48 protein-coding genes and 1 pseudogene (1 of these 49 cut by a window edge) are annotated in these 57,671 nt (G+C 47.3%); 17 read left to right on the forward strand and 32 right to left on the reverse strand.

Translation table 11 applies throughout. The features are described 5' to 3' along the window. Positions 1-520: pseudogene (locus H4O21_RS01715) on the forward strand (hypothetical protein); the annotation flags it as partial. 14 nt (positions 521-534) lie between these two features. Then, the gene (locus tag H4O21_RS01720) at positions 535-2,211 is read left to right on the forward strand and encodes a BatD family protein (protein ID WP_182807126.1); all 1,677 of its coding nucleotides are present in this window, start codon (positions 535-537) and stop codon (positions 2,209-2,211) included. A 67-nt stretch (positions 2,212-2,278) separates the two neighbouring features. On the opposite strand, the gene trmA is transcribed toward H4O21_RS01720, so the two are convergent. After that, entirely contained in the window at positions 2,279-3,379 is a 1,101-nt protein-coding gene (trmA, locus tag H4O21_RS01725) for a tRNA (uridine(54)-C5)-methyltransferase TrmA (RefSeq protein ID WP_182807127.1), read from the reverse strand. Positions 3,380-3,609: 230 nt separating this feature from the next. On the opposite strand from trmA, the gene H4O21_RS01730 reads away from it, so the two are divergent. From H4O21_RS01730 to H4O21_RS01740, 3 genes are all read left to right on the forward strand, one after another. Continuing rightward, positions 3,610-4,956 (forward strand): hypothetical protein, encoded by a 1,347-nt coding sequence (locus tag H4O21_RS01730; RefSeq protein WP_182807128.1) that lies wholly within the window; start codon positions 3,610-3,612, stop codon positions 4,954-4,956. A 204-nt stretch (positions 4,957-5,160) separates the two neighbouring features. Beyond that, positions 5,161-5,745, forward strand: a complete 585-nt coding sequence (locus H4O21_RS01735) for an Hpt domain-containing protein (RefSeq protein WP_182807129.1) — start codon at positions 5,161-5,163, stop codon at positions 5,743-5,745. 16 nt (positions 5,746-5,761) lie between these two features. After that, positions 5,762-6,868, forward strand: coding sequence for a response regulator (locus H4O21_RS01740; protein ID WP_182807130.1), 1,107 nt, complete (start codon positions 5,762-5,764; stop codon positions 6,866-6,868). 112 nt (positions 6,869-6,980) lie between these two features. Here H4O21_RS01740 and H4O21_RS01745 read toward each other — a convergent pair whose 3' ends face one another. Next, the gene (locus H4O21_RS01745) at positions 6,981-7,232 is read right to left on the reverse strand and encodes an HP1242/YdcH family protein (RefSeq protein ID WP_182807131.1); all 252 of its coding nucleotides are present in this window, start codon (positions 7,230-7,232) and stop codon (positions 6,981-6,983) included. A 142-nt stretch (positions 7,233-7,374) separates the two neighbouring features. Further along, positions 7,375-7,938, reverse strand: coding sequence for a PACE efflux transporter (locus H4O21_RS01750; protein WP_182807132.1), 564 nt, complete (start codon positions 7,936-7,938; stop codon positions 7,375-7,377). Positions 7,939-8,106: 168 nt separating this feature from the next. Here H4O21_RS01750 and H4O21_RS01755 point away from each other — a divergent pair, with 168 nt between their 5' ends. Next, positions 8,107-8,997 carry a LysR family transcriptional regulator gene (locus tag H4O21_RS01755; RefSeq protein ID WP_182807133.1) on the forward strand — a complete coding sequence of 297 codons (891 nt, stop codon included), beginning with the start codon at positions 8,107-8,109 and terminating at the stop codon, positions 8,995-8,997. Here H4O21_RS01755 and murI read toward each other — a convergent pair. Together murI and H4O21_RS01765 are read right to left on the reverse strand one after the other, a co-directional pair. Further along, positions 8,984-9,811, reverse strand: coding sequence for a glutamate racemase (gene murI, locus H4O21_RS01760; protein ID WP_220495464.1), 828 nt, complete (start codon positions 9,809-9,811; stop codon positions 8,984-8,986). The genes H4O21_RS01755 and murI overlap by 14 nt on opposite strands. Before the next feature lie 134 nt (positions 9,812-9,945). Next, positions 9,946-10,848: a LysR family transcriptional regulator gene (locus H4O21_RS01765; RefSeq protein ID WP_182807134.1), complete on the reverse strand. Its 903-nt coding sequence runs from the start codon at positions 10,846-10,848 to the stop codon at positions 9,946-9,948. 238 nt (positions 10,849-11,086) lie between these two features. Here H4O21_RS01765 and H4O21_RS01770 point away from each other — a divergent pair, with 238 nt between their 5' ends. From H4O21_RS01770 to H4O21_RS01790, 5 genes are all read left to right on the forward strand, one after another. Further along, complete coding sequence (locus H4O21_RS01770) at positions 11,087-11,653, forward strand: YceI family protein (RefSeq protein ID WP_182807135.1); 567 nt, start codon at positions 11,087-11,089, stop codon at positions 11,651-11,653. 152 nt (positions 11,654-11,805) lie between these two features. Then, positions 11,806-12,636, forward strand: coding sequence for a hypothetical protein (locus H4O21_RS01775; RefSeq protein WP_182807136.1), 831 nt, complete (start codon positions 11,806-11,808; stop codon positions 12,634-12,636). A 6-nt stretch (positions 12,637-12,642) separates the two neighbouring features. Beyond that, complete coding sequence (locus tag H4O21_RS01780; RefSeq protein WP_182807137.1) at positions 12,643-12,795, forward strand: hypothetical protein; 153 nt, start codon at positions 12,643-12,645, stop codon at positions 12,793-12,795. A gap of 276 nt (positions 12,796-13,071) precedes the next feature. Continuing rightward, a complete protein-coding gene (locus tag H4O21_RS01785; RefSeq protein WP_182807138.1) occupies positions 13,072-13,416 on the forward strand; it encodes a 4a-hydroxytetrahydrobiopterin dehydratase in 345 nt (114 codons plus the stop codon). A 365-nt stretch (positions 13,417-13,781) separates the two neighbouring features. After that, complete coding sequence (locus H4O21_RS01790) at positions 13,782-14,273, forward strand: chemotaxis protein CheX (protein WP_182807139.1); 492 nt, start codon at positions 13,782-13,784, stop codon at positions 14,271-14,273. Between the two features lie 38 nt (positions 14,274-14,311). Here H4O21_RS01790 and H4O21_RS01795 read toward each other — a convergent pair whose 3' ends face one another. After that, a complete protein-coding gene (locus H4O21_RS01795; RefSeq protein WP_182807140.1) occupies positions 14,312-14,956 on the reverse strand; it encodes an MBL fold metallo-hydrolase in 645 nt (214 codons plus the stop codon). 255 nt (positions 14,957-15,211) lie between these two features. On the opposite strand from H4O21_RS01795, the gene H4O21_RS01800 reads away from it, so the two are divergent. Beyond that, on the forward strand, positions 15,212-15,367 hold the full coding sequence (locus H4O21_RS01800) for a hypothetical protein (protein ID WP_182807141.1): 156 nt from the start codon (positions 15,212-15,214) through the stop codon (positions 15,365-15,367). Positions 15,368-15,590: 223 nt separating this feature from the next. Here the strand turns inward: H4O21_RS01800 and phnX are convergent, their stop codons facing one another. From phnX to H4O21_RS01840, 8 genes are all read right to left on the reverse strand, one after another. After that, entirely contained in the window at positions 15,591-16,418 is an 828-nt protein-coding gene (gene phnX / locus H4O21_RS01805) for a phosphonoacetaldehyde hydrolase (protein WP_255487089.1), read from the reverse strand. A gap of 228 nt (positions 16,419-16,646) precedes the next feature. Then, positions 16,647-17,819: a 2-aminoethylphosphonate--pyruvate transaminase gene (locus tag H4O21_RS01810; RefSeq protein ID WP_182807143.1), complete on the reverse strand. Its 1,173-nt coding sequence runs from the start codon at positions 17,817-17,819 to the stop codon at positions 16,647-16,649. 244 nt (positions 17,820-18,063) lie between these two features. Further along, the gene (locus tag H4O21_RS01815; protein WP_220495465.1) at positions 18,064-19,764 is read right to left on the reverse strand and encodes a putative 2-aminoethylphosphonate ABC transporter permease subunit; all 1,701 of its coding nucleotides are present in this window, start codon (positions 19,762-19,764) and stop codon (positions 18,064-18,066) included. Beyond that, positions 19,761-20,969, reverse strand: a complete 1,209-nt coding sequence (locus H4O21_RS01820; RefSeq protein WP_182807144.1) for a putative 2-aminoethylphosphonate ABC transporter ATP-binding protein — start codon at positions 20,967-20,969, stop codon at positions 19,761-19,763. Before H4O21_RS01820 ends, H4O21_RS01815 begins: the two co-directional genes overlap by 4 nt. 135 nt (positions 20,970-21,104) lie before the next feature. After that, the gene (locus tag H4O21_RS01825; RefSeq protein WP_182807145.1) at positions 21,105-22,136 is read right to left on the reverse strand and encodes a putative 2-aminoethylphosphonate ABC transporter substrate-binding protein; all 1,032 of its coding nucleotides are present in this window, start codon (positions 22,134-22,136) and stop codon (positions 21,105-21,107) included. A 279-nt stretch (positions 22,137-22,415) separates the two neighbouring features. After that, complete coding sequence (locus tag H4O21_RS01830; protein WP_182807146.1) at positions 22,416-23,696, reverse strand: NAD(P)/FAD-dependent oxidoreductase; 1,281 nt, start codon at positions 23,694-23,696, stop codon at positions 22,416-22,418. Between the two features lie 150 nt (positions 23,697-23,846). Next, positions 23,847-24,575 (reverse strand): UTRA domain-containing protein, encoded by a 729-nt coding sequence (locus H4O21_RS01835; protein ID WP_255487090.1) that lies wholly within the window; start codon positions 24,573-24,575, stop codon positions 23,847-23,849. Between the two features lie 241 nt (positions 24,576-24,816). Further along, the gene (locus tag H4O21_RS01840; RefSeq protein ID WP_220495466.1) at positions 24,817-26,373 is read right to left on the reverse strand and encodes a methyl-accepting chemotaxis protein; all 1,557 of its coding nucleotides are present in this window, start codon (positions 26,371-26,373) and stop codon (positions 24,817-24,819) included. A gap of 344 nt (positions 26,374-26,717) precedes the next feature. On the opposite strand from H4O21_RS01840, the gene H4O21_RS01845 reads away from it, so the two are divergent. Then, the gene (locus tag H4O21_RS01845) at positions 26,718-27,203 is read left to right on the forward strand and encodes an FKBP-type peptidyl-prolyl cis-trans isomerase (RefSeq protein WP_182807147.1); all 486 of its coding nucleotides are present in this window, start codon (positions 26,718-26,720) and stop codon (positions 27,201-27,203) included. A 163-nt stretch (positions 27,204-27,366) separates the two neighbouring features. Here H4O21_RS01845 and pepN read toward each other — a convergent pair whose 3' ends face one another. Beyond that, positions 27,367-30,018 (reverse strand): aminopeptidase N, encoded by a 2,652-nt coding sequence (pepN, locus tag H4O21_RS01850; protein ID WP_182807148.1) that lies wholly within the window; start codon positions 30,016-30,018, stop codon positions 27,367-27,369. 201 nt (positions 30,019-30,219) lie between these two features. Here pepN and H4O21_RS01855 point away from each other — a divergent pair, with 201 nt between their 5' ends. Next, a complete protein-coding gene (locus H4O21_RS01855) occupies positions 30,220-32,526 on the forward strand; it encodes an EAL domain-containing protein (RefSeq protein WP_182807149.1) in 2,307 nt (768 codons plus the stop codon). A gap of 107 nt (positions 32,527-32,633) precedes the next feature. Here the strand turns inward: H4O21_RS01855 and H4O21_RS01860 are convergent, their stop codons facing one another. From H4O21_RS01860 to H4O21_RS01880, 5 genes are all read right to left on the reverse strand, one after another. Beyond that, positions 32,634-33,476 (reverse strand): DUF2797 domain-containing protein, encoded by an 843-nt coding sequence (locus H4O21_RS01860; RefSeq protein WP_182807150.1) that lies wholly within the window; start codon positions 33,474-33,476, stop codon positions 32,634-32,636. 242 nt (positions 33,477-33,718) lie between these two features. Then, positions 33,719-33,964, reverse strand: a complete 246-nt coding sequence (locus H4O21_RS01865) for a YeaC family protein (RefSeq protein WP_182807151.1) — start codon at positions 33,962-33,964, stop codon at positions 33,719-33,721. A 286-nt stretch (positions 33,965-34,250) separates the two neighbouring features. Beyond that, complete coding sequence (locus H4O21_RS01870) at positions 34,251-35,123, reverse strand: rhomboid family intramembrane serine protease (RefSeq protein WP_182807152.1); 873 nt, start codon at positions 35,121-35,123, stop codon at positions 34,251-34,253. Positions 35,124-35,637: 514 nt separating this feature from the next. Then, on the reverse strand, positions 35,638-36,630 hold the full coding sequence (locus H4O21_RS01875) for a metallophosphoesterase (protein WP_220495467.1): 993 nt from the start codon (positions 36,628-36,630) through the stop codon (positions 35,638-35,640). Then, positions 36,620-37,504: an NAD(+) kinase gene (locus H4O21_RS01880; protein ID WP_182807153.1), complete on the reverse strand. Its 885-nt coding sequence runs from the start codon at positions 37,502-37,504 to the stop codon at positions 36,620-36,622. The genes H4O21_RS01875 and H4O21_RS01880 overlap by 11 nt, the downstream gene beginning before the upstream one ends. 281 nt (positions 37,505-37,785) lie before the next feature. Here H4O21_RS01880 and H4O21_RS01885 point away from each other — a divergent pair, with 281 nt between their 5' ends. Both H4O21_RS01885 and zntR read left to right on the forward strand, forming a co-directional pair. Then, a complete protein-coding gene (locus H4O21_RS01885) occupies positions 37,786-38,790 on the forward strand; it encodes a DUF1853 family protein (RefSeq protein WP_182807154.1) in 1,005 nt (334 codons plus the stop codon). Positions 38,791-38,915: 125 nt separating this feature from the next. Further along, positions 38,916-39,347, forward strand: a complete 432-nt coding sequence (gene zntR, locus H4O21_RS01890; RefSeq protein ID WP_255487091.1) for a Zn(2+)-responsive transcriptional regulator — start codon at positions 38,916-38,918, stop codon at positions 39,345-39,347. A gap of 87 nt (positions 39,348-39,434) precedes the next feature. Here the strand turns inward: zntR and H4O21_RS01895 are convergent, their stop codons facing one another. The 12 genes from H4O21_RS01895 to H4O21_RS01950 form a co-directional block, all read right to left on the reverse strand. Further along, complete coding sequence (locus H4O21_RS01895) at positions 39,435-40,361, reverse strand: EamA family transporter (RefSeq protein WP_440590217.1); 927 nt, start codon at positions 40,359-40,361, stop codon at positions 39,435-39,437. Continuing rightward, positions 40,361-41,146 carry a class II aldolase/adducin family protein gene (locus tag H4O21_RS01900; protein ID WP_182807156.1) on the reverse strand — a complete coding sequence of 262 codons (786 nt, stop codon included), beginning with the start codon at positions 41,144-41,146 and terminating at the stop codon, positions 40,361-40,363. Before H4O21_RS01900 ends, H4O21_RS01895 begins: the two co-directional genes overlap by 1 nt. Positions 41,147-41,311: 165 nt before the next feature. Continuing rightward, positions 41,312-44,116: a response regulator gene (locus H4O21_RS01905; RefSeq protein WP_182807157.1), complete on the reverse strand. Its 2,805-nt coding sequence runs from the start codon at positions 44,114-44,116 to the stop codon at positions 41,312-41,314. A gap of 17 nt (positions 44,117-44,133) precedes the next feature. Then, entirely contained in the window at positions 44,134-45,873 is a 1,740-nt protein-coding gene (locus H4O21_RS01910) for an EAL domain-containing protein (protein ID WP_182807158.1), read from the reverse strand. A 20-nt stretch (positions 45,874-45,893) separates the two neighbouring features. Beyond that, on the reverse strand, positions 45,894-49,823 hold the full coding sequence (locus H4O21_RS01915) for a hybrid sensor histidine kinase/response regulator (RefSeq protein ID WP_182807159.1): 3,930 nt from the start codon (positions 49,821-49,823) through the stop codon (positions 45,894-45,896). A 20-nt stretch (positions 49,824-49,843) separates the two neighbouring features. Beyond that, a complete protein-coding gene (locus H4O21_RS01920) occupies positions 49,844-50,737 on the reverse strand; it encodes a response regulator (RefSeq protein ID WP_182807160.1) in 894 nt (297 codons plus the stop codon). 189 nt (positions 50,738-50,926) lie between these two features. Then, complete coding sequence (locus tag H4O21_RS01925; RefSeq protein WP_182807161.1) at positions 50,927-51,601, reverse strand: histidine phosphatase family protein; 675 nt, start codon at positions 51,599-51,601, stop codon at positions 50,927-50,929. A 13-nt stretch (positions 51,602-51,614) separates the two neighbouring features. Continuing rightward, a complete protein-coding gene (locus tag H4O21_RS01930; protein WP_182807162.1) occupies positions 51,615-52,580 on the reverse strand; it encodes an adenosylcobinamide-GDP ribazoletransferase in 966 nt (321 codons plus the stop codon). A gap of 46 nt (positions 52,581-52,626) precedes the next feature. Next, a complete protein-coding gene (cobT, locus tag H4O21_RS01935) occupies positions 52,627-53,676 on the reverse strand; it encodes a nicotinate-nucleotide--dimethylbenzimidazole phosphoribosyltransferase (protein ID WP_182807163.1) in 1,050 nt (349 codons plus the stop codon). 29 nt (positions 53,677-53,705) lie between these two features. Next, the gene (locus H4O21_RS01940) at positions 53,706-55,382 is read right to left on the reverse strand and encodes a Dyp-type peroxidase (protein WP_182807164.1); all 1,677 of its coding nucleotides are present in this window, start codon (positions 55,380-55,382) and stop codon (positions 53,706-53,708) included. Between the two features lie 106 nt (positions 55,383-55,488). Beyond that, positions 55,489-56,511: a 1-aminocyclopropane-1-carboxylate deaminase/D-cysteine desulfhydrase gene (locus H4O21_RS01945; RefSeq protein WP_182807165.1), complete on the reverse strand. Its 1,023-nt coding sequence runs from the start codon at positions 56,509-56,511 to the stop codon at positions 55,489-55,491. Between the two features lie 72 nt (positions 56,512-56,583). Next, positions 56,584-57,033 carry a YaiI/YqxD family protein gene (locus H4O21_RS01950; protein WP_182807166.1) on the reverse strand — a complete coding sequence of 150 codons (450 nt, stop codon included), beginning with the start codon at positions 57,031-57,033 and terminating at the stop codon, positions 56,584-56,586. 271 nt (positions 57,034-57,304) lie between these two features. On the opposite strand from H4O21_RS01950, the gene H4O21_RS01955 reads away from it, so the two are divergent. Next, positions 57,305-57,671 carry the 5' portion of an Lcl C-terminal domain-containing protein gene (locus H4O21_RS01955; RefSeq protein ID WP_182807167.1) on the forward strand. The gene runs 1,307 nt beyond the window's last position, so only the first 367 of its 1,674 coding nucleotides appear in the window; it begins with the start codon at positions 57,305-57,307; its stop codon lies beyond the right edge, outside the window.

Genomic DNA, 57,671 nt, shown 5'->3' on the forward strand with positions numbered 1-57,671 from the left:
ACAGCAACAGCAACAGCAACAGCAACAGCAACAGCAACAGCAACAGCAACAGCAACAGCAACAGCAACAGCAACAGCAACAGCAACAGCAACAGCAACAGCAAAACGAATCATCTCAGAACGATAATTCTCAGCAATCTGCTACCAATCAACAGAGCAGCGCTCAGAACAATCGCTCCACAGCTCAGACTCAGCAAAACAATCAGAATCCGGCTGCAGATAACCAGCAGGATCAACAAAAGCAATCGGCTGGTAACAGCTCTGATGATAGTCAGCAGGACAAACAGCCCGAAAGCACAGAAGCTCAGTCAGCTAATTCAGATCAGGAATCAGAACAAAGGTCAGCTGAAGCGGATGGCTCCGAAAGCCATGACGCTTCTCTTAGTGAAGCAGACCAGTCTCTGGAGCAATGGCTCAGGAGAATTCCAGATGATCCATCCGGCCTGTTACGACGCAAATTTGAATATGAATCCAGCCTGAAAAGAGATGAAAGAGTATCGGAAGGACGAGCACCATGGTAAAAGGACATTTTTATATGCCTTATATGTTATTACTCTGCCAGAAAGCCTGCCAACAGGTACGACTCATACCTTTACTGACTCTGCTCATAATGCTTTCAGTCAGCTCTGGCGTTCTGGCTATTGAGTTTGAAGCGATACCTGATCGCACAAAGCTGGCAGAAAATGAAACTCTGGTACTGTATCTCCGTACAGATGATATCCGCCAGCGAGATGAACCGGACCTGTCCGTTCTGGAAGCTGATTTTGACATTCTATCCACCCAGGTCAGAAGTAATATTCAGATCATTAATGGCCAGAATCAGAGTGAAAAGCTCTGGCAGGTTACACTGTTGCCCAAACGCTCTGGAGTCATAGAGGTTCCGGCAATCTCTCTGGGTAATCTTAACAGCCAGCCTTTTACACTAACCATCAGTGATGCCCCCTCCGATGAGCAACAAAGCGCTGATGTTTTTCTGGATAGCAGCATTGATCAGAAAGACAGCATCTATGTTCAACAACAACTGATTTATACGCTACGCCTCTATTATGCGACAACGATTTCGGACCATGGCCTGACTGAACCAGAGCTACCAGATACCCTGATGGTTCAATTAGGCAATAGACAGGATTTCGAATCCCGAATTAATGGGCGCCTGTATAATGTAGCGCAATGGCAGTTCGCAATTTTTCCGCAGAAAAGTGGGGAACTGGTTATTCCTGCCCAGACATTCAGTGGCCGAATAAGAATCCGTAATAACTACTCTCTGGGTGCTCTGAAACAGATACGAACCAAAAGCCCTGAACACAGAATCACAGTAAAACCTATCCCGGATAATTTTCCTGCAGGATTTACCTGGTTACCGGCAGAATCAATGGAGATAACAGAGCAATGGAGCGGTGATTTCAGCCAGTGGCAATCCGGATCACCTTTGACCCGAACCATTGCATTAAGCGCCAGAGGTCTGACCGCTGCTCAGCTTCCTCCCGTCAACCTGTCACTACCAGAGTATATTCGACAGTATCCGGAGCAACCCCAGTTGAAAGATACGCCTACAGCAGAAGGCATGCTGGGAGAGAAGCAAATCAATGTTGCACTGATCCCCACCAGAAGTGGTCTGATGGCATTGCCTGACATCCGGATTCCCTGGTGGAACACAGTCACAGATCAACTGGAGTATGTAAGCCTGGCATCTCTTCAACTGGATATTACGGCAGATCCGCAGCATGCTCAGACTCCCGCCGTTATTGCCCCTGTAGAGTCTGATGAAAAGCAGATTGTTTATATTGAGAAGGACAACATCATCTGGCAGATCAGTACCGGGGCATCCTCTTTCTTAAGCCTGATTCTGCTGTGGCTATGGTGGAATACCCGCCAGAAACTGACAGGAGCACAGCAACAAAAGCCAGCTCTGACAATGACAGGATCAATTGATAAAGAGATCAGCCATGTTAAAAAACAACTGATACAGGCCTGTCGTGATAATGATGCTCACACCGCATGGAAATACTGGCAACAGTGGCAGAAACTCTCAGAAGTAGCACCTGACAATTCGACACGTCAGGCACTACAACAATTACAGAGCTGCCTGTATGGCCCTGCCGCCGCTCCGGAACAATGGCAGGGAAAAACGCTGGCAGAAGCCATTGGGCAATTACAGAATAGCTCACCGGCACAGCCTGAACAGCCACTGGCCTCTTTATACCCGGAATAAAACATGGCAGATCCTGATACCCGGATGATTATCTCTTAACCAGGATCAGGATCTGCTTGTACATCAATTACTTTCGAACCAGAAAAACACCACTTTCAGTGTGATGGGTATAAGGAAACTGATCGAACATCGCAAAGCGCTCAATACGGTGTGTTTTTGTCAGCTGCTGAAGGTTTTCATGTAAGGTATCCGGGTTGCATGAGATGTACACAATATGATCATACTGAGCAACCTGCTCAACGGTTGCCTCATCCAGTCCGGCACGAGGCGGATCAACCAGAACCGTAGTAAAGTTCTTCTGTTCCAGCGCCATATCACTTAAACGGCGCAGTTGAGTTTTCCCGGCCAGAGCCTCACTGAACTCTTCGCTGGATACTCTGGCAACCTGCACATTGCTGATACCATTGCGTTCAATATTAAACTGTGCAGAACGAACAGAGGTTTTAGATATCTCAGTCGCGACAACCTGATTAAAGTTCTCTGCCAGAGCCAGTGTGAAGTTGCCATTTCCGCAGTACAGCTCAACCAGATCACCGCCTGTATCACGGGTTACATCCACAGCCCAGCTCAGCATTTTTTCACACACAACGGCATTAGGTTGTGTAAAGCTGTTCTCAACCTGCTGATACTCCAGCGTACGTTCACCGACTTTAAGAGACTCAATCACATAATCCTTATCCAGCACAATGCGCTGCTTACGACTACGTCCGATGATGCTGGCATCCAGCTTATCCTGTAAAGCTCTGGCCAGTTGTTCCCACTCTTCACCCAGGGCTCTGTGGTAAATCATGGTGATCAGTGCTTCTCCTGACAAAGAGGTCAGAAACTCCACCTGAAACAGTTTACGACGTAACTCAGGATTGGCTTTCACTTCAGCCATCAGTTCAGCCATTAACCGGTTAATTAACGTACTGGCTACCGGGAACTGATCCATGCGTACGACCTTGCGGTCCTTTTTCGGATCTTCTCCTATATCAAACATCACATAATAGGTGTCTTCTCCCTGATGCCAGACACGAAACTCCGCACGCATCCGATAATGACTGTCCGGAGAATCAAAAACTTCCAGTTCAGGAGGGTTAAACTCCGCAAACTGGGTACGAATACGATCCGACTTTTCAGTCAGTAGCTTAGCGTATTTTTCAGGTTCAACAACAGGTAACGGCACAGGATAACCTCGGAGCAATCATAGTCAGGGTCGCAGAGGATAACAGGAAATTCCATCAGCTCAAGTCATGTAAAGAGAGGATTATTATTAATCTGTCACTACAGGCATAACGTCTTAATCATAGACATTAATTTTTTACAGTGTTTATCAGTCGATATTCATAAATCAGCAGGGTATCATGCGGCGCAGTATGGCTTTTTCAGTGCTGCAACCCCCAGATTGGATCTGTTATGACCTCGTTATTCCGGACAATTGCCAGAGCGGCATATTACTGTGTTGGCCCGATATTATTGCTGGCACTGGCTCTGATCGCATTCTCTCCCTGGACTGGACTGCCTGTTATCTGGCCAGCCTTACTTCTCTGGCTGACATTTCTGATCAACTGGACACGTTTGCCCAAAGGCCCCAGAAAACAAGCTTCCATTCTCTTATTAACAGGTCTGGCCGGTATGGGCTGGGGGTTATCTCAGACACCTCCGGGGCAGATACCAGATATCCCCTGGCATCAGGCATTAACGGCAAACACAGGCTTACTGGGTATGCTAATGGCTGTCAGCTTTCTCTCTCTGATTGCTTCTGCTCCGGGCTCAGCCACAGATAAACTGCCTACCGGGCGCTCAGCACTCAAACAAACATTATTTGGCATTCATATTTTTGGTGCGGTTATCAATCTGTCGATTGTCTTCATTATGGGAGACCGTTTTGCCAGCCAATCCGACAGTAAAAATACCGGTAAGCTGATCCAGGATGCGCAGATGAAAGTACTCTCCCGAGGCTTCTGCTCTGCCGCTCTCTGGTCTCCTTTCTTTGCTGCTGTGGCTGTTGCACTGACTTATGCACCGGGAGCCAGCCTGCTGCAGTTAATGCAGGCAGGAATCCCTCTGGCTCTGATCGCGTTGGTAGTCACTTATATAGAGCTTCGCCCTCATGCCGATCAGTTCACCGGTTACCCGATGCAACTGAAAAATCTGGCCTTACCCGGTTTTCTGGCAGCGGCAGTACTCGGATGCCATTGGTATCTTCCTGAGTACTCTGTCATGCAGGTTATCAGTGTACTGTCACCGCTCACCGCAATCATCGTGATGTTACTAAAAAAGGAAGCTGTGCATAAAAAGCTGCTGGAGCATAGCCATGACCGTCTGGCCCGGATGGGCAGTGAGATGGCGCTATTTCTATGCGCGGGTACCATGGCAGCCGGTTTAAGTACTCTGTTTCATCTGTACGGAGACAGATTACCAATACCAGAACTGACGCCAGTTGTTGTCAGCTTGCTGCTGCTGGCTATGCTGGTGCTGTCACTGGTAGGTGTTCACCCTGTCATCAGTATTGCAACAGTCAGTGGTATTCTGGTCCCCACAAATCCTCCAATGGATTTACTGGCCATGGTTTTTCTGGCCAGTTGGGCCATAGGCACAACCTGCAGCCCGTTATCAGGCATGAACCTGTCACTCAGGGGGCGCTATCTGATTAGCTCAAATCATGTTCTTTGGGGCAACCTTCATTATGGCGTTCTGATGTGGATTGCAGCGAGTATCTCTCTCTGGATTTACAATCCGATTAAAACTCTTTCTCATTGATACAATCAGGCTGTCTACTGGAAGAATATTTACATACTGCAAACAAAAATATAAATTAAATATATAATAACTTCCCAGGCATACATCCTTGTAGCTCATCTAAAAGCGGCAGGAACAAAGCTGATCTGGCAGAATACATTCACAACAAATCGACTCCGTTGTTATCGTAAGTGATTCAGCGAAGACCTGAAGGAGACACTGCATATGCATACCATACTGGATCTTGATGATGTCCTGTCCAGACTGGGGGGAAACTGCTCTCTGTGCCATACTATTATGCAGGAGTTTCTCAATAAACACCGCCAGGACGATGCTGAAATTGTCCACCTGGTTTCAGAACAGGCATGGAGTGACGCAAGAGCCAAAGCGCATACACTCAAAGGAATAAGCCTTAATATAGGGGCTGAAGAGCTCTCACAGGCTGCAGCTGAACTAGAAAAAAACCTGAAGCGGGACACCCCTGATCATGAGCAACTGGGTGTACAGGCTCAGAAGCTGACGGATTGTTTTCAGCGCGCGGTTACAGCAATAGAACAGGCCGCAGAAGAACTCAGTGAACCCCGTATATCCAGTAACCTACTGACCAGTGAGGAAGTATCACAGGGCATTATAAAAGCCAGAGATTGCTTTGATATGGACTATGCGGGCGCTATGAAGACTATCGAGCAACTGACTGAGCAAGCTTCCGAAGCAAGCTATCCTGAACTACACCAGTTGCTGAATCTGATGCGCACATTCGATATTCTCAAAGCCAGAGAAGAGTTGCACCGTCTGGCCGGACAAGACTGAAAATAAGAGGCTTGCTATGACTAATCAATCCTTACCAGTCGTCCTGATTATCGATGATTCACCTATAGATATCGCTTTTCTGGTAGAAACGTTGTCAGAGCACTATGCCATTATTATTGCCAATGATGGCAATATGGGCCTTGAATCAGCCCGCCAGCGCCACCCTGATGCCATTCTGATGGATGTTTCAATGCCTGCACTGGATGGATATGAGACCTGCCGCCGCCTGAAACAACAGGAAGATACACAGAATATTGATGTTATCTTTGTCTCTGCCCATGAAAGTCTGGACGAAAAAATAGCCGGTTATGATGCCGGTGGTTCCGATTATATAGTGAAGCCAGTCACACCGGCAGAGCTGCTGCAAAAAGTCCGTGTTGCTGTCGAAAACAAAAAACAGCGTGAATCCTTGCAGGCACATACTGACAGAGCTTTCAGTTCGACTATGACAGCGCTGAGTGCAGCCGACGAACTATCTGTCATCATCGACTTTGTCAGAACAAGCTCTGTTACCCGATCTGTCTCTGAACTGTCAGGTTATTTGCATCATGCTATTAAGCAATATCAACTGAATAGCACTGTCAAAATTAAGTTCAGTAAAGGAGATATTCTGCATTCAGGGACTCAGCCTGTATCAGCACTGGAAAAAGATCTGATGGATGGGCTACAGAATCCGGATCAACTGACCGAGCAGGATCAGAGAGTCTTTTTCGGTGAAGGTCTGGTATCAGTACTGATTCAGAATATGCCTGAAGACCAGGAAACCAAGGCCCGTTTTAGCAACTACATTCAGACCCTTATCAGAGAAACAGAACTTTCTCTGCAGCAAATTGAAGCAGAAATCAGGCTGAATACACTGATATCCGAAGCCCAGACGGCCATTCTGGAAGCAAACCAGGAACAGGAACAGCTGAAACAAACCAGTCAGGATCTGTTTGATAACCTGTTAAACGACATTCATAAAGCCTTTGATGAATGGGGCATGACGGAGTCTCAGGAAAAGTTGCTGACCGATATTGTCAATCGGGCCATGGAAGAATTTCTGCGGTGTTATGAAACAGGCATTCACTCAGATGATAAGCTCAAAACTGTGGTTGATAAGCTTAGCACGCTGGCTAATTAACCTCCCTGAAAGCCTCCTGCAATCTCTTTAAGACACAAAACAGCCCACACATCAGTGCAGGCTGTTTCTGGCATGGTATCTTTCTTTGCAGGAAATGTCCTGAAGACCGGTATCAGGCAGGCTCTGCTGCCGCTTTCAACATGGTATACATCTCATCTTTCAGCTGTAAACGACGCAGCTTAGCCTGTTCTTCTGTTGCAGTTGATGCAGGAAGCACCTCATTTTCCATATTTTCAACAGCGCGGGTCAGGTCATGGTACTCATCAAACATTTTCCGGAAGCGATCATCTTCCATTTTTAACTGATGAATCTGCTCTTTAAACTCAGGCAATTCATGGATAAGATCGTGGTGTTCTACAGGCATAATAGCCTCCTGATATGCAGTGTTTTCTCTTAATCCTTGATATACACACTACTCCTGATCACCATAAAAACCTTGATTTACCTCATATTTACACTGAATCCCTGGTACTTTTTATCCTGCCATTAATCCGGTCAGAATCGGTTCATGCATTCTCCGTATTCTGCGCTTGTCCAGGCTGAATAACAGGGAACAGTCGATCATAGATCAGTGTGAAAACATAAGTATAGAACACAATGAACGCCATGATGACCGCATCCATAATCAGGGCTTCAAGCACATCAACACTCAGCCACCAGCACACAAGAGGTAAAGACGTCAGTGTCAGGGACAGTTCAAACCCGACGGCATGAACCAGACGTTGACGGCCGGTCCGTTGAGACGGCACGACACCACGACGTATATCAAACCTGTCGTAAAAATAGTTATATATCATATTCATCAGCATCGCTTTGATACTCAGAACAACCGCCAGAGCTCCCACGTCCGTTGCTTCCCGCTCCAGAAAAAAAGCCGCCACAGGCGCAATAATCATCAACAGGCAGGCTTCAAAAGATAAAACATACCGAACCCTGTCCCAGCCAGAGCGAACAGCAATCTCTTGTTGCTCATGGCTCTCCGATATCGAATTAACTGACCCGGAAATACATCCCCCTGGTACAGCTTTACCCTGCCAGCTCATTGAATCACTGATACATTGTTTTTCCACGGCTTCACCTGACACATTAACGGCCTGGACACAAAAGTCACAAAAGGGCCAACGCTATCCACTGACTCCCTTGCGCATCGGGAGGCTCTACATCACTCTGATGACGAGCATTCTATTATTTTAATAGATATATTAAAGTTAGTTTCTATCTGAAAAAGAGATACTTTAATGCCAAACACAGACCAGCTTAATGCCTTTATTGCTGCCGCCGAGTCAGGATCGTTCTCCGCTGCCGGAAGGCGATTAAAAAAAGCACAATCCGCAGTCAGTAATGCAGTGATGAATCTTGAAATTGAAACCGGGGTAGATCTGTTTGACCGATCAACCCGAAAGCCCATACTGACAGCAGCCGGCGAAGCCTTATTGAAATCAGCCTACGCCATCATGGAAAGTCATAATGACTTTACCAACAGAGCCAGATCACTGAACCTGGGAGAAGAAAGCAATCTGTGCCTGGCTATAGAACAGAACCTTTTTATTCCCCCTGTGGTACATCTGCTGGTTCAGTTTGAAAGAACCTTTCCTCACGTTGAACTGGAGTTACTGGATCCGGGAGAGAATGATGTACCTGAGTTATTACGCAGCGGCCGGGCAGATATGGGACTCATGCTGGAACAGGAGAATTATCCACAAGGTTTTCACTTCAGAGGGATAGGGCACTCACGCAGAGTGCCGGTATGCAGTAAGGATCATCCTCTGGCCAGTCTGTCACAAGTGAATCACAGTGACCTCAGACGTTATCGTCAGCTGATTCCTAAAAGCCTTAACCTGGAAGAAACCCGACATCATGAACATATTCTCAGCCCTCGGGTCTGGTACGCAGAAAGCCCTTTTGTGATCGCCGAATTACTCTGTGCAGGCCTGGGGTGGGCCAGTTTGCATGAATCCGTTGTACAGGAAGAGTTAACCAATGGGGAGCTGATTGTGCTGAAACGCACTTATCAGCAGGATGCATCATTACAGGGAATTGATGTGGGCTGGACAGAGCAGCAGGCTCAGGGGCCTGCGGCAAAATGGTTATTACAACACTTATCAGGTCTCAAATTTAACTCTGGTTAAACCTGCTGATATGGGTAAACCCGACCTGCATGAGATAAGCGGCTAACTCTTCAGGCAACGCACCGGTAAACAGAGCATGGTTTACTTTGATTCTATTTGAAACAGGGAATCGGATCACACTTCCAGGCAGGTTCAACAAAGATTTTACCTGCCGGGCGACCGCTTTTCCGGAATCGATCCACTGAATCGCTCTGGGAGCAATCTGTTCCAGTTCCGGTTTAAGGAAAGGAAAGTGAGTACACCCCAGAACAATGGTGTCCAGGTTGCTATGACAGAACAGAGGCTCCATCACCTGACTTAAACGATCCGGGCATACAGGCCGCCCCGCCAGTTTATCCTCTGCCAATACGACCAGATCCGTCGTTCCGACGCGTGTTACCTGACAGCCCGAGGCAAAACAATCAACCAGATAGTCAGTATATTGCCGATGTACCGTACCCGGAGTAGCCAACAATCCGATATGACGGCTTTCACTACGCTGAGCAGCAGGTTTAATGGCAGGGACAACGCCAACAACCGGAATGTTAAGTTTATCTCTTATTGGCCCCAACACCACTGTACTGGCTGTATTACACGCTACGACCAGCATATCAATGAGATAACAGGTCATCAGCTGCTCTGTCAGGGCAAGTAATCGATTGATTAACCAGGCTTCTGACTTATCACCATAAGGCAAAGCCTCGCTATCCCCCAGGTATAACAAGGGGTGATCCGGACATAACAGCTGAATCTCATGTAACACCGACAGCCCGCCAATCCCGGAATCCAACACCAGGATAAATGATTGCGATATTTCTTTGGACATCTCACCCATTCATCCCCCCCTTATCTTTACTCTGGCTCACAGGCAAAATCGCATCGACGTACCACTGTCATTATCCGGATGACAGATCAGATCCGTTCTCTGTATTCCGGATGACAGGTATCATGACAATTAAAGCAGTCTGTTTACCATCGTTGGTTATTCCTGAAATATTCAATCAGAAAATCAATGAAAGCCATAATTCGTCTGGGCAAAAACTGCCTGTGCTGATAAACCGCATAGACATTAAACTCAATAGGAGGATAATCCTCCAGTACAGGCTGTAAACGTCCCTGTTGCAGATAATCAGTGGTCATAAAATCAGGCTGCTGAATAATCCCCATCCCCTGAGCCGCAGCCTCACATAATGCCCGACCATTATTAACGGCTAATGTCCATGGAATGCGAACTCTCTGCTTCTGCCCTTTTTTATCATGTAACACCAGATAATTTCTGTCCTGAACCAGATTACTGTAAAACAGGAAACGATGCTGTTGCAGATCTTCCGGTGTCTCCGGCTTACCGTTTTCCGATAGATATTCCGGCGAAGCATACAAGCCGCTGCGGCACTGTGTAATTTTTCGGGCAACCAGTGTTGAATCACTCAGATGAGCAATACGAATCGCAATATCAAACTTGTCAGCAATCAGGTTTCTGTGTCTATCATCCAGATCAACTTCAATACGAACCAGAGGATACTGTTGCTGAAACAGACTGATAGGCTCCATAAGATGCAATACACTGAAGTCCATCGGAGCGGTTAAACGCAATACACCTCTGGGCTCCTGCCCTTGCTGAGTGACAGAGGATTCCAGTTCATCCATTTCCATCAATAAGGTACTACAGCGATTGTAATAATACTGTCCTTCATCCGTCGGACTGACTCTGCGGGTTGTCCTGTTCAATAAACGGGTACCCAGTTCTTTTTCCAGCGCAGCGACATACTTACTGACCATCGCTGTAGAGATTCCCAGCTCACGCCCTGTTGCAGCAAAACTTTCTTTTTCCACTACCCGGCAGAACACTTTCATAGCTGTATGTTTATCCATACACCACCATATTATTGCTTCATTTATCTGAGTATCGCCAGAGTGGCACCACGACCTGATTTAAATCATCGGTGTAATCTGAACGCTTCAGCTATCACGACTCACACAATAGCACTTAGTTCCCGCACCACTGTTAACTATAAAGAAATAGTGAATCACTTTTAGAGCTAATTATCAGGAGAATTATTTTTTCCTAGAATGTTTATCATCTTCAGTCATTAGTAAAAAGGTTCATCCAATGATCAAAGCACTGTTTACTCCGGCACTATTATCTGCAGCACTGATTTCTGGCTCTGCGCTGGCTGCAGACTACGATATCGACCCGGCACACACCACTGTGCTGTTTAAAATTAATCACCTGGGATTCAGTGAAACAGTCGGCCGCTTCAATACTTTTAACGGTAGCTATTCATACGATGAAGCTAAGCCTTCAGCTTCTGCTATTGAAGTCACTATTGATGCAGAAAGCCTGGATACTAACCATGATGCGCGGGATAAGCATATTAAAAGCCCGGATTTTCTGGATACAAAGCAGTATCCAGAGATAACTTTTAAATCAAAAGGTTATAAAGGATCTGCCACTCAGGGTACTCTGACCGGTGAACTAACGCTGCATGGTGTGACAAAAGACGTTAATCTGGCGATAACCAAAGTTGGTGAGGGTAAAGATCCCTGGGGTAACTACCGCAGTGGTTTCAATGGCAGTGTTACCATTAAACGGGAAGAGTTTGGTGTTGATCAGATGCTGGGAGGCATTGGCAATGACGTTACGATTGAGTTATTTGTAGAAGGCATCCGCAAGTAACGCTTCACTTATCTTCAGGGGGAGTCTGTTTTGGGCTTCCTCTCTGATCCTGTCAGCCCTTACCCAAATTTCACTCGCGTTATTGTTATTCATTCATAATATGCGCTTCACATCCTGTTGTATCCATTTCTATTGCTCAGAGGCATGAGTTTATGTACGGAGAATCTGTGTCCCCACTGGCCCTGCTGCTTCCGGCTGCTGTATATCCTATGCTGGCAGCCATAGCCTCAGGATTGATTATTTATAAACTGGAACAACATAAACGGGATCGCCTGTTGTTCTGGCTGATTCCACTATTATTTTTCCTGAGCTGGCTGGCTGGCGCAACAGGTATCCATAGCCGCTGGCAATTCCCTCCAGCAAGGGCAATGGACTGGTTATTAGTAGCGTCCTTGTTACCTGTACTGGCGACTCGCTTACCTGAACAGATCAGAATGTCCGGCTTTGGTGTCAGCTGTTTACTGGCATTCGGTTTAATTGCTCAGCCTCTTGTTAGTCGCATGGGAGGAGTTGATCTGTTTGCCCAGATTATTGGCTGGATGCTGATCTGTGGTATCGCCATCAGTTCTGCAGACCGCCAGAAAAATGCGGCCCTTTTCCCTGTCAGTCTGATCGTCATGATTGTTATGTCTGCTGTTGTTACAGGCATTTCCAGCTCCCTGAGCATAGCCCAGTTAATCGGCGCTCTGGCTGCTGTTCTGGGAGGAATGTGGCTTTTAAACAGATTGGTGGCGATCTCAGCCTCAGGCATGATGGCTGCATCTCAGGCTGTTATGGCACTCTGGATTATGGTTCAGGCCTATGCTCATTATTACGGTGATGTCAGTATTTACGCACTGGTCATCTTGTCTGCACCTCTGCTATGGACCTGGGATAAACAGGCACATCTGTCAATAAAACAGCTGATCAGAACAGTGGCAATCTCTCTGGTTCCGGGGTTATTGGCGTTATGGATGGTCTGGCCTGAACAGTCACTGTATTAAAAGTTCATGACACGACACAAATCCCGGAACTTTTTGCCTGAAAAGCAGCCTCAGTTATGTGTGCAGGAACAAAAGCGTTCCGATATTCTCCGGTCCACACAACCGGAGCATATGGCAAACCCCAGCCAGGAAGCTTTTGTTCAGATGCTGATTCAGTAAAGTACAGGGCTTTCAGTACGTCTGAAACCTGAACGCCCTGTGGCAACTGACCGCATTTTATTCTGATTCAGAATACTTATACTGTACCTATCAGGTTCCATCACAGGGTGACGTGCACTCCTCACAGCCCGGAATACCGGGCTGGCACCCCCCTGCAACGCCTGCCTATTTTACGATTATTACCTTCCTGACAGAGCCTCATACCCAATCTTCGACTACGCTATGTTCATGATAAGGACAATTGCCAGTAAAAATTAAACGTACCAGGAGTGAACTATGAGTGAGCTCAGTGAATTTTCCTGTGAAGCCTGTCGATCCGATGCCCCCAGAGTGACAGGCGACGAGCTGGAACAATTACTCTCTGAATTGCCTGACTGGGAACTTGAAGTGATCGATAATGTTCGCCAGATAACCCGAACTTATACTTTCAGCAATTTCAGAACGGCGATGCAGTTCAGCAATGCAATTGCCGACCTGGCTGAATCGGAAGGACATCATCCGGCTATTCTGACCGAATGGGGTAAAGTAACCCTGAGCTGGTGGACTCATAAAATTATGGGCCTGCATAAAAATGATTTTATTCTGGCCGCCAGAAGCGATGACATATATGAAAAAGGTTAAATCCTGATATCAGAAACGTGACACTGGCCACTGGCATTGTTCCTGTTTTTATCACTGGCTGATACGGTACCCTACCTCTGGTAAACAGAGTCTGATAATTATTGATTTACCGCAGAATTGATAACTGATTTTTCAGCCTTTAGTCCTGAAAAATTACGTCCGGCAACACATCTGAAAGTCCCGTCACAAAGACTATAGTTACGACACAGAAAGCCGCCTGTGTAACTGAAAAAAGCGAATTTTTCGCTTTTGTAATCTTGCATATACATGTTAGGAAACGGGCTCTAGAATGGAATCAACTGAACAAGGTCTGCTCAAAAGGCAACCTGTTCATCCGGAAATTCAGATGGAAACAGGTGGTTATCATGCGTGCAGATTACATCAACCCGGTACTGCATTCTGTGATGGAGACTCTGGCAGGTATCACTCACCACGCCCCTTGCCCGGGTAAGATTAAACTTAAAAAGCATGAACTGGCCCCTGGTGTGGTAACAGGCCTGGTTAACTTACAGATTAATGATCAGAAAGGTTCCCTGGCACTTAGCTTTAGTCGTGATCTGATTCTGAATATAGCCTCAGAGATCACTCATCATGTTCAGCGTCGAATTGATGGCACTGTACTGAACCTGGCCGGACGACTGACCTATATGGCCTGCAACGGTGCCAGACAGCATTTTAACGACCCAGGCGCTGTTTTTATGCTGACTACACCTCAGGTATTTCAGGGTTTCAGACACAGAGTACATCACCCCCTGAATGACCCTAAGTTTATGATGCAGTTTGAAACCCCTTGCGGTATCTGCTTCTCCGAGTTCAGCTTTTCTCAGCTGCAAAATGAATATCAGCTCCGATACTGAATACCATATTCAGTATCGGTATACACATGACCAGAGATTTAACCTGCTGCCGCATCACCACAGAAAGGATTAGAACGACGCTCCTGTCCGAAAGTTGATCGGGGACCATGTCCCGGTACAAAGGTCACTTCATCTCCCAGAGGGAACAGCTTTTCCCTGATAGAGCGAATCAGGTCCGCATGATTCCCCTGAGGGAAGTCGGTCCGGCCAATCGATCCCTGAAAAATAACATCCCCAACCAGAGCCAGCTGCTCGCCTTTATGGAAAAATACTACGTGTCCAGGGGTATGGCCCGGGCAGTGCAGTACATCGAACACTTCTTCGCCGATACTGACCTGGTCGCCATCTTTCAGCCACAGATCCGGTTCAAACACATCGCAGGGTGGGAAATTAAACATCTGACTCTGTTGAGGCAAACCATCAATCCAGAATTTATCACCGGTATGCGGTCCCTCAACGGGCAGGCTGAGCTGGTTAATCAGCGCCGAAGTGCCTCCAGCATGGTCAATATGGCCATGTGTCAGCCAGATTTTTTTCAGATTAACCCCCAGCGCATCAACTCGGGCCAGAACCCGGTCAATGTCCCCGCCCGGATCAACGACTGCAGCATCTTTTGTCTGCTCACACCATAACAGGGTGCAATTCTGCTGGAATCCGGTTACAGGAATAATTTCGTATTGCATTTATAGTCACTCCCATCAGCTTGCCGGACAGCGTAAAGACACTCTGACAACCATGCAAGCCTGATATATTCGTCTTAAGTCAAATATACGCTCTGATTACACGTTTTATATTTGCAACTTTTTCTATTTCGGTTAGTCTGAGAGTGTAAGCAACAGGAAACTGATCTTATGTATCAGTATCATGGTCAGCAGCGCTGATCGATCAGGGCTGAAGACCGTCAGCCGCTTATTGTGATTTTTCAGGAGTACCCCCTCATGACAGTTGAACTGATGATTTCTCTACTTTTTACTCTGGCCATCGCTGTCGGAATGTGGGTGACTTTCCAGCGGATGCAGAACCTGAAGCCAGTACGGATTAAAGCTCAGTACCGGAAAAAAGATCGCTGGGATAACCCGAATCCAAGGGACTGAATCTGAACCATTAAATCTGGCTGATTGTGGCGCAGGATATGAGACACAAACAACCAGAGGTGTAACACCTGACATTGCTGTATCTGTTTTATTGTTAATGTGTGTATCTACCCTTATCCTGAGCCGGATCTTATCTCCGGCTTTTTTATTTCACTGCGAAAATACCTGATTCCAGCCTGCCTGCACAGGCTGAAATCACAACCAGAACAATCGCTTCCGGGAGTCAAGGGGCCTCACCAGCCTGCAAGCGCAGATGAATCTCCTCCAGGCAAGGAATAACATCAGCAATGGAGTCCACAACATAGTGGGCACCCGCCTGATAGAAGCGCTGATAAGCTGCCTTGCGCATTACATTCTGCTCATCTTCTGATAGCGCCTGCCACTCTTCCAGCGGCAGGCCAACCTCATTACCACTGACTGCAACACCAATTGTCCACATACCGGCACTCAGACCTTCATCAATACCCGTCAGAGTATCATCAATTTTTACACAGGCCGCCACATCACTGACTTCCAGCTCAATGGCATTTTTCAGACACATATGAGGGTAAGGACGGCCTTTAGGCACATCTGTTGCGCACACATTGCTCTGAGGCTTATATCCCTGCTCAGCAGCATTTTCCAGAAGACCACCAATCATACGCTCGGCATAGCCGGTGTTTGCACCAATAGCAATATCATTCTCTTTACACCAGGCCAGAGTATCTTTCAGTCCGGGGATCAGCTGACCACACTGAGCAATCGCTTCAATCTGCAGAGGCACAAATTCTTCATACATACGATCAATATCCGCAACTGTCGGATACCCACCATGAGATTCTTTCCAGGCTTCACGTACACGAGGCATAGCACACAGCTGGCGAATATGCTCACGTTTCTCTGCTCCCATCGGTTCACGGGCTTCAGCAATAGTGATCGGTGCATTATTAGCCGCAAACAGGTTCTGAAAAGCGCGAATAGGCGCCATAGAGCCAAAATCAACCGTAGTACCGGCCCAGTCCATAATGATGGCCTGCACAGGCCCAATATAGCGACGTGTAAAATGATACATTATAAATTTCCTGTCTTCTTCAACTGGTTGCATAGAGCATGTCCATATGTCACGCTCATTTGTCTTAAAGATTGCCTGTATTTCCGGCTTTCAGATTCAGGGAGACGATGTCTGAAACTGAAGGGTAATACAGGCAACCTGATTCAAATCATATTCGGAGCAACTTCTGATATAGTCCAAAAAACTTCATGGCAGAGCACCATCAATCTCTCTCATTTCACTATAACGTTATGCGGTGACCGCATTTTGTTCAGGTAGCTCAGCATGTCCGCTGTCAATACCCATCTCATCCAGTACCGCAGCAATAGCCTGCAGAACCTGATCAATCTGCTCATCATAAAGCTGACCAATACATCCCAGACGGAAGCTATCCACCACGGTCAGCTTGCCCGGATAGATCACAAAGCCATGGGCTTTAATGCGGTTATAAAACTCTTCAAAGTCAAAACGAGGATTCTGCGGTGACAGGAAGGTGACAATAATCGGAGATAACCACTTTTCGTTCAGCAGCGTACGAAAGCCCAGTTCTTTCATACCAGCAACCAGACGCTGCTGGTTGCGCTGATAGCGAGCCAGACGTCCGGCAACACCGCCTTCAGCCTCATGCTCAGCCATAGCTTGCAGGAAAGCCGCCACAATATGAGTCGGTGGTGTAAAACGCCACTGACCGGTTTTCTCCATATAAAGCCATTGTTCATACAGATCCAGGCTCAGCGAATGGGCATATCCCTGACAATTTTCCAGTGCAGAGCGGCGGATAATGCTGAAACCAAAACCTGGTACGCCTTCAAAACATTTATTAGCAGAAGAGATCAGAGCATCAAACGGCAAAGTCTGGGCATCTACCGGGATGGCACCAAATGCACTCATAGAATCAATAATCAGGCGACGCCCCAGACAAGCGACAACTTCAGCAATTTCAGGCACCGGATTCAGAATGCCTGAACTGGTTTCGCAGTGGATAACGGTCACATGGGTTATGCCAGTATCCTGCGTCAACAGCTCTTCCACTTCTTCTGGCATCGGTGGCAGATAGTCTCCTTTATCCAGAGCGACATAATCACGTCCCAGATAATCCAGAGTTTTAGCCAGACGCTGACCATAAGCTCCATTCATCAGTACCAGCACTTTGCCATCTTTCGGGACCAGAGAGGCCAGAGTGGCTTCTACGGCAAAAGTGCCACTGCCCTGAACCGGCACACACACGTGGCTATCCACTGCGTTAGCAACAATCAGCAGCTGATCACACAGCTGTTTTGTCATAGCGCGGAAATCACCATCCCATGACCCCCAGTCACGCAGCATGGCTTCTTTTACCGTAGCGGTTGTCGTGATCGGTCCCGGCGTCAGCAGATAAGGAGGCTGACCTTCATGAGCGGGGGTATTTTTGATATCAGACATATCTCTGGTCTCTATAAAAGCAAAGGTAACGGGTTATAGTTTAATCTGGTATATACCAGATTTTAAATTAAAAAAATGTTACAGCCGTTTTTTTATTCTTTCTACCGGAGAAAATCACCGGCACCCGGCCAGGTTTTCTTTTTGTTACAGCCCGGAGATTCAGCATCTCCGGAGACTATCGGGTACAGGCTGGCTTACTGAACTGCAGCAGTCAGAGAGTACCAGCCAGTACCTTTCAGGCTATTTATCGGTTCCGCCAGCCCTGAGTCACGGTCAGCAATTTCTGAGATAACAACCAGTGCGTGCCCTTAACGGCCAGGCAGGTTACCAGAATCAGAACAGCCATCGCTGCCGCAGAAGCGGTATTGCCCGCTTCATCCATATTCATCACAGAAATAGATGCCAGCATGGTATCGCTGGAATACAGGAAGACGACTGCCGACACTGTCGTCATCGCATTGACAAACAAGTACACCGAAATTTCCAGCACTGCCGGCAAAGAAACAGGCAGCGTTACTTTCCAGAAGGTGGCATAGAAAGGTACTTTCAATGAAGAGGATACCGCCTCAAACTCACTGTCGATCTGCTTCAGTGCTGTCACTGAAGTCAGGTGACATACGGTATAAAAGTGCACCACGCTGTTTAACACCAGAATGGCCATAGTGGCATAAATAAAATTCAGTGGATTACCAGGCTGGTTAAAGAAGAAGATATAGGACAGGCCTAATACCATGCCAGGTACTGCCATAGGAATCATAGCCATCAGGTGCAGTAAGTTACGCACCGGCTCAAAGGCCCGGCCTTTTTCCACCAGATAGGCATTAAAGAACACTACAGCCGTTCCGATTACAGCAACCCAGGCAGCCATTTCCAGAGAGTTAAAGTAGAAATCCCAGCTGGCTCCGACTTCTTCAAAATTGTAGTTATTCAGTGTTAATGCAGTGTTATAAGGCCAGAAGGTGATAAAGGAGGCGTAAACAGCCATACCAATCACCAGCAGAATAGCGGACACCACCAGACAGCAGATCCCGAAGAACAGACGATCTTTCATCTTATGTGGTGAAGGTACAAATGGCACGGCACGGGCTGACAGCATAGCCACCTGCTTTTTCTGTACCAGGCGATCCGCAATAAAAGAAAAGACAGCCGGTAATAACAGCACCACAGAAACGACAGCACCCATCTGGAAATTCTGCTGTCCCACCACCTGCTTGTAGATATCCGTTGCCAGAACGTTGAACTCACCACCAATTACCTTAGGCACACCAAAGTCCGTAATAACCAGGGTAAAGGCAACAAAACTGGCACTGATCAGACCATATTTGGCTGAAGGCAGAGTCACGGTAAAAAAGGTACGCACTGGCGAGGCTTTCATCACCCGTGCGGCCTCATACAGACGGGCATCTGAGTTAGACAGTGCTGTTACCATAATCATCAGTACATGAGGAAATACCCAAAAACACATACCGATCACAATACCAATCGGACCGTAAATGGTTTCACCAAATAGCACACCTTTAAAGATACCCTGATTACCCAGCAGATAGATCAGACTGATCCCCGGTAATAAAGAAGGGGCAAACAAAGGCAGCAACGTCAGTGCTCTGAGAGTCTTTTTACCCGGCATGCAGGTTCGGGTGAGGCCGTAGGCAAATAGAAATGCCAGGGTGATGACAATAAAGGTAGAGGTCAGAGCAATTTGCAAAGAATTAGCAACAGACTCAAACAGTACCGGATTACTGAAATAGGTCGCAAAGTTTACCAGACCAACAAAGTCACCATCCGCATTCTGCAGGCTCTTCACCAGCATAGAGCTCAGCGGCATCAACAGAGTGAAGAATAAAAAGGCGACAGCAATCAGAATAACGCCTCGCTGAATATAGTCGTCTTTACTCAGACGGACCGTATCCGCCGGATTCACATTACGATTCCAGACACTGATCATGATACCGCTCCTGCAGAAGCGATCAGAGCAGGATTAGTCGCAGAAGAACCGGCATAGCGTTCATAAACCTGCAGGTCTGAAGAAGGTACGCACACTTCAACATTCTGCCCCGGTGTACAGCACTGCAGGTTAGCGTGCTGAGTGCCCACATCAACTTTGATGGACAGATCACTGTTCTGCATCGCCACTTCAACACGCAGGAAATTGCCCAGAAATTCACTGTGAATCACAGTACCGGCAAAACTCTCCAGCTGACGAGTATCTCCCTGCAAAGTTGATTTATCATCACCAGCGCTGATCAGCTGAGCAACTTCCGGTCGGAATGCCAGCCAGGTAGAGTCCATCTCTTTTGCCTTATAAGTCAGGCAGCAGATCACACGATCACCCAGACGTACCTGATGGTTGCTGGCCGCTTTTGTTGGTAACAGGTTCATAGTACCCACAAAATTCGCCACAAAGGCATTGATCGGACGACGATAAACTTCTTCTGGTGTCCCCACCTGCTCAATCACACCGTGGTTCATCACCACAATACGATCAGCCATTGACAGAGCCTCTTCCTGATCATGGGTTACCATAATAGTCGTAATACCCAGCTGACGTTGAAGGTTACGGATCTCCTGACGCAGATGCAGGCGCACCCGTGCATCAAGGGCAGACAAAGGCTCATCCAGTAACAACAGGCCAGGTTCAGTAGCCAGCGCGCGTGCCAGCGCAATACGCTGTTGCTGACCGCCGGATAGCTGAGAGGGATATTTTTTCGCCACATCCGGCAGGCCTATAGTATCCAGCAGGTCCCGGACTTTCATATCAATTCTCTGACGACTCATATTCTGGCTATGCAGACCATAAGCGATATTGTCTGCCACCGTCAGATTCGGAAACAGCGCATAGGACTGGAATACAATACCAAAGTCACGCTGTTCAGGAGGTAAACGAGAAATATTATTCCCCCCCTGAAAAATCTCGCCACGGCTTTGCGGGTCCAGACCGGCAATGGCTCTCAACAAGGTCGTCTTACCGCACCCTGATGGTCCCAGAAAACAGACAAATTCTCCCTCGTTAATCTCCAGAGAGATCTCTTTCAGCGCAGCAAAATTACCATAGTGCTTCCATAGCTTATTGACCTGCAGATAAGGCGCAGCAGGTTTGCGCTGCTCCGACCATTGCTTCCCCGTTACTACTTGCTGAATCTGAGCCGTCATAACAATCTCCGAACCTGTATTTCTCTGACAGAGGGGGATCTGCCATCATTTTTATATCTGTTATCTGATAAAAACAGCAGGAAATAACATCAGTCGATGTCATTTCCTGCTGTCGCACAGGGAAAGCGTCATGCCTTATTTAGGATCGCTCTTACCATCGTAACGAGCCTGCCAGGTCGACAGAATTTCTTTACGCTTACTGGCAGCCCATTCAAAGTTATTGTCAATCATCAGCGCCTCAGCATCTGCAGGATAATGAGGAATCGGCTTAGCGACACCAGGATAACCCACCACCGCGAAGCTCTTGTTGTACATTTCATTCGCTTGCTTAGTGATCGCAAAGTCCATCAGCTTTTTAGCCGCATCCATCTTGTCAGTGCCTTTAACAATGGCTGCCGCTTCCATATCCCAGCCCAGACCTTCCTGAGGGAATACCAGATCCAGAGGAGCACCTTTCTTCTTCAGGTTGGCACCTTTGTAAGCAAAGGAGATACCGATTGCGGTTTCACCGGCTGCTGCCAGCTTACATGGCTTTGAACCTGAGTGAGTGTAACGTGCGATGTTATTGTGCAGGCGGTCCATATAACCCCAGCCTTTATCTTCACCAAACATCTGTAGCCAGGAAGATACGTCCAGGAAACCCGTACCGGAAGAAGCCGGATTAGGCATAATGACGTGGCCTTTATAAACAGGCTTAGTCAGATCTTCCCAACTGGTCGGCTTAGGCAGGCCGTGCTTTTTCGCTTCAATGGTGTTGAAACACAGAGCACCCATCCAGGCATCCATACCAACCCAGGAAGGGTTAGCATCGGCATCACGGAACTTAGGAGACAGCATCTCAATGCCTTTTGGTGCATATGGCTGCAGCATATTCTGTTCTTTCAGAACCAGCAGACTGGTCGCTGCCAGGCCCCACACCACATCAGCCTGAGGGTTATTTTTCTCAGCCAGCAGCTTAGCGGTTACAATACCGGTAGAATCACGTACCCACTTGATTTTGATATCCGGATACTGTTCATTGAATGCCTTGGCATAAGGTTTCAGCTGTTCTGTTTCCAGAGCGGTATAGACCTTCAGTTCAGTCTGCGCCTGAGCAACAGAAGCTGCCAGAACCATAGAGCCTGTCAGGCCCAGCGCCACGAGCTTAATCTGATTTACCAGTTTCATTTGTAACACACCTCAATCGTCTGTGGTTTTTGGTATATACCAAAAATTAACAACTCAATATTTCAGTTCAGTGAACGAAAAATGAAATCTTTGTGGATAATTGATCAGCTGATGTTTTAAATTCTTAACCACCTGATTTACGACAGAAAAAGTCGCATGGAAAAATATTATTTTCTGATGACAGTCATAATATCAGCATAGACCTGTAGCCTCTGGGGCCTCATAAGCCAGCTGAAACCGATCTGCGGCCCAACTTTTACACGCTTATGAAACACAGAATTAACCGCTGCGCTTACCGCATCTTGCTAATGCACATTGCTTCTGAAAGTCATCATTCAGAGGATCTATTACACCGAACCGATTCAGCGCCAGAGTTGAAGCATCGGTATATAACACTTGTCCGGTTGCCAGTTCTGCAATCAGGCGGCCTAATCCTCCGGACATTCCTATGCCACCTCCGGAACATCCGGTCATTGCCAGAAAACCTGAAGCCAGATTGCTGCCATCAGCCCGGATCATAGTGCCAATCAGAGGGCTGCCATCCGGTGTATAGCTGGAAATACCTGAGATATAGTGCTCAACCTCTGTCTGCGCCAGCTCTGGAAAGAAAGGCAAAAGATCTTCAAAGCCCGCTTCCAGTGCCTCCCAGCCCTGTTCATCACAGCCAAAACTGAACCCGGCCAGGTTATCAGGCAATCGTTCAGGCGATGTATATACCGGTTCATAATCTCTCAGGCCAAAAAGCAGATGCCCCACTTCAGGTCGGGCATAAGCTCTGGCGTCCGGCAGAATAACCATAGGAGAATCCACCGGTACTGAAGCTAACTTTCCTGTCATCCAGTAATGACTGCGAACAGGTGCCATAGCCAGATTGACTCCTACCTGGCGAGCCAGCATAGTGGACCAGGGGCCTGCCGCATCAATCACAATATCAGCCATGATTTTTTCGCCATCGGCCAGCTCAACACCGGTAACCTGCACAGCCCCCTGACTGGATACTGTCTGCAATAAGGAAGCTACTCTGCTGTTCTGTCGAATCATCAGGGAAGACGAAGATGAACGGGATGAGAGCAGGCGGGCAGCTTGTGCATAAGCCATCGCCAGCTGATAAGGATCGATAAAACCATCTTCCGGCATCAAAGCGGCCAGTGTCTGCTCTGGCACCTGTAACCAGGGGCAAGCTTCAGCAACCTGACGTGATGATAACCAGTGCACTGGCAGATTCTGTTGTTCTGCCAGTTCAGCCATCTCCTGAATCTGACGCTCAGACTCAGCTCGACTGGCAATATGCAGACTACCGGCCTGGTTATATGGCAGCTTTTCATTCAGCAGGCATTCCAGCTCATCAATCGCCAGAAATGTTTGCCGGACCAGATCGGCAATCACAGGCTTCTGGCGTGCACGGGTCAATAAAGCTGCTGCAGAACTGGTCGTCGCCGCTGCCAGAGTGGCTGCTTCCAGCAGAACAACCTCACAGTTCGCCTGCTTCATCAGATGAAATGCAGCCGAGCAGCCCAGGATGCCGCCGCCAATAATAACAATACGGGTAGAGTGAGACATAAAATCGCCTTTCAATCTGGTATATACCAGATTCTAAAAAGAGATTATGTCAGTTTATTGACACTTTAAAGACAAGCTGAAGTTTACAGGAATAAAAACGGATATTGCCTGTTTTGAGCAAGCAGCCACAGACGACAGCGGCGAGGGTCATTACCCATTAGACGTGACACTGACCACGACCTTCATAGCATTATGCAGCCAGAACTCTTCATCCAGCTCCAGAAACTCACCGTTCTGATCATGACACAATCGACGAATGTAGAGACCGGTAGAACCGGTATTCACTGCCAGAGCATCAGCAACCCGTGCTTCCAGTGTTTGTGGATAAATTTCGATATGGCGTTCATACGGATCAAGCTTATATTCTGTCCGCAACAGATGCCACAGAGAACGATCCAGAGAGTGCTGCAGAATTCCAGGGCAGTTTTTCGGATTCAGATAGATCTTTTCAATCAGACAGGGACGTTCATTAATATAACGGCGGCGAAAAATCTCATAAACCGGCGTCCCCTCAGGAATACCTGCCTGCTCAGCAACCCAGTCTGGTACTTCTATCAGCATTTTGGACAAAGTTTCCGTTCTGGCACTGAAACCCTGCTCTTCAACATAGCTGACAAAACCGATATCGCGACTAGGGTCATAATTAATACGCTGCGGCGTAACAAACCAGCCCCGACGATTAGAGCGAAAGATCAGCCCCTCTGCTTCCAGCTGAACCAGAGCTTGCCTGGCAGTCACACGGGTAATACTGAATTGCTCCGATAATTGCCTCTCTGCTGGCAACTTTTCATTTGCCAGCCAGATTCCCGACTGAATTTTATCCGCCAGCTGATCTCTGACCTGTAAATAGACGGGACGCTTCTCGACCGTGTTCATCATGCCCTGTTCCGGTAAATCCTGAATACAAAGAAATGTCTATGGTATTACGCTGCTATGACATCACAATGACACTATAACAGTAAGGTTAAGGCAGTATAATATAACTTACTGATTATGCTTTGTTATCCGTATCTTCCCTGATACTGCCTGCAATGAATCGATTATCCATTCTGTGTCCAAATAAAAAAGCCCCGCAAAAGCAGGGCATGATTCAGAAATAACAGGATGTATCCGGATAAAATTAACGTGCAATGCTCTGCATAATCAGCTTCACATTATCAATCAGATTATTAGATGCTTCTTTTGTTCTGATTGAGGACTCTGTCGCCTCAGCTGCTGCCGCATTCACAGAATCCAGATTATTCCGAATCTCTTCTGATGCAGCACTCTGCTCTGTTGCAGCCGCGGCAATCATCTGGCTGCGGTCAGTAATCGATTGCATAGTACTACTGATCGCATCCAGGGTTTCACCGGCAACCTGAGCCTGATCCACACACTCACGGGCACTTTGTTGGCTGGAGTTCATGACTTTAACCACTTCCTCTGTTTCACGCTTCAGGCGCTCCAGAGTGCCGTAGATCTCTCCGGTAGAGTCCTGGGTTCTCTGCGCCAGGGCACGTACCTCATCTGCAACTACCGCAAAACCACGCCCCTGCTCCCCGGCTCTGGCCGCTTCAATAGCAGCATTCAACGCCAGCAGATTAGTCTGATCAGCAATTTCGGTAATCACACTGATCGCCGACGAAATATCATCTGTTGCCTGATGCAGACTGGTCACTTTAACAGAGGCACTTTCAATGGCTGAAGCCAGCTCATTAATCGCTGCAGCGGTATCACTGACAACGGACTTACCCTGCTGAGCCAGATCATTAGCCTGATGGGTCGCATCAGAAGCACTGTTAGCATTCTGAGCAACATCATCAATGGCCCCTGATAGTTCGCTGATCACAGTTGCAATCTGCTCAACCTCAGCAGCCTGCCTGTTAATCGCTTCAGAGGCCTGATCAGCAATCGTCGTCGTCTCATCCCCCAGAGCATAAAGCTCTTTCGCGGAATGACTGATTCGGGTTGTCATCGCTCTGACATTAGCCTCACGCATAATCGCTGCCAGATACAATTGTCCGGCTTCTGAACGACAATTCGCGTACATCTCTTTCAGCAACTCACTATCCACGTAATTTTTTGCACGTACTGTTGCTTTTTTCAGAGGTTTCAGGAAAAAGTTCACCAGCAGGATAGCAATACCAGCTTCAACAGCTGCCACCGCCAGAGCCACTTCCGGAGATAACTCGAGGGTCCACTCAATGATGCCTGGTACCAGAGCAGACATAATCGCAATCGCAGGCATACTAATGGACAGATTAATGTCATACAGGCTAAAGCGCTTTCTGCCACTATTAACACGATTGTAGATTTCTTCTGCCCGACTCACCTGACTTGCTTTAGGTTTAGACCGGACAGACTGGTAGCCGACAATCTGGCCATTATCCAGGATAGGCGTCACGAATGCATTAACCCAGTAATGATCTCCATTCTTACACCGGTTTTTTACAATCCCCATCCAGGGTTTACTCTGTTGCAAGGTTTGCCACATATCTGCAAAGACCGGAGGAGGTACATCCGGATGCCGTACAATATTGTGAGACTGTCCCATCAGCTCTTCACGGGTAAATCCGGATATTTCAACAAAAGCATCATTCACAAAAGTGATTTTCCCCTTCAGATCTGTAGTGGATACCAGGGGCACATCTTCAGGGAAAGTTCGGTCGACCTGGGTAACTGGCAGGTTTTTTTTCATGGCAATACTTCCTGTTGCTCTGAGAAAAAGGGGAAGTCGATAGATATGTAGTTATGCTATGCAGTGTAATTGCAAAAAAATGGGCAGCATATTGTGCTCTTGCAGGATAAAAAAGTCTTGCTCTAAAGCAACACTTTGTTTCAAAAACGCATGCATCATATACTTAAGCGCACCTTTATGTAATTTTTCGTAAGCATACTAACTTCTTTTCACTGTTTTACCATACACAATACGATATTTTCTGATATCCATAAAATAATCCAGCCCCGCTCGCTGGGATACTTATCCTGATATGTTATGCTGATAACTCACAATCAATGCACTCCAGGTAAAAGGGTTATTTCATGGAAATTCAAGATAATGCAGTTGTTCTGATTCACTACACACTGACTAACGAAACAGGTGAGACCATAGATAGCTCAGCTGGTTCCGATCCTCTGGCATATATGCAGGGCGCAGGCAATATCATTCCGGGTCTGGAGAATGCTTTGCTGGGTAAAAGCGCAGGCGACAAGCTGAATGTGACGGTTGCTCCGGAAGATGGTTACGGAGAACACGTTTCAGAACTGGTTCAACAAGTGCCTACAGAAATGTTCCAGGGTGTTGACCAGGTTGAAGTGGGTATGGAGTTCCACGCAGAATCCAATGCAGGACAGCCTATTGCTGTGACTGTAACCAAAGTTGAAGAAGATATGGTCACTATTGACGCCAATCATCCTCTGGCAGGCGTTACTCTGAACTTTGACGTTGAAGTAGTCGAAGTGCGCGAAGCGACAGCAGAAGAAAAAGAGCACGGTCATGCTCATGGCGCAGGCGGTCACCAGCATTGATCCGACTGTACAGCCATATGGATAACGCTTAGCAGGACGCGGTATTCAGAATATGTAAGCTATCATAGCTTTCCCTGTCTGCCGTATTTCTGCACCCGGACAACGGCATTACTCTGGAAGCCCCGGTATCTATGATACCGGGGCTTTTCTTTATATCAAAAGGCTATGGCAGCGCTTTTGATATCACCTCATACAGGTCATTTGACAGTTCGGCCTGTGCAATTCTCTGTAGCTCGGTCTGCATCATCTGCTGACGCTTAGCATCAAATTTCTGCCAGCGAGTCAGAGGAGTGATCAGGCGAGAGGCAATCTGAGGATTCATCTGGTCCAGCTCCAGTACCACATCCGCCAGGAAGCGATAGCTGTGGCCATCCAGACCATGAAAGTTCACCCTATTCTGCCCGCAATAAGCCCCGACCAGAGAACGAACCTTGTTCGGGTTTTTCAGACTGAAGCCGGGATGACTCATCAACGCCTTAACTCTGGCCAGCGCATCGGGCTGAGGACGACGGGCCTGAACCTGGAACCACATATCCATCACCAGGGCGTCCTGTTGCCATTGCTGCTCAAACTGTTCCAGTGCTTCACGGGCCTTTTCATCCTGCCCGGAATGCACCAGCATCGTCAGTGCCGCCTGCTGATCCGTCATGTTGTCAGCCTGGTTAAATTGCTGCCAGACCCGCTCTGTGATCTCGGCTGTTTCAAGTGTCATCAGATAAGACAGACAGGTGTTATTTAACCGACGCTTACCAATATCATCGGCATCGGGCTTATAAGGCCCGGAAAGCTGATGGGTCTCCAGACAGGTCCGCAATTCACTTTCCAGCGCCTGAGCCAGCGTCTTACGGGCAATACGACGACAAGCGTGAATCCCATCAACCGGAATCACATCATATTGCTCTCCCAGGTAAGCTTCCTCAGGCAATGACAGCATTTCAGCCAGAATAGCCGGTGACAAGTCCGAACCCAGTAAATTACGCCAGGCTTCAACCAGTCCGCTATCCAGTTCAGGCACCCGACCGGATTCAAATTCAGATACCATCGTTTGCAATGCATCAACCGCCAGTCGTTGCCCCGCGTCCCAGCGATTAAAGCCATCGCTGTCATGACGCATCAGGTGTAACAGCTGCTGCTGACTATAAGGGAAGCTCAGTTTTACCGGGGCTGAGAAACCACGTAATAAAGACGGAACAGGGGCATCCGGAATCTGATCAAAAATAAAGGTCTGTTCTGCTTCTCTTAAATGCAGCACACGATCTGTATCACCCTGCTGTCCGGACGCTTCTCCCTGAACAAGGATAAGAGGTATATCCTGACCATCAGTGTTCAGCAGTCCCGTTTTCACCGGAATATGTAACGGCAGCTTGTCCTGCTGATCCTTTGTCACTGGTGTCATCTGGCGAATCGTCAGGTGATATTGCTTCGTCTCGGCATCATAGTGATCAGATACATCAAGCTGAGGCGTCCCTGCCTGGCTGTACCAGCGCATGAACTGCTCAAAATCAATACCAGACACCTCTGACATGGCTGCGACAAAATCTTCTACAGTCACTGCCTGGCCATCATGGCGTTCAAAATAAAGGTCACTGCCTTTACGGAATAGATCAGGCCCCAGAAGATTGGCAATCATGCGTACCACTTCAGAGCCTTTTTCATAAATAGTCAGGGTATAAAAGTTAGAAATCTCAATGAAATGATCCGGGCGTACCGGATGGGCTGTCGGCCCGGCGTCTTCTGCAAACTGAGCCGTTCGTAACATGGAGACATCTTCAATCCGTTTAACGGCAGCATCATTCATATCAGCAGAAAAGCACTGATCCCGATAAACTGTAAAACCTTCCTTCAGCGATAGCTGGAACCAGTCCCTGCATGTTACCCGATTGCCGGACCAGTTATGGAAATATTCATGGGCGACAACACCTTCAATGCGCTGAAACGCCATATCCGTTGCGGTATCAGCCCGCGCCAGCACACAGGAAGAGTTAAAAATATTCAGGCCTTTATTTTCCATCGCCCCCATATTGAAGTCATTCACCGCAACGATCATATAAATATCCAGATCGTACTCACGGCCATACACCTCTTCATCCCACTTCATGGCATTTTTCAGAGATAGCATAGCATGATCGCATTTACTCAGGTTTTCAGGTTCAACCCAGATCTCCAGAGCCACCTCGCGACCACTCATCGTAGTAAAACTGTCCTTGACCAGCTTGAGATCACCGGCAACCAGTGCAAACAGATAAGCAGGTTTATGGAAAGGGTCCTGCCAGGTGACAAAATGCCGATTATTGTCCAGCTCCCCCTTATCGACCGGATTACCATTGGACAGCAGCACCGGATATTCGGTTTTGTCAGCGATTACCGTCGTGGTAAAGGAGGACATCACATCCGGGCGATCCGGATAGTAGGTAATCTTTCTGAACCCTTCCGCCTCACATTGCGTACAAAACATGGTATTAGAACGATACAGCCCTTCAAGGGAAGTATTATTAGCCGGATCAATTTCAACCTCTGCTTCAAACAAAAAGCGATCCGGCACCTCTGTAATGACCAGCTGATCATCACTCAGAACATAACGATCATCTGATACAGACTGACCATCAAGACTGAGACTGATCAGCTTCAGGTCAGCACCATGCAGCTCCAGCGGCAGACCCGACTCTCTTTTTTCATTACGAGTAAAATAAATCGCCGACTTCACCCGGGTCTGATTCGGGTACAGATCAAAAGTCAGCTCAACCTTATCTGCCAGAAAAGCAGGTGGCAGATAATCTTTCAGATAGATAACAGGATTATTTTCATGATGGCTCATAAGGTATAACTCTTTACAGATTCTGTTGTGCCCTGTCCGGTAAATCTGAACAGGTATAAAAAATATGATGAAAAAGAAGACCGAATACTGGACTTATTGGTTAGATTATTTAATCTAGGCTATTCTTCAGAATATATTCTGTCAGCAGCAATTAAAGGAGTAATGCACGGCAGAGATGACAAATGAGGCATAATCGAGCCAATGTCAGATCTAACGCATCATCCTGATAAGCCACTGATAAATAAGAAAAGTGCAATATCGCTACCAGTACGTATTGCTACAGTTTACGTTGTTTTCTCCCTGTTTTGGATCTACTTCTCAGATCTTCTGCTGCACAGTATTATTTACGATCCGGATCTGCTTATTCAGCTGCAGACCTATAAAGGATGGGCATTCGTACTCATCTCTGGTGGTCTGATTTATTTATTAACATATCTTGATCTGAAAGCCAGACTACGGGTAGAAAATCAGTTAAGTGAGCAAACCCTTCGCCTGAAGCAGGTACTGAACTCAGTCTCTCATAGTATTATTCAATATACTCCGGATGGCCGAATCACTTACACCAATCAGGCCGCCAGACAACTCTATCAGTTTTCATCGGACGCCCTGCCAGACAACCTGATCTCTATCTGTCGTTCAGACAACGATTTTCATCTTCTGACGGCCAGTCTTACCGCCCAGGCTGAGAAAGGACAATACACAGGGCAAATTCGCCTGACACAAAAGTCAGCCGATAATACTAGTTTTACCGCTCTGATTGATTGGAGTGCAATCATTCAGGATAAACAGGTCACAGGTTTTATTGCAGCGATTACCGATGTCAGTCAACAACAGAGGGAACAGCAACAGCTGGACCAGGCGGCACTGGTCTTTGATATGGCCGATGAAGGCTATATGATCACCGATGCCAGAGGAGAAATCCTTAACGTCAACCCGTCATTTTCCCGTATCACGGGCTTTACTCAGGACCAGGTCATTGGACGTACTCCGGCCATTATGCGCTCCGGCCATCACGATAAGGCGTTTTATGAAGCCCTTTGGGATCAATTGATACGCACCGGACACTGGCAGGGTGAGCTGGTAAATAAAAAAGCAGACGGCGAAGATCAGCACATCTGGCAGAAAATTTATGCTCTTAGAAATCAGCAGGGCATTGTGAAAAAGTATGTTGCTGTAATGTATGAGATCAGCAACCTGAAACAATCCGGTATTGACGACCTGACTCAGCTGCCAAACCTGCCACAACTCAGAGACCGGTTAACGACCCTTATCCCGGAAGCCCGTCAGAAAAGAGAGTTCTTCTGCATCGCTTATATTGACCTGGACAACTTCCAGGGCATCAATGACAGTTTTGGTCACCAGCTGGGCGATCAGCTGGTACAGGAAGTAGCCCGACGGCTGGTCGCCTGCACAGGCCCTGAGGATATTATTGCCCGCCAGGGCGGCGATGAATTTATTATCCTGGGCCGCAACCTGAACCCTCAGACCGGCAGTGCTCAGTTTGCAGACCTGCTGCTGAAAACCTTTGAGCTTCCATTTGAGATACAGGAGCAGAAACTGTTCATCACTGCCAGTATCGGCCTGTGTTGCTACCCGGAAGATGGCGAAAATACCGATACTCTGCTCAGAAATGCCGATACAGCTTTATTCCGGGCTAAGGATACCGGTAAGAACAATTACCAGTTCTATACCCGACAGTTGACCAGTAATGCGGTTCAGAAAATGGAAGTTGAGCTGGATCTGAGACGGGCGATCACAGAAGCTCCGGAAGAGTTAGAAGTGTTCTACCAGCCACAGATCAATCTGGTCACAGGCATGGTCTCCAGTGCCGAAGCACTGGTTCGCTGGCAACACCCTGATGGCAAGCGTATTGGCCCTGATGAGTTCATTCCCGCCGCTGAAAATACCGGACTTATTATTCCTCTTGGGCAGCATGTATTACGTCAATCCTGCCTCGATTTTCTGAACTGGCAACGGGAAGGGCTGGAACTGGAACGTATCTGCGTTAATGTCTCTGCCGTACAACTATTGCGCAGCAGTTTTTACGAAGATACACAAGCCATTCTTCAGGAAACCGGTATACCACCAGAAGCCCTGGAACTAGAAGTGACAGAAACCGCTCTGATGAAAGATGACGAAACCGTTGCCCATGTTCTTGCCCAACTTCAGGATAAGGGGATTCAGATTGCGATTGATGATTTTGGCACCGGATATTCATCCCTTGGGCGTTTACAAAGCCTGCCTGTTGATCGGTTAAAAATTGATCGTAGTTTTATGCCTGAAGATGCCCAGGCCCATGGTGACCATGCCCTGATTACCTCAGTTTTATCTCTGGCCAGCAATCTGAATCTGGAGGTAGTCGCAGAGGGTGTAGAAACAGAGTATCAGGCTGAATTACTGATCAGAAACCGTTGCCAGCTGGCTCAGGGCTACCTGTATTCACCTCCTTTACCCAACTCCGCTTTTGTCGAATGGGTACGTCGCCATACTGAGGTGATGCAGTTCTGAGTATTAAACAGCCGGATCGAATCCGGCCTGTCTGCTCATCCCTTGCAAACAGGCCCGTAACTTTTCAGACCTTTTTCAGGTGTCAGCTTATTACCAGAGCTTCATCATCAGGAAGCAACAGATAGCTCAACATGGTAAGCATTGAATTTGCGTACATTCAGTACGCCAGTATCCAGAATCAGATACTGACCTTTAATGCCTTTCAGTACACCTTCAATTTCTGGCGTTTTATCCAGATTCAGGGCTGTCACCTTTTCCGGGTGCTCCTGTACCGGATAATGGAAGATAAAAGGTCGGGCATCCGGCAGTGTATAAATAGCATCAACACCATACTCTTGCTGTAATGCAGCCAGCTGGTCAGCACACAGCGCCAGTAAACGATCTCTTTCTGCTAACAGATCGATCTCATCCACAATGCCTTTAAGCATATTGCGCCAGTTCGTGCGATCCGAAGTATGCTGACGAATGATATCCTCAACCAGCCCGGATTGAAGTCTGGTACTGACCCTCAGAATTGGCAGAGCCTGTATTGCCCCCTGATCCATCCAGCGTGTAGGGACCTGGGTTTCGCGGGTAATCCCTACTTTTAACCCGGAAGAGTTTGCCAGATAGACAATATGGTCCTGAAAGCAGAACTGCTCACCCCACTCAGGCTCCCGGCAGGTACCAGCATGATAGTGGCACTTTTCCGGACTCATGATACAGGTATCACACTGAGCCAGACTCTTAAAACAAGGATAACAGTAACCCTGGGAGTAACTTTTCTTTGTTTTACGCCCGCAATGACTGCAGTTAATCACTCCGGTATGGCGCAAGGTAATTTTTTTGCCAATCAGAGGATTCATCGGGATATCTGTCTCTCCCAATACCAGTTGATACTGGACAGGTTGCCCCTGGCCATCCTGGGTATACATTTTATGCAGGTGGCCGGAAAACAGGTTTATCGTCATTTTTATCTTTCTTTCATCAAAGCTAACGGTCGATCAGAACAGTCTGTACTTCTGTACTGATGCGCTTTACATGCTATAAGCTGAAACAGAAAACCGCAGTATAAAAACTGCGGTTTACAGATCAGATTAAATAGAATATACGGCTTCACAGAACAATGTGGTTACCGATATCAGGCAGGAGCCCCGGGCTGAAAACAGGTTATCTCCCCTAACCCGCTATCTGCACCGTTTCAATTCAGGGATCAGTGCATAATTTTAATAATATCAGTATGTTCTTTATCACTCTCACACTGATCTTCCATAAAGCCTACCCGTTGCTCTGCTGGCAGATCGTGCGTCAGCTCATAGCGAATCACCGCTTCCATACAGATCTCAACCTGATCTTCTGTCAGACGAACACCATTTGGCCACTTACGCAGCTCCACTGCAGTACGTAAGTTGTGATAAATTTCAGGTGTCATATTCTGAATCAGTGCTTGCAGGGACATGGAACCTCCGGTCTCTGGAATTCTGCTATGAGCGCACCCCCACCTATTGTCAGGTCACACTCAGATCATAATAGTATTCTGGTTAAGCTGTACTCTTAGGCCGGACATCATAAGGTATTTGCCCAGCCTGAATGGATAAGTGAATCCACTGCAGGAAACACAGTTATCCGACCAGCAAGCTCAGGATTATACTCTTTTATTACACTTTGCCCAGGTGGAAATAAGTACAACAGCTGCCAGACATTGAATCTTATCTTCATCTATAAGCCAGAATCTGCAGGACAGATCACACAACCTGTGACGGAGGTTGTTTTTCTCCAAAGATAAGAAGTCGCAGCCAGGCCAGCAGAGAACCGGCAACCAGGCCACCAATATGAGCGGCATTAGCAACATCGCCTAATCCCAGCATGCTGACCCCACCCACCAGACAGAATACCAGCCAGATCATCAGAGCGATAAAGACACCTTTGCGTACATGGAAGATCGGATATTTTGCCAGCCGGTCCCAGAACCAGCAGTAACCCAGTAAAGCGTACAGCACACCGGATAAGCCTCCGAATAACACACTACCTGTCAGATACTGAGAAAAATTTGCAACCAGCGAGCTCAGTACAACCACAAAAATCAGTGTATGACTTTTCTGTTGTTGCTCTATCAGCCGGCCCAGCTCCCATACCCAGAGACTATTAAAGACCAGATGCAGCCAGCCAAAGTGGAGAAACATCGGTGTCAGAAAACGCCAGAACTCTCCACTGGCCAGTACATCGGATAATTCGCCACTGACCAGCTGATTGCCCTGAATGCCAACCGGCACAAATGTCATGCCAGAAAATAAAGCGCCCTGAACTTCCAGATGAATCCCGGCGGTTGCCAGCACACTGATCAGCAACAACAAAATAGTTACAGGCCATTGTCGCCAGCCGTATATAACACGGGTTAGCATACTGGAACGGGAGCGTACGACCTGAGTCTGAGCCAGATTACCCTGCTGCCAGTCTCTGATCATCTGTAACAGCTCAGGGAAATATGCCGGATCAGCCAGCCAGATCTCCTGATGATCCGATTCATGACGAATCTGATGACTGATACGCCGGGCCCACAACTCCCGGCTTAACTCGGACAGGTCCTGATCAACAGGCACATCCAGAACTTTAATCATAATCACTGTATTCCTGATATACATGCCTGAGAAGTATTCAGATATTCTCCGGCAGCAGGCCGAATAGTACGGTAATGTTCAGCAGAGACATTTTGTTCAGGTATTCAGCTATGACTGCAGTATACTGAAAAAGTCTCTTTTTATTATCAGACCACAAACAGCAGACAACAGAGACTCGGGCAGATACCTAAGGAAAGTATCAGGATTGTCATAGCCCAGAAACAAAAATCCGGCAGCATGGGAAGTGCTGCCGGATTAACTCGCTGGAGGAACATCCTGTTTCTCGCTAGGGACTGGTTTTGGGATAACCATACATCTAGTATGCGGTCATTTGCTGAACTTCCAAGCCTTTTTGACAAAAATTCACAAAAAATATTCATTCTACCTTTTGGTAGTTATTTTAAGTAATTTATCGGTATTTTATTCCCCCGCCCGATAAACAAGGCTGAGCCTGCATCTCGCCGGAACACTCTTATCGAGCCAGCTCACGCTTTAACAGTAAAAGCGCTTTTTATCAGCTCTCATCTCTATCCACTGAAACCCAGACAAAATTATTCGCATCCAGTTGTTGCTCACCACTGAAGCGATAACAAACCAGCTTGCCATATTTCACTGCACTATAATCCAGACAGGCAATATTAGGCGTGACCAGAGCAGGAACACCTTCACACCAGTAATGACCGATAAATAAAGGTTTTTCGTTCCGATCATAATAATGCAGATATTTTCGCTCTTTATCCGTTAATAAACGATCTTCCAGAGCACCAGGCAAATTATCCGGCTGGAAAATAACATCACCATACGTAATTGGATCTTTAGCCCAGAAATGCGTCCGGAATGTTCTGCGGGTAAACCCATCACCGCTGTGAATCTGAATACCATCCGGTAACCTCAGATGAGAGCCACGGGTCAGCTGCTCCATCAGGATAAAACCAAAACTGTCCCGCTGCACAGACTCCAGCAACAACTCATCAGTCAGATAGACGTCACCGGTTCTGGCCTGTAATTCTGCAATCAGATCTTTCTGCCAGCAGGCATGAATTACCCGGAACTGATCATGCTCCAGATAGAGAGGCAACTGTCGGAACCAGTCCAGATACATTTCCCACTCTTCCGGATAATCTTCAAACTGCTCCAGAGTTTCCTTAATCAGACGATTGTGCCGGACAGAATGAGAGCGCAGATAATCCTCGCCAAACCCTTCCGGTGCTCTGGTACAATAGGTAATGGCGTTATGCTCATGATTCCCCATTACCATCGCCGCATGGCCGTTCTGAACCATATTGAATGCAATCTGCACGGCTTCTCTGATTCTGGGACCGCGATCAACAATATCACCCAGAAAGATGACTTTACGCTCAGGGTGCTGCCAGACATTATCCTGACACTCATAGCCCATCAGTGTCAGCAAACGCTCCAGAGTATGGGCACAGCCATGAATATCACCAATCAGATCATACCCTGCCGCAGGGGGAATTCCCTGCCTGAATCTGTTATCAGTCGACAAAACTACTACTCCAGCCTAACTTGGTTCGGCATATCTCATAGAAATTATGATCAACCGGGTGAATCAGACGTAACTTATAAGGGCGTTTCTTCACATAAAGCACATCACCGGGTTTAGTGACCAGATGAGTTTGCCCGTCACAGCTGACATGAGGGTAGGCATCATTATCTTCGGCAATAATAATTTTTACTTCACTATTACCATCGACCACAATCGGGCGGCTACTGAGGGTATGCGGAAACATAGGCACCAGTACAATAGCATCAAGCTTCGGGTGCATAATAGGTCCACCGCCAGACAACGAGTAGGCCGTAGATCCTGTTGGTGTGGAAACAATCAGACCATCTGAACGCTGGTTGTAGACATACTGACCTTCGATATACAGATCGAATTCAATCATACGAGCTGATTTACCCGGATGCAGTACCACATCGTTCAGCCCTACCGCATTACCAACCGGTTCCCCGTTACGATACACTTCTGCATCCAGCATAAAGCGGTTTTCGCTGATATATTTACCATCCAGTACTTCACCAACGCGAGTTTCCAGCTCATCCGGTGAAATATCGGTCAGAAAGCCCAGACGACCACGGTTCACGCCCAGTACCGGAGTTTTATACTTAGCAATGGCGCGTGCAGCACCTAACAGGCTACCGTCACCACCGACTACAATCACCAGGTCACTGATTTCTCCGATCAGTTTTCGATTAACTTCCTGTAGCCCATGACCCGGCATAATTTCGCCGATCTGGTCTTCCAGAATAACGTGCAGATTGCGTTCATCCTGCAGATAGCGAATCAGGCGTTTAATTGTGTCTACAACTTTTGTGCTACCCATTCGCCCAATCAGGCCAATATTTTTAAATTGTTCCATCTGTCGTTTTATACCCTGGTGGAAATTTATACCTGTCAGCTCAGTGGCTGTCGGCCCCGTTGCCTGCTTTATATTTACAGGCTCTCGAATATTACTTTGTTATATCAGTCACCTGTCCGACTGTTTTGTCCCCCCCGATTGCAAATATTCAGAGGCACTCTCTGTATGCGGCAAACTGTATGCGACAAAACAAACGTTCAGCACTGATTATCTGATACAGTTAACAGAATAAATTCAATCCTGATGATCTCTCTATCAGAACCTTATCCTGTTAAAAAACGATGAACATCAACAACTTTCAGCATCAGTATATCCGGGATCTGGTGTGGCTGCTGACCACTCCAGCGCTGGCTCATTGTACTGCAGAAAGCTGGCAAATACCCGCTGCTGATCCGGATACTCTGGCATTCATAGACCAAGAGCTAATAAAAGGGGCACTAAGGGATAAGCCTTTCATAACAGATTTACCCTCTGGCTCTCCCCTGCTGCCGTTCGCTCAGAATAATCCGCCCAGACGGCTGGGGCTTTATGTGGAACAACTCTGGGGTTACTGGCTCCGCCTGCACCCGGAGATCGAAGTACTGATGAGCAATCGGGTGATACATCACCAGAAAAAAACGCTGGGGGAATTTGATATTATTCTTCGGGACTTCAGGGATCAGAAAATCTGGCATCTGGAGCTGGCCATCAAGTTTTATCTGCGTACTCCGGATGCCTGGGGTGCCCCCTGGCGATGGAGCCACTGGCTGGGACCAGGATGTATCGACAGCCTGGATCATAAATGGCATAAGCTGTATCAGCAGCAACTGACTCTCAGCCACAGGCCAGAAGTACAGGCTTTATTACATGGCGAAGCCTGTTTGCCAGATCATTCTTCCTCTCTGACTCGTGGGATACTCTTCTACCCGGATACTGCAGACCCGTTACTGATCTCATCTGCTAATAACCATAAAATATCCCCGGTCAGAATAAACAGTGCTCACCAGCGTGGCATCTGGCAAACATTCCGACACTGGGTTGATTGCCAGCCTGAAACGTCTGACTGGTATATCATGCGTAAGCCCCACTGGCTCGCTTTACCCGCCCAGCCAGAGTGGCAAAATAAACGACAAATCATGTCTGAAATAGACCATGAGCTTCAACGGGAACACCCTGTTTATATTGCCCATCGCCAGAGCGAACAACGCTATTTTATCGTACCGGATCACTGGCCTCATCAACAACCTCTGCCCTGGCATTACCCGGATAAAAGACGCCTGGATGAAGACCAGACAGAATACCTCTGACCCATTAAAGATTCTGAAAACAGATTCCCTTTGTTTCAGGCAGACAGCTTGACCCTGAACCAGACGTCAGGGTTTAACATATGCAATAAGAGTTAATCCAGAACAGGTAATTAGCAGGTAACCCAATGACTCACTTTATGCGTATTGGCGAACTGGCCAGTAAAACGGGTATTTCTGTAGAAGCCCTGCGTTTCTACGAAAAGCAGGGACTATTAAAAACACCTCACCGTAGCGATGCCGGTTACCGTCTATATGATGAAAAAACCCTGAAACAGGTCTCCTTTATCCTGAAAGCCAAGGCCGTTGGTTTTTCCTTAAAGGATATTGCCGGACTTTTAGCACTTGAAGTAAATCGGGAACAGGAAACCTGCGAATCCGTTAAAAATTTTGCTCAGTCAAAACTGGATGAAATTAACGCTAAACTGGCAGAACTCCAACGTATGAAAGATGCGCTGCAGCAGATCACAGACGCTTGCTGTGGTAGCGAAAAGTCAGCTGTCCATTGCACCATTCTGACAGCCTTGTCTGAAGACGAAGGAGAACCAGAGCACCACTAAAGTACTGCTATGGGAGGCTCTACTGTGTTGTATCCCCTTATTACTTCACTCACGACCCTGTATCCACCCCGTAGCACTGCCATAAAATCAGGATGCCAACAGGAGTAGCAGTACTCCGGCGACAATGACCAGCATGCCAAGAATCTCGCGTGCCGTCAGCTTTTCACGGAAGACAAGCACGGCGATTATCAGGGTAAAAATAAATTCAATCTGCCCAACCGCTTTTACATAGGCGACCGGTTGCAGAGTCATAGCTGTAAACCACCCAACAGATCCCATTACACTGGTTAATCCTACAAATACACAGGCCGGATGCTGTCGGGACATAGACCTCCAGTCACTGGCAGAACGAAAAGACAGATAAATAATGCCGATCAGGCTCTGCATGATCACCATCACCGCCAGCGTATAAGCCGCACTCAACTGAAACCCGGTATCTAAAGACAGGCTGGCCTGACGTAAACATAAAGAGGTCAGAGCAAACAAACCACCTGCCAACAAACCTGTCCCGGCAGCAGGATTAAACAGCCATTGCATCAGATGAGACGGATCAGCTCCATGCTCAGACGCAGCACTCTTCCAGCTGCTGATCAGCATAATACCTATAGCCCCCAGCACAATACTCAGCCAGGCCATCGCCGATAAACTTTCAGAAAACAATACAGCACCGAGCAATGCGGCCAGCAAAGCCTCTGTTTTGACATACATACTGCCAATCGCAAAGTTGCGAAAACGGAACAACCAGACCATCAGCGCCGTTGCAATCAATTGAGTCAGGCTGGCCAGAAAGGCAAATAACAGAAAACGTTCATTGCTATCTGGCAGAGAGCCGCTGGCCTCTGGCTGCCAGTACACCAGCCAGAACAGATAAAGCAACGCAAAAGGTAAACCATACAGGTAGCGGACAACGGCAGCACCGGTTGCCGTTAATCCATAAGCTAACTTTTTCTGCCCGGCAGTTCTGACAGATTGCATCAGGGCCGCCATAACCGTTAATCCTGCCCAGACCTCCATCAGAAGGCCGTTACCCGCTCGACGTGGCCAGCTTCAGCTTCTTCTGCCAGTCTTAATGCTCTGGCCCACTGAAATACATTCAGCATAGCCATTCCGGCTTCAGTCATATTTCTGCCAAAACTGATCACACCATCCTGATGTCCTCCCATAACCAGTACAGGAGCACTCTTCAGTTTTCCTTCACTCCAGAGGCTTCGTACTGCGTTTGCCATATCAGGCGTACCGTAAGGAACATGATCCGGTGTTGAAGGCAGCAATAGCTGATTTCTCAGGGCAAAGATTTCAGGGCTATGTACATGAATCACCGCCTGAATATCCGGTGACAATGCATAAATCGCCCCATGAGTCAGCGCTTCGGAAGATGGCTTAACAGGACCGCTGGCGATAATATGATTGTTAAGAGGATCGCAATGGTTAACCAGTGCATAATGTTCTGCGGTCAATTCGGACAGATGCCCGGTTTGTGTACCACTGATCAGAAAACCCGATCTGTCATCCGGGTTCTGAGATTCAGCCAGAGCGACAGCCGCATCATAAATATCAGCCCATGCATTCTCCGGCAGATCATGGGCATCATCTGAGAAGCAGCGCTGACTGATATTACCGTAGCCCAGGCCGCCATAACGCTCCGGGTCCTGCCCGATCAGCCCCAGCTGGTACAGTGTCAAACGCCACTGCTGCAGAGCCTTTAACCTTTGAGCATCAACGGGCTCTGCTACAGCAAAGTCCAGCTGATATTTAATCACACCTTCTTTTTCGTGCACAATCGAGGTCACTTTATTCATACTGTCGGCCCCCAAATATATCAGGGTTAACAGTCAATATCAGTGCACATCGGTTAAATTCCCCCCGGCAAAATCGGGCGGTACTATGCATTGATGGTACTACGCATTGATGGTGCTATATATTGATTACATCAGAGTGCTGAATCGTATGGCCTATGCTCATAATCAACGCTTCTGAACGATCCGATCCAGCTCCTGACAATAATGTTCAATAGAATGGATAACGCCATGACAGACCTGAATGCAGGTATTCAGATCAGTAACCAGCTCTTTGATGTTTGCGCCATTCGCCAGCAGATGTATCACCTTTTCACAACTGGCTTTCAGATAAAAAGCCCCCACCATTTCCGACGCTGTGTGCAGTTTTTTAATCCTCGTTGTTAATAAAGAATTATTACACGGTTCGGTCAGATGCTGATGTAACTGTTCAACCAAGTATCGACTACTGGTAATAAACTCACGATAGAACTGGCTGAGTACACCGGGATCATCTGAACCAATCATCTCAATAAGTACCTGCGTATCCACACCGTCAACATCATCTGATACAGCGGTTTTCTTCTTATCAAACTCATTCATAAATGGAGCAAGGCACTTACTAAGAGCCGTTAACGAGAAAGGTTTTGGCAGGTATGCATCCATACCAGCCTCCAGGCACTTGCTCCGGGTTCCCTTCAATGCATCGGCCGTAATGGCAATCATGGGTATTCTGCTCTTGCCAAAGGATGACTCCTCCTGCCGGATGCAACTGGCTAATTCATAACCATCCATCTCGGGCATATGGCAATCGCTGAGTATCAAACTGTATTGATTCTGCTGCCACATCGACAGAGCCTGTCGGCCATTCTGAGCCATATCAACAAGGAATCCTAACCTCAGTAACTGCTGGCGAATAACATTCTGATTGGTTGAGTTATCATCGACCAGCAATACCATACGATTACAACTGACAGCCTGCTCGACCGTCATTGACAACTCAGGACGATCAGCCATCGAAAAGTGGACGGGTTCTTTCAGGATTTTGCAGGCCAGATCATTCAGAGTATTCAGCAAACGGTGATATGAAACCGTTGAAGGATGCATAATGACACGCCCATCATGCTTTACTTCCAGGTAGTGCTCATCATATGCGGAAAATTCCGCCGAAAAAGTCACAAAGTGAATATTACTCCCCGTCAGAGTATCAGGCATGCGGCACGCCAGCATACCCGGAGTTACAGAAAAATCAGCATAACTGTTCAGAATAATCAATCTTTCACTACGCAACTGATTGGCCATTTGTAACGCTGGTCCTGTGTCAGCTGATTTGAGTACGAAAAACGGTATTTTTCCATGTTTCAGGTAACGTATCAGTGACTCTGTTAACAAACTCTCACCCGCGCAGACAATCACAAAAATACCCGAAAGATCAGGCTTAGTTTTCAACAGCGACTGATCGCCATACTCCAGAGGCAGACTTACAGTAAAAGCAGACCCTTCACCTGCAAAACTCAGAACTTCCAGCTGGCCAGACATTAAATCCACAAGGTGTTTAGTCAGTAACAACCCAAGCCCGGAGCCATCAGACAGATCATTAACAGGTTTTCCGTGCTCAACGGGCTGAAACAGGGAGGCTTTGAGCTCGTCAGAAACACCAATACCATTATCCCTGACGACCAGGTTTAATATTCCCCGATGCTCATCCTGCTCTTTCATCTCAACATCAAGAACAACGGCACCTTGCCGGTCTGCCAGACCCTGAGAGAACTTAATAGCATTACCTATCAGGTTATAAAGAATTTGCTTAATTCGTACCGCATCAGCCAATACAACAGGCAGATCAGGAGGACAATTAACTCTCAGGCGCACCCTCATTTTATCTGCCTGCCCTGACAGGTTATCCACTACCTGAAAAATGGTTTCTTCAGGGGAGATATCGAGCTTATCCAGTTCCAGCTTGCCTGCTTCAATTCTGGAAAAGTCCAGAATATCATCAATAATGACCTGCAACATTCTGGCGGAGTTTTCAGCCGTTTCAAGTAACTCTCTATGCTCACTTTGCTGTATATCCTGTTGAAGCAGATCGATTGTTGCGACAATACCATTCAATGGGGTTCGAATTTCATGACTCATTGTAGCCAGAAAGCCGGACTTGGCCTGAGTTGCAGCGGTGGATTTATCCAGACTACGTTCTAACCGTTGCTTCAGATGCTTTTCACTGGCAAACAAGCGATAAATACTGATGAACAGCCCAATACTCATCAACAGATACGACAAAGTCTTGAACAAGTGTGCAATGTTGAAGGGGTTATCAAACAGACGCAGAGAGAAAGGCATAAACATTAACTGACACATCAGACTGACAATAATCGTCAGTAAAAGCCAGTATTCAAAGTCATTCTCTTTCCAACCACCACGGATATAGAACATCCCCCCAGCAACCGCCATCATCAGTGCAGGAATTAATTCCTCAGGCCGACTGACAAACAACTCAGGATAGTATGCTCTGGGCAAGGGATAAAAGGCAAAAAACAGGAAAGACAAAATAGCAAACAACCCACTGAAGCAAACGATTTGAGTGTTACTTAGCCGGTTCTGATAACGAGGCAGCATAGCAAAAGCAGCGACCAGAAAAGAGGCCCCCAAAAAGAAGCGGGAGGATACCCAGCTCCAGGGAATCAACGAGGGCGGAGGACTGGGAAACAACAGATCAAAGAACTCGGATGTCACCAGAGCATGATAAAAATCCAGAGTAGCGGTCCCGACAAACCCAGCACCAATAATAAAAAACAGCTTATCAGATCGATGAGCAAAATAGTGCAAAAAACAGAGTATCCCGACAAATACCGCAACCAGCGTCGCTGTAGACTCCATCAGGGTGTGCAGCGTTTTATTACCCTGCCACTCCAGTGCTGATGTAAAAAAAGCCAGGCCAGATAATATAAAAATCATCAGGAAAAAAGAGGCTCGCCTCTGATAGGCCGTAAACATAATGTGCCTCCTTCTATTTAATATTGATCAGCCGCAGAAAGCGCTTGCAGCCTTAACTCCATCTCCTGTACAACTAATTCGGCAAGATCAGCCATTAATTGTTTGTCCTGTTCCGTAAACGCTCTGGGTTTAAAGTCAATACAGCACAGAGTACCCACATTTCCACCTCTCACAGACAGCGGCTGACCTGCGTAGAAACGTATGCCTGGCTCACCGGTTACCAGAGGATTCGAAGAAAAGCGGTGATCGTTCAGAGCATCTTCAACAAGAAAAGTCTCTTCACTCATAATAGCGTGACCACAGAATGAGATTTCGCGACTGGTTTGTGTCGCATCTAATCCAACCTTTGATTTAAACCACTGTCTGTCACTATCAACCAGACTGACCAGCACCACAGGAACGTCAAAGGCTCTTTGTGCAATACGGGTGATGCGATCAAAGGCTTCTTCCTTATGCGTATCAAGGATATTCAGGCTTCGGAGTACTTGCAGGCGATAACTCTCTCGCTTTGGTGTCTCTGGAGGAAAAGCAGGCTGAACAGGTACAAAACTGAACAGTTGATAACGCAGTTCACTCCACTCCTCTAACCAGACAGGAAAACGATCCATCGGCATAGGACGGGCGAAGTAGTAACCCTGGGCATAATCAACGCCCATCTGTTTCACCAGCTCCATCTCCTGCGATGTCTCTATGCCCTCTGCGACCACAGTCATATTCAGCTGCTTAGCCAGATTAATACTGTTATGGAGGATAATTTGAGATTTGGAGTTATCCCATACAGAGCTGACAAAGCTTTTATCCAGTTTCAGCTCGTCAAAAGGCAAATCTTTCAACTGTGTCAGATTGGAGTATCCTGTACCAAAGTCATCAATTGACAAAGAAATGCGCTTAAGCCTTAAACTGCTCAGTACATCCAGGACCTCCGCCATGTCTCTGTTCAGGCAACTTTCCGTGACTTCAAAAGTAAAACGACCGGGGCTTTCATTATAATGCGCTAACACATTCTCCAATGCGATAAAAAAACTGCTCTGTTGCAGGCTTTTCATCGACAGGTTGATTGCAATATGAATCTGCTCCAATGAGTGATGATGCTCACGAAAAAAAGCGATAACCTGGCGGGTCAGGGACAGTGTCATCTCATCAATCAGATCATAACGTTCCAGCAATGGAATAAACTCATCAGGAAATATATTGCCCAAATCAGGCGCACTCCAGCGAGCCAGTACCTCCACACCAAAGACCTCCTGATTGATCAGATGTATCTTAGGTTGCAACCAGGGAGTCAGCTCATTATGGAGGATGGCCTGTTGCAGACGTTGTTTTGATATCGTGCGGGTAATCGCGGGCTTTGAGAGAATGGCTTCTGCAGGTTGCTTTATGTTCAGCAGTACCTGCCTGAGTTGCTGACTATCAACAGGCTTGCTGATCCGGGCTGCTACAGATAGCCCTCTGGCCTGAGCCAGCTTCTCGACGGCTTCCAGGGTATAAAGGTCTTCTCCACTGAACAGAATAATATGGCCAGGAAATTGCTGATCGGCTAAACAGCGAATCATATCAATACCCGTAATATCCGGCATATTCAGATCCAGTATCACGGCCTCGACACCATGATCGGAATGCGCCAGCAACGCCAGAGCATCCCGTGCATTGTCAAAGGTCTGAACCTGATGGCAACCAATACCTTTCACCTGAAAAGATGTCGTCCTGAGTACAAAGTGGTCATCATCTACAATGACAACGTGTTTCATCTCTGTCATAGCTTTCACCTGATACAGGGCTACGAAATATGCTCTCTGATTAACGTGACAGACCGCTCATATATCAGAATCAGCTCAGATGCATCAGTCATTACACTATCAGAGGCATTCTGCTTGATGGCGGTGTTAATGACGGTAGCTTTATCACTCAAGGCCACTGCACCCACCATACCGGCAGATGATTTCAACTGATGTGTAGCACTGCCTATGACAGTAAAATCATTCTGCTCTATGCCTTGCTTCAGGCGTACTATCACCTCTTGTGAGCTGTCCAGAAACTCCTGGTAGAACTCCTGTAATACGGATACGTCATCACTTGAAATTAGTTTAGGTAGTACCGAAAAATCAAGTAATGCGGGAATATTATTTTGCGTGGCGGTTTCAGTACTCTCTGACTCATCAGTCTGGTTCTCAGCCATACCAGGCTCAGCAGCATGGAACAATAGATCGGTATCAACCAGTGATGATTCAGCAACCTTATTCTCTGATCCACTGTTATCAGAATCAATCAGAGCATCAGCATAAACCGGCGTCTGAGGGACGGCATACTCAGACAAATTACGCAGGATAGTTGTCGCCAGCGTTTCCAGCTCCAGAGGTTTTGACAGACAGTCATTCATACCTGCAGCAAGGCACTGGTCACGCACCCCTTTCATAGCGTCAGCAGTTAATGCAATAATCGGGTAATGCTGATACTGGGAATACTGTCGTATCTTCCGAGCCAGATTATACCCATCCATCACGGGCATGTGACAGTCGGTCAGCAACAGGCCATAGTCTCGTTGCAACCAGAAATCCAGCGCTTGCTGGCCATCTTCTGCTGTATCGTAAGTCAGTCCCAGCATAGATAGCTGCTGTCCGATCACCTTACGGTTCATCGCATTGTCATCGACCAGTAATACGCGACCAACCTGATCCGGGTTGAACCCTGGATGTACTGAACTGCCAGCACGGCTAGCCGCCAGACCATCATTAAACCGATCAGGAAAACAACAATACTGAATCTCCCGGAACAAGTTTTCACTGTTCAGGTAATAAAGGTTCAACCGGGCATGTCCGGGTGGAAGAAACAGCTCTTCTGTATCAGAATAGAAGCCTGCTTTAATCAGGCGGATATTCTGATCATCGGCAAGATCCGCTACACGGGGGTAATATGCATCATCAGTCAGTACCACACTATTTTGCACTGAAAGTTGCCTGAGCGCCTGTGCCAGCTCATCTTCGCAATGGAAATCCAGCCAGTGTCCATCAGGGCAGCATTCGGAGAAATATAACCGTAATGCTTTTCTGGAAGCATCGTCTCCCAGATAGCAAAGCAGTGTAACCGGAGCCAAAGCGCTGGATTTTTCCGGTAGTATCGCACTCACCGGAACAGAGCTATCCGGGACTTCGGCCCGAAGCAGAGGGATCTGCACAGAAAAGATGCTGCCCAGACCTTCCTCACTATCAATATGAATTGTTCCTCCCATCATCCGGGTCAGGCGTTGCGTAATCGTCAGGCCCAAACCCGATCCACCAAAGCGCCTTGTAATATCACCGTCAGCCTGAGAGAAAGGCTGGAACAAACGAGATATCACTTCTTCAGACATACCAATTCCATTATCAGAGACACGCACACTTAATATCTGGCGGGACAGATCATAGCTCAGATACACATAGACCTGACCTCTTTTATCTTCCTGATCTGAACTGAATTTAACGGCGTTACTCACCAGGTTGATAATAATCTGCTTCACTCTGACGCCATCACAGAGCAGATAGGGTGACTCGATTTCATCAATAAACAATAGCTGGCATGCTCTTTTCTGCGCAATAGGCCCGGTCACCATCTGAACCTCACGCACCAACTGCCTGATGGACAAAGGGCTTTCATTTAATTCCAGACTGTCAGCTTCAATGCGAGAGAAGTCCAGTACATCATTAATGATTTGCATCAGACTAATCGCAGAAGCATAGGCCTGCTCAGTCAATTCCAGCTGCTCTTTAGTAATGCCTTTAAAGCGCAACATATCAACAGAGGCAACAATGCCATTCAATGGTGTACGAATCTCGTGACTCATGGTCGCTAGGAAAGCAGATTTAGCCCGATTGGCGGCTTCTGCTTCCCGAGTTGCTTTTTTCAGACTATTTTCAGCTGCTTTACGCTCCGAAATATCCAGCACAAAGGCAACCAATAGCTCCTGACCGGATAACACCTGATACATTATAATCAGCTCAACAGGTATCAGATGGCCATTTTTCGATTGATGCACACTCTCGGTACGCAAAAAACCACTATCACGAACCTGTATCACCTGCTCTTTAAAGCTCTCTTCTGTATGGTGAAAGTCGATATTAAGTAGCGTCAGGCTTTTAAGGGTCTGGGTGTCATACTCCAGACGATTCAGTGCCACATTATTACTATGCACAATACGGCCAGAGCGGCATTCAATCCAAAGCTCTGCAATATCAGAATTCTCCAGAGCATCCCGTGTCACTTTCAGGGTTTCAGCAGCCTGCTCTGCCTTATCTTTTTCTAACTGAAGTCTGAACGAGAAGGATTTCAGGTCTTCATTCATCTTTTTATAAGTAGAAATATCCCGGATGTAGACGACATAATAACCAGAGTTATCGCCTTCTACCTCGCGCACCATCACCTGAACTCCCAGTTTGTCCTTCTCTGCCGATAGCAATTGGGTTTCCAGAGGCTGAGTCAGCTTACTTTTCTTTCTGAGCCACTCTGAACACTCCATATCATCCCATTCAGGAAAAAAAGGCAGAAAAGTACGACCATACATTGAATCCAGTGGCATTTTTAACATCAAAGATACAGCATGATTCGCACGTATCACGCAGCCTTTAAGATCAACCACGATAATCCCCTCAGAGGAGACTTCTGAAATAGCATGACTCATAAACGCTTCAGCATCAGCCAGACGTCGACTACGGAAGAAAATAATGCTGGTCAGCAACATCAGAAAAACGGAAAAGCAAGCGGCAAGGAAAATCAGGCGATTGGTATGATGTAAAAGGCTGAAAGCTTCTTCTCTGGGCTGCTCCGTTGTAATCGCGATGCCCATATCTTTCAGCCAGCGCCAGCCACCGACGACATATTCTGAGTGAATACCAGGATAGCCAATCAGGTTAAATGATGTTTCAGACGAACGCGGACTCACCCGTTCAGATACTTTCTTGTTTAATCGCCCCTGATGATACGCTGAATCCGCATCATCGCCCGACAGCCAGTTCGCGTCTACAGGAGACAACAGACTACCATATTGGTCAAAGGCATAAGTTATACCACGCTTCCCTGACTTCTCCCTTGATAATAAAGGAAAAAATGTTCGGTAAGGGTTAATACGCAGGGCCAGAGCAGCATCGACTTTACCTTTAATTGTCACAGGAACAACAACAAACATGGTGTATTTTTTAACCTGCCCGGAAACAGAGTCTACCCCCAGATCCACATCAGACAGCTGTATTTTAGAAATGACAGGCTTGCCGCTCCAGACTGGCTGCAGATGCTCCGACTGAAGGGATAACAGATTAGTGGTGCCTGTATTGCTATCACGGGAAGATGCCAGAGACTGGTAATCAGGATTCAGTATAAAAAAGCCTTCGTAAATCTCCCTGCTAAGCAAGAATTGAAAATACTCTCTTATACCAAGGTAGCGGTTATCAATCAGCAGTTGCTCACGCCCTTTCTCAGCATCCTGCAGTAAAACCCGGACATAGCTTTGCAACTCTTCATCATCAGCCAGAGCACTGGAGTGTGTAATATGGTTTTCTACCCAGATACTCAGAGCCAGCTCTGTACTATCCAGAATTGTTGCAAAACGCTGCTGAAGCTGCTGCTCAAACTGATCCCTTGTATCCGACAAAATCAGATAGGTCACACCAGACAGAGCTGAAATCGCGATCAGGATACTCAACACACCGGATTGAATCGTTTGCCTTATGTGACGCAACATAGCTTCACCCTTATCGATAGTCAGCCTTTATTCGTCAGCACAACCGCTTCAACCACATTACCACGTCCCTGGTATGCAAGCTGATCAAAGCTGCTCATACGCGCCATCGCAATACCTCTGCCATTTGGATCAAACGCTCTTTCTGCCTGCAACTCCATATAAGGCTCCCAGTCGAAGCCATCGCCTTCATCTTCAATCATCAGCACAAGACGCTCTTTCTCCCTCGAAACGGACACCCGAGCTTCACGTTGCCCCCATTGTACTGAAGCCTGTCTTTTTTCCAGTTCTTCAGATAATGTCCCTGCCAGCAGAAGAGCTTTTTTTTCATCATAGCTAATCCCCAGATTACCGTGCTCAATGGCATTGATCATCAGTTCATGTAAGCCTAATGCCACCCTGTTCGGATCAGGGTATAACCGGGAGAGTGCTTTCGCCAGCCTGATAGCCTGCTCATGGGTCTGAAAACGCATACTCAGCTGTTCTACGGAAGAACAGATTAAAGCCAGGTCACTGGCATCCTCTTTCACTGTATTCAATTGCTGATACTGCTGAATAGCCGCTTCAACGACGGTCAGCAGCAGTGTTTTATCCAGTGGTTTGGTTAAATAATAATGTGCTCCGGCGCTGAGACCTTCTTTTATATCACTACGATCTGTCAGCCCCGTTTCCATAATGACAGGGATGGCACTGAACTCAGGCTCAGCTTTCAGCATTCTTAATATCATCATGCCATCCATTCCGGGGAGCTGACGATCAAGTACCACCAGGTCGTAGGAACAATCGACCTGATGTAAGGCTTTCCAACCACTTTCACCATCTACCGAGTGATCCACTTCATACCCTTCTTCTGTCAGGACATGACTGATCATTTTGGCTATAAACGTATCGTCTTCAATTAGCAGGATTCTTGGCATGGTCACTCCTTAAACCAGAACACTATAAAATAAACCTAGCAGTAAAAGTTCCTTCTACCAGGCAGTATTTACAATATATAAAAAACACATCTTTAAATACAGAAATAGAGCCTATGCATAGAGTATGAAACAGTGGAAAGCCTTTCAGGTAAGTTGAATCAGTCTGTAAAAGCCAGAATAAAATATGCATCAGAGCTTAGAAGCCGCCAGCGCCAGAGGCCAGTTCATTCCCCGGACTTGCCATACATCACTGTTGATTTGATCCGTTGCGTCGCAACAACGACTATCATCATACAACCATGTGCGCCTTAGCCAGATGAGGTGTTGATAGTCCAGCTGCAACCTTAACTGAGCAGATAAAGATATATCCAGCACTTGCCCTATGATCATACGAATCACACCGGAGTGACTGACCAGAATACCGCTCTGCCTCTGATCAAGCCACCCCTGCCAGGCTGATAAAACCCGCTGTCGCATCTTCTCTGCAGATTCACCACCCGAGGGAGCAAAGGTCTCCAGGTTATCCTGCCAGCGTTCAATATCCTGCCTGGGAATCTGATCCCAAAGCATACCTTCCCAGCAACCAAAATTGATTTCCTGCCAGGCCTCATCATATTGAACCCCCTTCTGAAAACCAGAACCCGGACAATGTAAAAGTGTTTCAGTCAGCGCACGGGCTCTTAGTAATGGACTACTGAGCAACAAAGCGTCAGGGTTAGCAGACAAAAAGTTGTCAGCCAGAAAAGCACAAGCCGGATCAGGAACATCTGCGGCAGGAAGATCGGAACTTCCATAGCAAACACCTGACCCGGCTTCAGGGCGGATATGCCTTATTAACAGATAATCCGCCGAGCGCTGAATCATAACAGCTCAGTGCTTATACATTCAGACTGTAAGCAGACAGAGCCAGGTAAGTCATCACTTCAGCCAGTTGCTGGGCACCGCCCAGACAATCACCGGTATAGCCGCCAATGCGTTTTTCCCAGTAACGGCTCAGTAAAGACTTAAGAGCCCAAAGAGGTAACAGCATCATCATCAGAGGTGGCATTACACGTTCTGCATAACCAAAGCTCAGAATAATAACCAGTACAGCAGCAAAACCGATCACCCAGACAAACAGCGCTTCTGAATTGCTCATCGGCTCAGACTGACCGACAAACTTGCTGTCCTCTTCATTACGCACGTAGTTCATTGAGTGAATGAAGCTAGCAGAGAAACTGCGGCTCAGGGTATAGCCCAGGATCAGCACCATAGGGATCTGTTCTGGTGTGAACAGGAACAGAGCACTCAGTTTTACAGTCAGTAACAGACCCAGCCCAAGCACACCATAAGTCCCCAGACGCGAATCCTTCATAATACTGAGAATACGCTCTTTGGTGCTGCTGCCACCAAAGCCATCACAGGTATCAGCAAAACCATCTTCGTGGAACGCACCTGTCAGCCATATACCAACAACCGTGGTCAGTACCAGAGCCAGCCATACGCTGTGCCAGATGGCATAGAACAGAGAGAAACTCAGTGCAGAGATAAGCCCCAGCAGAACACCTACAACGGGCAGAAAGCGCGCTGCACGGTTTGTCTGCATGGCCCACTCAGGAATCTGACAGCGTACCGGAATACGGGTAAAAATAACGATAGCCGCCAGCAGATACCAGAGCTGCTGATGCCAGAAGTTCAGATTGGACTGATCCTTTACCCGCTCAGGGTCAAAGGTGTAATCCAGCTTTGCCTTAAAGGCACAGGCTTTCCCCATTAAAGGTCGCACAACCAGCGACTTAAATTGTCCGGCAACGAAACAAGCTGCAACACGCAGCTGTCCCGCTATTTTTTTTATCTTGTTCACGTTCGATAGGGTCTCCAACTTAAGTAGTTCCTTTCAGGAAACAATATTATGCCTGATCTGCTTCATTCTTTCTCTGACTTACTGCGGCCTCCTCAAAGGAGGACATCTCATTTAAAAAAGCCAGTGAAGAGCAGATCAGAGGATAAGCTACTGCTGCTCCGCTGCCCTCACCCAGCCTCATATTCAGCCTCAGCAACGGCTCCAGCCCGAGATAATCAAGTAGTTTACGATGTCCCTGTTCATCCGATTGATGACAGGCTATGCAATAATCCAGAATTTCCGGATAAAGACCATGAGCAATAAGGAGGGCACTGGATGCAATAAAACCATCCACCAGCACCAGCATCCGGAGTTCAGCCGCTTTCAGCATCGCTCCGCATATCATTGCAATTTCAAAACCTCCGAATGTGGCCAGAATCGCCATAGGGTTGTGTCCGGTATTATGATGATTCGCAGCCTGTTGTAATACCGCTAACTTTTTCAGAATGCCTTTCTCATCCAGCCCGGTTCCACGTCCCACGCATTCGGCCAGTGCAATACCGGTCATATGATGCATTAGCATGGCGGCTGAGGAGGTATTACCGATACCCATTTCACCAAAACCAATGACATTACACCCTTGCTGAGCCAGTTGCTCTACCTGATCAGCACCGCGTTGTATCGCTTCTCTGGCCTGCTCTGCCGTCATGGCCGGGGTATTAAGAAAGTTACAGGTTCCCCTTCCCATGCTCTGATCTGCCAGCAACGGATGATCTGGTAACGGCTCCGCCACACCGGCATTAATCACCCTGAGATCCATACCATTCTGACGACAGAACACATTGATTGCCGCGCCACCATTCAGAAAGTTCATGACCATCTGCTGAGTGACTTCCTGCGGATAAGGACTGACCCCCTCTGCTGCAATGCCATGATCTCCGGCAAAAACCAGCATACAGGGGGCGTTCAGTACAGGGATTAAACTCTGCTGTATCAGTCCCAGCTTCAGTGCAACCTGCTCGAGACTGCCCAACGCACCCGGCGGTTTGGTTTTCTGATCAATCTTGCGCTGCAGCGCCTGTGCCAGCCGCTTATCGGTTGATTCAATATGAAACATGCTATATCCGGTTCTCTGAAACAGAAAAATTACTCATCTCGCTTTTTCTGCTCTTTACCATCATCTGTCAGACTCCAGGGTAAACTCTTCAGATCTTTCAGACCATCATCTGATGTATCTACATGAGGCTTACTCTGCTGTTCTTTCTCTTTTTCATCATCTTCTATCATCGCCTGATAAAACGTCGCAGAATAACGCTTGCTGCTCTGAGAACTGTTACTGTTCTCTTCAACAGGTAAAGAAGAAGCAGGTACCGGTACATTCTGTTCCGTCGCAGAGGTAACAGGTTCAGATTCCTGTTCATTCTCTACAGAAGGCACAGGAATAACGGGATCATCCATTGACTCACTCAGAGGCGTATATTTAAGCTCACCTCTTGTCGAATTGCGCTCAGCTTCTTCTGCCGCCAGACGTGCTCTTTTCTCTGACTCTCGTTGTAAACGAAGCCTTTCAGCTTCAGATGCGGCTCCCAGGTATTGGGTCAGGAATTCACGGGATGGTGCAAACAATGCGGCACCGGTAACAGCACGGGTGTACTTCATCAGATGATCATAATGACCTTTTGCATCACTGTAGATCATACTCGCCAGCATGCGGGTAAAGTTATCCGCAAAACGGCAATATGATACAAAGTACAATCCCTGCTCATCCAGATCACCATAAGGCATACTTTGTCTCAGGATCTCTACGGCCTGCCCGTCTTCATCCTTAATACCTGAACGCTTAATATGAGAGGTCAAAGGCTTTTCGTCACCGGTAAACTCAATATTATCCGACTTAGTCCGGCCAATAACCTGTTCCTGGTCAGGTACATCCAGTTTATTCCAACGTGGCAGGTTATGGACATAACGCTGGATATGAACATAACTACCGCCCGCAAACCCCGGATCTTCAGGGCCAATCAGAGCGACACGGGGCTTATCATCTCCCTGAGGGTTTTCAGTACCATCAACAAAACCCGTCAGATCCCTGGAATCAAGATAACGGAAAACAGGAATCGCTTCCTGAAGATCTGCCAACTCCCCCAGCAAGGCGTGCACACGCTGTCCAACCACAAAATTAATATCCTGCCGATCACAGCGAATCTGGAAAAAAAGATCACAGGGAGTTTCAGGAGCAGAACGATCTCCCTGCTTCATTTCAGGAAAAGGTTTAAGAGCGACGGGTTTTGCGGAAGGATAGACACGTGGCCAGGCATCAGCGCCCACAGCAACCACACCACTCAGAGAAGGCACATCAAAGACCCGGCGGCATTCATCCAGCATACTGGGAAAACGTGCCAGTACATCCTGTACATACGGCAACAGATCATCATCATTCCTCAGGGTATACGTGATGTAATACCCATGCAGATTAGACTCGGCCAGTACACCGCACTGAGGCGTATCGCCTACAATGACAGGTTCTTTCAGCTCTGTTTCTACTACAGCGGCAGCATCGTCATCGGTTTCATCTGCTGATACCTGGTCTGCGCCTTCTGCTACCTCTTCAGGCTGATCATCAACCTGTACAGTATCCGCCGCTTCAGGTTCGCCAACACCAGACTGATCAGCCTCAGTGCTGTCTTTATCAGTAACCTGAGCATCCTTGTCAACATCTGCCAGAGCCTCTATTGCTTCACTTTCTGAAGAAGCCTCAACCGTTTGTGGTTCATTCTGCTGATCAGTAGACGACAACTGATCTTTATCCGACTGATTTTCCTGCATATTCTGATCCTGAGTTATCATTGGGCTATCAGAATTTAACATGTTAACTCATTTAAGATAAATGACGAGAGTCCGAATACCAGAGAAATAAGAAGAATTATTACTATCAGAGAATCCACTCCAAACCATACCCTCTGCGTCCTTGTAAACCTCCGGAATGAAGAAGAATCACAGTGTCCCCGGAAGAACACTCACCTCTGTCAACCGCCTGAAAAAATCGATAAAACAGTTTGCCGGTATAGACAGGATCAAGCTGCACGCCAGTTTCCAGCTCAAACTGACTAAGCCAGCTAATCAGCTCTGGCTTTACCCGGCCATACCCTCCGCCATGCCCATCAGTTAACAACTGTAAAGCAGCTGAACAATGCTCAGGCACCAGTCCGTTTCTTATAGCCGGTTCCAATTTCTCAACGACATCATCGTATAAAAAGCTACCGCCTTTCAGTACAGGCACCCCTGTTACCCGATAAGGCATCGTTCTGGCAGCCAGCAGCCCGGCAACGGTGCCACCGGTCCCCATCGCACACCACAACTGGTCAGGCTTAAGCCCCCCTTGACGACAATCCTGCTCTATTTCGCGTCCCAGAGCCATTACCCCGGGTAAAGCCAGATCACTGCTACCGCCCTCTGGTACCAGATAATAGCCTTTATACTGCTCACTCAGCGTATTCAGCCAGTCCGGTTCGCCCCTCTTTCGATACTCAACCCTGGAAACAAAGTGACACTGCATCCCCCAACTCACGGCATCCTGAAGCATCCGACTGTGACTCAGTAATTCAGGCTCACCTCTGATAACCGCTGTCAGAGGAAGATCCAGCAGACGACAGGCTTTTGCCAGAGCATGGATATGATTAGACCAGGCACCGCCAAAAGATAAAACACCGTCAGCGTTATTCTGCAAAGCCTGAGCCAGATTAAACTTCAGCTTATACCACTTATTACCCGATATAACCGGATGAATCAGATCTGTCCTTTTCAGCAGAACATTAATACCTTTCTGCTCCAGAAGAGGATGGATCAGAGGTAACAAAGGTGCCGGGCTAATGTGATCTTCCAGCTCAGCAAGTCGCTCAGGCAAGCCTGCTTTCAGCCAGCTTATAGGGTCAACAGAGATATTTTCAGATCGCAACACAGTATCCATTTCACAGAGAAGACATCAGAAACAAGAAGATAAGTAAAACCTGCTACAGGGACCTATAGTTTATTTCAGATGCCGGGCCAGAAAACGATCCAGAGCATTACCAAATGCCTGCCGGTCTTTCTGATTGAGCGCTGCCGGGCCGCCAGTCTGAACACCACTGCTTCTCAGATCAGACATAAAGTCCCTCATCATCAGGCGCTCTTTAATATTATTTTCCGTGTATAACTCTCCTCTGGGGTTCAATGCATGTGCTTTCTTTTCCAGCACTTCAGCCGCGAGAGGAATATCAGCAGTAATGACCAGATCTCCGGCTTTAAGCTGCTGAACAATATAGTTGTCTGCTACGTCATATCCCGCCGGTACCTGAATAGCACGTATCAGAGAAGATGCAGGTACACTGATCCCCTGATTAGCCACCAGAGTTACAGAAATGGATAATCGCTGAGAAGCCCGGAACAGAATTTCTTTAATCACTTTAGGGCAAGCATCGGCATCTACCCAGATATGCATAACAATTCTCCTGACAGTATGAGGCAATGACTCTGATAGCCTTGTCATACAGATTATTCAAAAAGCTATTATCAACGGCTCAGGTAAAAAAGTCGAAGGAGTATATCTATGCCTTTATTCAGACAAACAGAAGCAACATCAGATCAAGGTAAATATTAAGTAAAGCAGCTTGCAGAGATTCATCCCTTTATCACAGTGTCGCTCTTATATTACCCTCTTTAAAATAATAACAGAGCCTGGACTCACCCAATCTGAATTAAAGGAAAGAATTATGGCCAGAGATAAGCTGAAAAAACTGGTACTGTCTTCATTAGCCGTGCTGACCACCATCCCGGCCCAGCAGAGTTTTGCATCAGATGACACCTTTATTGTGCAAAGAGGAGTGATAGGCAGAGGAGAAGGAAATGACACCTATATCCTTTCCGCATTTCAGATCGATAGTAATGCGGCGATTCAGATTATAGACAGCCAGGGCAACAATGAAATTCAGTTGATTGGTGGATTAAGTATCACCAGCTCTCAGGTTGCACCTGATGCCATCCTGCTGAATCTGAGCAATGGTGCTACAGTTACGATTCTTGGTGCTGGCAATTATTCTTATATATCCGGAGGCGACCCGTTAACAGGTATCACTGGCC

Origin of the sequence: Oceanospirillum sediminis, from assembly GCF_014164585.1 — a bacterium.
GTDB lineage: Bacteria > Pseudomonadota > Gammaproteobacteria > Pseudomonadales > Halomonadaceae > Oceanospirillum > Oceanospirillum sediminis.

What these genes read in the sequence shown, in the direction of transcription:
- H4O21_RS01720 (WP_182807126.1), top strand. Translation starts at nt 535, where the DNA reads ATGCCTTATATGTTATTACTCTGCCAGAAAGCCTGCCAACAGGTACGA.
- H4O21_RS01730 (WP_182807128.1), top strand. Translation starts at nt 3,610, where the DNA reads ATGACCTCGTTATTCCGGACAATTGCCAGAGCGGCATATTACTGTGTT.
- H4O21_RS01735 (WP_182807129.1), top strand. Translation starts at nt 5,161, where the DNA reads ATGCATACCATACTGGATCTTGATGATGTCCTGTCCAGACTGGGGGGA.
- H4O21_RS01740 (WP_182807130.1), top strand. Translation starts at nt 5,762, where the DNA reads ATGACTAATCAATCCTTACCAGTCGTCCTGATTATCGATGATTCACCT.
- H4O21_RS01745 (WP_182807131.1), bottom strand. Translation starts at nt 7,232, where the DNA reads ATGCCTGTAGAACACCACGATCTTATCCATGAATTGCCTGAGTTTAAA.
- H4O21_RS01755 (WP_182807133.1), top strand. Translation starts at nt 8,107, where the DNA reads ATGCCAAACACAGACCAGCTTAATGCCTTTATTGCTGCCGCCGAGTCA.
- murI (WP_220495464.1), bottom strand. Translation starts at nt 9,811, where the DNA reads ATGGGTGAGATGTCCAAAGAAATATCGCAATCATTTATCCTGGTGTTG.
- H4O21_RS01765 (WP_182807134.1), bottom strand. Translation starts at nt 10,848, where the DNA reads ATGGATAAACATACAGCTATGAAAGTGTTCTGCCGGGTAGTGGAAAAA.
- H4O21_RS01770 (WP_182807135.1), top strand. Translation starts at nt 11,087, where the DNA reads ATGATCAAAGCACTGTTTACTCCGGCACTATTATCTGCAGCACTGATT.
- H4O21_RS01775 (WP_182807136.1), top strand. Translation starts at nt 11,806, where the DNA reads ATGTACGGAGAATCTGTGTCCCCACTGGCCCTGCTGCTTCCGGCTGCT.
- H4O21_RS01780 (WP_182807137.1), top strand. Translation starts at nt 12,643, where the DNA reads ATGACACGACACAAATCCCGGAACTTTTTGCCTGAAAAGCAGCCTCAG.
- H4O21_RS01785 (WP_182807138.1), top strand. Translation starts at nt 13,072, where the DNA reads ATGAGTGAGCTCAGTGAATTTTCCTGTGAAGCCTGTCGATCCGATGCC.
- H4O21_RS01790 (WP_182807139.1), top strand. Translation starts at nt 13,782, where the DNA reads ATGCGTGCAGATTACATCAACCCGGTACTGCATTCTGTGATGGAGACT.
- H4O21_RS01795 (WP_182807140.1), bottom strand. Translation starts at nt 14,956, where the DNA reads ATGCAATACGAAATTATTCCTGTAACCGGATTCCAGCAGAATTGCACC.
- H4O21_RS01800 (WP_182807141.1), top strand. Translation starts at nt 15,212, where the DNA reads ATGACAGTTGAACTGATGATTTCTCTACTTTTTACTCTGGCCATCGCT.
- phnX (WP_255487089.1), bottom strand. Translation starts at nt 16,418, where the DNA reads ATGTATCATTTTACACGTCGCTATATTGGGCCTGTGCAGGCCATCATT.
- H4O21_RS01810 (WP_182807143.1), bottom strand. Translation starts at nt 17,819, where the DNA reads ATGTCTGATATCAAAAATACCCCCGCTCATGAAGGTCAGCCTCCTTAT.
- H4O21_RS01815 (WP_220495465.1), bottom strand. Translation starts at nt 19,764, where the DNA reads ATGATCAGTGTCTGGAATCGTAATGTGAATCCGGCGGATACGGTCCGT.
- H4O21_RS01820 (WP_182807144.1), bottom strand. Translation starts at nt 20,969, where the DNA reads ATGACGGCTCAGATTCAGCAAGTAGTAACGGGGAAGCAATGGTCGGAG.
- H4O21_RS01825 (WP_182807145.1), bottom strand. Translation starts at nt 22,136, where the DNA reads ATGAAACTGGTAAATCAGATTAAGCTCGTGGCGCTGGGCCTGACAGGC.
- H4O21_RS01830 (WP_182807146.1), bottom strand. Translation starts at nt 23,696, where the DNA reads ATGTCTCACTCTACCCGTATTGTTATTATTGGCGGCGGCATCCTGGGC.
- H4O21_RS01835 (WP_255487090.1), bottom strand. Translation starts at nt 24,575, where the DNA reads ATGATGAACACGGTCGAGAAGCGTCCCGTCTATTTACAGGTCAGAGAT.
- H4O21_RS01840 (WP_220495466.1), bottom strand. Translation starts at nt 26,373, where the DNA reads ATGAAAAAAAACCTGCCAGTTACCCAGGTCGACCGAACTTTCCCTGAA.
- H4O21_RS01845 (WP_182807147.1), top strand. Translation starts at nt 26,718, where the DNA reads ATGGAAATTCAAGATAATGCAGTTGTTCTGATTCACTACACACTGACT.
- pepN (WP_182807148.1), bottom strand. Translation starts at nt 30,018, where the DNA reads ATGAGCCATCATGAAAATAATCCTGTTATCTATCTGAAAGATTATCTG.
- H4O21_RS01855 (WP_182807149.1), top strand. Translation starts at nt 30,220, where the DNA reads ATGTCAGATCTAACGCATCATCCTGATAAGCCACTGATAAATAAGAAA.
- H4O21_RS01860 (WP_182807150.1), bottom strand. Translation starts at nt 33,476, where the DNA reads ATGACGATAAACCTGTTTTCCGGCCACCTGCATAAAATGTATACCCAG.
- H4O21_RS01865 (WP_182807151.1), bottom strand. Translation starts at nt 33,964, where the DNA reads ATGTCCCTGCAAGCACTGATTCAGAATATGACACCTGAAATTTATCAC.
- H4O21_RS01870 (WP_182807152.1), bottom strand. Translation starts at nt 35,123, where the DNA reads ATGATTAAAGTTCTGGATGTGCCTGTTGATCAGGACCTGTCCGAGTTA.
- H4O21_RS01880 (WP_182807153.1), bottom strand. Translation starts at nt 37,504, where the DNA reads ATGGAACAATTTAAAAATATTGGCCTGATTGGGCGAATGGGTAGCACA.
- H4O21_RS01885 (WP_182807154.1), top strand. Translation starts at nt 37,786, where the DNA reads ATGAACATCAACAACTTTCAGCATCAGTATATCCGGGATCTGGTGTGG.
- zntR (WP_255487091.1), top strand. Translation starts at nt 38,916, where the DNA reads ATGACTCACTTTATGCGTATTGGCGAACTGGCCAGTAAAACGGGTATT.
- H4O21_RS01895 (WP_440590217.1), bottom strand. Translation starts at nt 40,361, where the DNA reads ATGGAGGTCTGGGCAGGATTAACGGTTATGGCGGCCCTGATGCAATCT.
- H4O21_RS01900 (WP_182807156.1), bottom strand. Translation starts at nt 41,146, where the DNA reads ATGAATAAAGTGACCTCGATTGTGCACGAAAAAGAAGGTGTGATTAAA.
- H4O21_RS01905 (WP_182807157.1), bottom strand. Translation starts at nt 44,116, where the DNA reads ATGTTTACGGCCTATCAGAGGCGAGCCTCTTTTTTCCTGATGATTTTT.
- H4O21_RS01910 (WP_182807158.1), bottom strand. Translation starts at nt 45,873, where the DNA reads ATGACAGAGATGAAACACGTTGTCATTGTAGATGATGACCACTTTGTA.
- H4O21_RS01915 (WP_182807159.1), bottom strand. Translation starts at nt 49,823, where the DNA reads ATGTTGCGTCACATAAGGCAAACGATTCAATCCGGTGTGTTGAGTATC.
- H4O21_RS01920 (WP_182807160.1), bottom strand. Translation starts at nt 50,737, where the DNA reads ATGCCAAGAATCCTGCTAATTGAAGACGATACGTTTATAGCCAAAATG.
- H4O21_RS01925 (WP_182807161.1), bottom strand. Translation starts at nt 51,601, where the DNA reads ATGATTCAGCGCTCGGCGGATTATCTGTTAATAAGGCATATCCGCCCT.
- cobT (WP_182807163.1), bottom strand. Translation starts at nt 53,676, where the DNA reads ATGTTTCATATTGAATCAACCGATAAGCGGCTGGCACAGGCGCTGCAG.
- H4O21_RS01940 (WP_182807164.1), bottom strand. Translation starts at nt 55,382, where the DNA reads ATGCAGGAAAATCAGTCGGATAAAGATCAGTTGTCGTCTACTGATCAG.
- H4O21_RS01950 (WP_182807166.1), bottom strand. Translation starts at nt 57,033, where the DNA reads ATGCATATCTGGGTAGATGCCGATGCTTGCCCTAAAGTGATTAAAGAA.